Annotated in this window: 49 protein-coding genes, 3 tRNA genes and 3 pseudogenes (2 of these 55 only partly in view); 23 read left to right on the forward strand and 32 right to left on the reverse strand. The window is 70.4% G+C overall.

Features of this window, described 5'->3' with window-relative positions:
- Positions 1–842 carry the 3' portion of a 2Fe-2S iron-sulfur cluster-binding protein gene (locus ACFV57_RS07670; protein ID WP_385226791.1) on the forward strand. Its footprint begins 289 nt before the window's first position, so the window shows 842 of its 1,131 coding nt (coding positions 290–1,131); its start codon lies beyond the left edge, outside the window; it ends in the stop codon at positions 840–842.
- 82 nt (positions 843–924) lie between these two features.
- Positions 925–2,058, forward strand: coding sequence for an acyl-CoA dehydrogenase family protein (locus ACFV57_RS07675; protein ID WP_385226793.1), 1,134 nt, complete (start codon positions 925–927; stop codon positions 2,056–2,058).
- Positions 2,059–2,080: 22 nt separating this feature from the next.
- Here ACFV57_RS07675 and ACFV57_RS07680 read toward each other — a convergent pair whose 3' ends face one another.
- The 5 genes and pseudogenes from ACFV57_RS07680 to ACFV57_RS07700 all read right to left on the reverse strand — a co-directional run bounded on the left by ACFV57_RS07680 (position 2,081) and on the right by ACFV57_RS07700 (position 7,917).
- A complete protein-coding gene (locus ACFV57_RS07680) occupies positions 2,081–2,425 on the reverse strand; it encodes a rhodanese-like domain-containing protein (RefSeq protein ID WP_385226795.1) in 345 nt (114 codons plus the stop codon).
- Between the two features lie 9 nt (positions 2,426–2,434).
- Positions 2,435–3,202 (reverse strand): annotated as a pseudogene (locus ACFV57_RS07685) (hypothetical protein); the annotation flags it as partial.
- A gap of 673 nt (positions 3,203–3,875) precedes the next feature.
- A pseudogene (locus tag ACFV57_RS07690) lies at positions 3,876–4,169 on the reverse strand (DUF2252 family protein); the annotation flags it as partial.
- Between the two features lie 1,023 nt (positions 4,170–5,192).
- Positions 5,193–6,284: pseudogene (locus ACFV57_RS07695) on the reverse strand (DUF2252 domain-containing protein); the annotation flags it as partial.
- Between the two features lie 232 nt (positions 6,285–6,516).
- Complete coding sequence (locus ACFV57_RS07700) at positions 6,517–7,917, reverse strand: ABC transporter permease (protein ID WP_385226797.1); 1,401 nt, start codon at positions 7,915–7,917, stop codon at positions 6,517–6,519.
- Positions 7,918–8,020: 103 nt separating this feature from the next.
- Between ACFV57_RS07700 and ACFV57_RS07705 the strand changes: the two genes are divergently transcribed.
- Positions 8,021–8,455 (forward strand): MarR family winged helix-turn-helix transcriptional regulator, encoded by a 435-nt coding sequence (locus tag ACFV57_RS07705; protein WP_385226799.1) that lies wholly within the window; start codon positions 8,021–8,023, stop codon positions 8,453–8,455.
- A 90-nt stretch (positions 8,456–8,545) separates the two neighbouring features.
- On the opposite strand, the gene ACFV57_RS07710 is transcribed toward ACFV57_RS07705, so the two are convergent.
- Positions 8,546–8,908, reverse strand: coding sequence for a winged helix-turn-helix transcriptional regulator (locus ACFV57_RS07710; protein ID WP_385226801.1), 363 nt, complete (start codon positions 8,906–8,908; stop codon positions 8,546–8,548).
- Between the two features lie 119 nt (positions 8,909–9,027).
- On the opposite strand from ACFV57_RS07710, the gene ACFV57_RS07715 reads away from it, so the two are divergent.
- On the forward strand, positions 9,028–9,678 hold the full coding sequence (locus ACFV57_RS07715) for an FMN-dependent NADH-azoreductase (RefSeq protein WP_385226803.1): 651 nt from the start codon (positions 9,028–9,030) through the stop codon (positions 9,676–9,678).
- A gap of 144 nt (positions 9,679–9,822) precedes the next feature.
- On the opposite strand, the gene ACFV57_RS07720 is transcribed toward ACFV57_RS07715, so the two are convergent.
- The 3 genes from ACFV57_RS07720 to ACFV57_RS07730 form a co-directional block, all read right to left on the reverse strand.
- A complete protein-coding gene (locus ACFV57_RS07720; protein ID WP_385226805.1) occupies positions 9,823–10,509 on the reverse strand; it encodes a response regulator in 687 nt (228 codons plus the stop codon).
- A gap of 85 nt (positions 10,510–10,594) precedes the next feature.
- Positions 10,595–12,412: a histidine kinase gene (locus ACFV57_RS07725; protein ID WP_385226807.1), complete on the reverse strand. Its 1,818-nt coding sequence runs from the start codon at positions 12,410–12,412 to the stop codon at positions 10,595–10,597.
- Positions 12,413–12,518: 106 nt separating this feature from the next.
- The gene (locus ACFV57_RS07730) at positions 12,519–13,733 is read right to left on the reverse strand and encodes an MFS transporter (RefSeq protein ID WP_385226808.1); all 1,215 of its coding nucleotides are present in this window, start codon (positions 13,731–13,733) and stop codon (positions 12,519–12,521) included.
- Positions 13,734–13,841: 108 nt separating this feature from the next.
- Between ACFV57_RS07730 and ACFV57_RS07735 the strand changes: the two genes are divergently transcribed.
- Positions 13,842–14,741: a LysR family transcriptional regulator gene (locus tag ACFV57_RS07735; protein WP_385226810.1), complete on the forward strand. Its 900-nt coding sequence runs from the start codon at positions 13,842–13,844 to the stop codon at positions 14,739–14,741.
- Positions 14,742–14,921: 180 nt separating this feature from the next.
- On the opposite strand, the gene ACFV57_RS07740 is transcribed toward ACFV57_RS07735, so the two are convergent.
- A tRNA-Leu gene (locus ACFV57_RS07740) sits at positions 14,922–15,005 on the reverse strand.
- 670 nt (positions 15,006–15,675) lie between these two features.
- On the opposite strand from ACFV57_RS07740, the gene ACFV57_RS07745 reads away from it, so the two are divergent.
- The 6 genes from ACFV57_RS07745 to pknB all read left to right on the forward strand — a co-directional run bounded on the left by ACFV57_RS07745 (position 15,676) and on the right by pknB (position 23,779).
- Positions 15,676–16,557 (forward strand): FhaA domain-containing protein, encoded by an 882-nt coding sequence (locus ACFV57_RS07745; protein WP_385226812.1) that lies wholly within the window; start codon positions 15,676–15,678, stop codon positions 16,555–16,557.
- Positions 16,558–16,567: 10 nt separating this feature from the next.
- Positions 16,568–17,095, forward strand: a complete 528-nt coding sequence (locus ACFV57_RS07750) for an FHA domain-containing protein (protein ID WP_385226814.1) — start codon at positions 16,568–16,570, stop codon at positions 17,093–17,095.
- Between the two features lie 120 nt (positions 17,096–17,215).
- Entirely contained in the window at positions 17,216–18,730 is a 1,515-nt protein-coding gene (locus tag ACFV57_RS07755; protein ID WP_385226816.1) for a Stp1/IreP family PP2C-type Ser/Thr phosphatase, read from the forward strand.
- Between the two features lie 23 nt (positions 18,731–18,753).
- A complete protein-coding gene (locus ACFV57_RS07760) occupies positions 18,754–20,154 on the forward strand; it encodes an FtsW/RodA/SpoVE family cell cycle protein (RefSeq protein WP_385226818.1) in 1,401 nt (466 codons plus the stop codon).
- Entirely contained in the window at positions 20,151–21,620 is a 1,470-nt protein-coding gene (locus ACFV57_RS07765; protein WP_385226820.1) for a peptidoglycan D,D-transpeptidase FtsI family protein, read from the forward strand. The genes ACFV57_RS07760 and ACFV57_RS07765 overlap by 4 nt, the downstream gene beginning before the upstream one ends.
- A 146-nt stretch (positions 21,621–21,766) precedes the next feature.
- Complete coding sequence (pknB, locus tag ACFV57_RS07770; RefSeq protein WP_385226822.1) at positions 21,767–23,779, forward strand: Stk1 family PASTA domain-containing Ser/Thr kinase; 2,013 nt, start codon at positions 21,767–21,769, stop codon at positions 23,777–23,779.
- 121 nt (positions 23,780–23,900) lie between these two features.
- Here the strand turns inward: pknB and ACFV57_RS07775 are convergent, their stop codons facing one another.
- The 6 genes from ACFV57_RS07775 to ACFV57_RS07800 form a co-directional block, all read right to left on the reverse strand.
- The gene (locus ACFV57_RS07775) at positions 23,901–24,647 is read right to left on the reverse strand and encodes a class E sortase (protein ID WP_385226824.1); all 747 of its coding nucleotides are present in this window, start codon (positions 24,645–24,647) and stop codon (positions 23,901–23,903) included.
- Positions 24,648–24,672: 25 nt separating this feature from the next.
- Positions 24,673–25,917: a class E sortase gene (locus ACFV57_RS07780; protein ID WP_385226990.1), complete on the reverse strand. Its 1,245-nt coding sequence runs from the start codon at positions 25,915–25,917 to the stop codon at positions 24,673–24,675.
- 392 nt (positions 25,918–26,309) lie between these two features.
- The gene (locus ACFV57_RS07785) at positions 26,310–26,960 is read right to left on the reverse strand and encodes an aminodeoxychorismate/anthranilate synthase component II (protein WP_385226826.1); all 651 of its coding nucleotides are present in this window, start codon (positions 26,958–26,960) and stop codon (positions 26,310–26,312) included.
- On the reverse strand, positions 26,957–27,133 hold the full coding sequence (locus ACFV57_RS07790; protein ID WP_030598899.1) for a hypothetical protein: 177 nt from the start codon (positions 27,131–27,133) through the stop codon (positions 26,957–26,959). Before ACFV57_RS07790 ends, ACFV57_RS07785 begins: the two co-directional genes overlap by 4 nt.
- 93 nt (positions 27,134–27,226) lie before the next feature.
- A complete protein-coding gene (locus ACFV57_RS07795) occupies positions 27,227–28,000 on the reverse strand; it encodes a class E sortase (protein WP_385226828.1) in 774 nt (257 codons plus the stop codon).
- Positions 28,001–28,051: 51 nt separating this feature from the next.
- Positions 28,052–28,822: a DUF881 domain-containing protein gene (locus tag ACFV57_RS07800; RefSeq protein WP_385226830.1), complete on the reverse strand. Its 771-nt coding sequence runs from the start codon at positions 28,820–28,822 to the stop codon at positions 28,052–28,054.
- A 141-nt stretch (positions 28,823–28,963) separates the two neighbouring features.
- Here ACFV57_RS07800 and crgA point away from each other — a divergent pair, with 141 nt between their 5' ends.
- On the forward strand, positions 28,964–29,221 hold the full coding sequence (crgA, locus tag ACFV57_RS07805) for a cell division protein CrgA (RefSeq protein ID WP_030017047.1): 258 nt from the start codon (positions 28,964–28,966) through the stop codon (positions 29,219–29,221).
- Between the two features lie 444 nt (positions 29,222–29,665).
- On the opposite strand, the gene ACFV57_RS07810 is transcribed toward crgA, so the two are convergent.
- Together ACFV57_RS07810 and ACFV57_RS07815 are read right to left on the reverse strand one after the other, a co-directional pair.
- Entirely contained in the window at positions 29,666–30,574 is a 909-nt protein-coding gene (locus tag ACFV57_RS07810) for a rhomboid family intramembrane serine protease (RefSeq protein ID WP_385226993.1), read from the reverse strand.
- Positions 30,575–30,739: 165 nt separating this feature from the next.
- A complete protein-coding gene (locus ACFV57_RS07815; protein WP_385226832.1) occupies positions 30,740–31,267 on the reverse strand; it encodes a peptidylprolyl isomerase in 528 nt (175 codons plus the stop codon).
- 310 nt (positions 31,268–31,577) lie between these two features.
- Here ACFV57_RS07815 and ACFV57_RS07820 point away from each other — a divergent pair, with 310 nt between their 5' ends.
- Positions 31,578–32,297 (forward strand): DUF5324 family protein, encoded by a 720-nt coding sequence (locus ACFV57_RS07820; protein WP_385226834.1) that lies wholly within the window; start codon positions 31,578–31,580, stop codon positions 32,295–32,297.
- Between the two features lie 473 nt (positions 32,298–32,770).
- Here the strand turns inward: ACFV57_RS07820 and ACFV57_RS07825 are convergent, their stop codons facing one another.
- The 3 genes from ACFV57_RS07825 to ACFV57_RS07835 all read right to left on the reverse strand — a co-directional run bounded on the left by ACFV57_RS07825 (position 32,771) and on the right by ACFV57_RS07835 (position 33,812).
- Positions 32,771–33,184 (reverse strand): DNA-binding protein, encoded by a 414-nt coding sequence (locus ACFV57_RS07825; protein ID WP_385226836.1) that lies wholly within the window; start codon positions 33,182–33,184, stop codon positions 32,771–32,773.
- Positions 33,166–33,450 carry a hypothetical protein gene (locus ACFV57_RS07830; RefSeq protein WP_385226838.1) on the reverse strand — a complete coding sequence of 95 codons (285 nt, stop codon included), beginning with the start codon at positions 33,448–33,450 and terminating at the stop codon, positions 33,166–33,168. Before ACFV57_RS07830 ends, ACFV57_RS07825 begins: the two co-directional genes overlap by 19 nt.
- Positions 33,451–33,739: 289 nt before the next feature.
- Positions 33,740–33,812, reverse strand: a tRNA-Ala gene (locus ACFV57_RS07835).
- Positions 33,813–33,941: 129 nt separating this feature from the next.
- Here ACFV57_RS07835 and ACFV57_RS07840 point away from each other — a divergent pair.
- Both ACFV57_RS07840 and ACFV57_RS07845 read left to right on the forward strand, forming a co-directional pair.
- Complete coding sequence (locus ACFV57_RS07840) at positions 33,942–34,490, forward strand: helix-turn-helix domain-containing protein (RefSeq protein WP_385226840.1); 549 nt, start codon at positions 33,942–33,944, stop codon at positions 34,488–34,490.
- Between the two features lie 81 nt (positions 34,491–34,571).
- Positions 34,572–36,191: a protein kinase gene (locus ACFV57_RS07845; RefSeq protein WP_385226842.1), complete on the forward strand. Its 1,620-nt coding sequence runs from the start codon at positions 34,572–34,574 to the stop codon at positions 36,189–36,191.
- A gap of 28 nt (positions 36,192–36,219) precedes the next feature.
- Here the strand turns inward: ACFV57_RS07845 and ACFV57_RS07850 are convergent, their stop codons facing one another.
- The 11 genes from ACFV57_RS07850 to dnaA all read right to left on the reverse strand — a co-directional run bounded on the left by ACFV57_RS07850 (position 36,220) and on the right by dnaA (position 51,822).
- Complete coding sequence (locus ACFV57_RS07850; RefSeq protein WP_385226844.1) at positions 36,220–37,545, reverse strand: hypothetical protein; 1,326 nt, start codon at positions 37,543–37,545, stop codon at positions 36,220–36,222.
- A 208-nt stretch (positions 37,546–37,753) separates the two neighbouring features.
- Positions 37,754–37,888, reverse strand: coding sequence for a DLW-39 family protein (locus ACFV57_RS07855; protein WP_003958712.1), 135 nt, complete (start codon positions 37,886–37,888; stop codon positions 37,754–37,756).
- 174 nt (positions 37,889–38,062) lie between these two features.
- Positions 38,063–38,139, reverse strand: a tRNA-Ile gene (locus ACFV57_RS07860).
- A gap of 115 nt (positions 38,140–38,254) precedes the next feature.
- Entirely contained in the window at positions 38,255–38,983 is a 729-nt protein-coding gene (locus tag ACFV57_RS07865; RefSeq protein ID WP_385226846.1) for a DUF3566 domain-containing protein, read from the reverse strand.
- Between the two features lie 15 nt (positions 38,984–38,998).
- On the reverse strand, positions 38,999–41,623 hold the full coding sequence (gene gyrA, locus ACFV57_RS07870; protein ID WP_385226848.1) for a DNA gyrase subunit A: 2,625 nt from the start codon (positions 41,621–41,623) through the stop codon (positions 38,999–39,001).
- A gap of 71 nt (positions 41,624–41,694) precedes the next feature.
- Positions 41,695–43,749, reverse strand: coding sequence for a DNA topoisomerase (ATP-hydrolyzing) subunit B (gyrB, locus tag ACFV57_RS07875; RefSeq protein ID WP_385226850.1), 2,055 nt, complete (start codon positions 43,747–43,749; stop codon positions 41,695–41,697).
- 262 nt (positions 43,750–44,011) lie between these two features.
- Complete coding sequence (locus tag ACFV57_RS07880; RefSeq protein WP_385226852.1) at positions 44,012–44,587, reverse strand: DUF721 domain-containing protein; 576 nt, start codon at positions 44,585–44,587, stop codon at positions 44,012–44,014.
- Between the two features lie 19 nt (positions 44,588–44,606).
- A complete protein-coding gene (gene recF / locus ACFV57_RS07885; RefSeq protein WP_385226854.1) occupies positions 44,607–45,743 on the reverse strand; it encodes a DNA replication/repair protein RecF in 1,137 nt (378 codons plus the stop codon).
- 64 nt (positions 45,744–45,807) lie between these two features.
- The gene (gene gnd, locus ACFV57_RS07890) at positions 45,808–46,689 is read right to left on the reverse strand and encodes a phosphogluconate dehydrogenase (NAD(+)-dependent, decarboxylating) (RefSeq protein WP_385226856.1); all 882 of its coding nucleotides are present in this window, start codon (positions 46,687–46,689) and stop codon (positions 45,808–45,810) included.
- Positions 46,690–47,622: 933 nt separating this feature from the next.
- Complete coding sequence (gene dnaN / locus ACFV57_RS07895) at positions 47,623–48,753, reverse strand: DNA polymerase III subunit beta (RefSeq protein ID WP_385226858.1); 1,131 nt, start codon at positions 48,751–48,753, stop codon at positions 47,623–47,625.
- Between the two features lie 1,104 nt (positions 48,754–49,857).
- Positions 49,858–51,822: a chromosomal replication initiator protein DnaA gene (dnaA, locus tag ACFV57_RS07900; protein ID WP_385226860.1), complete on the reverse strand. Its 1,965-nt coding sequence runs from the start codon at positions 51,820–51,822 to the stop codon at positions 49,858–49,860.
- Positions 51,823–52,180: 358 nt separating this feature from the next.
- Here dnaA and rpmH point away from each other — a divergent pair, with 358 nt between their 5' ends.
- The 8 genes from rpmH to ACFV57_RS07940 form a co-directional block, all read left to right on the forward strand.
- The gene (gene rpmH / locus ACFV57_RS07905) at positions 52,181–52,318 is read left to right on the forward strand and encodes a 50S ribosomal protein L34 (RefSeq protein ID WP_003949374.1); all 138 of its coding nucleotides are present in this window, start codon (positions 52,181–52,183) and stop codon (positions 52,316–52,318) included.
- A 21-nt stretch (positions 52,319–52,339) separates the two neighbouring features.
- Positions 52,340–52,738, forward strand: a complete 399-nt coding sequence (rnpA, locus tag ACFV57_RS07910) for a ribonuclease P protein component (protein WP_385226863.1) — start codon at positions 52,340–52,342, stop codon at positions 52,736–52,738.
- Entirely contained in the window at positions 52,735–53,052 is a 318-nt protein-coding gene (yidD, locus tag ACFV57_RS07915; protein WP_073765378.1) for a membrane protein insertion efficiency factor YidD, read from the forward strand. Before rnpA ends, yidD begins: the two co-directional genes overlap by 4 nt.
- Positions 53,053–53,055: 3 nt before the next feature.
- The gene (gene yidC / locus ACFV57_RS07920) at positions 53,056–54,246 is read left to right on the forward strand and encodes a membrane protein insertase YidC (protein ID WP_385226865.1); all 1,191 of its coding nucleotides are present in this window, start codon (positions 53,056–53,058) and stop codon (positions 54,244–54,246) included.
- 14 nt (positions 54,247–54,260) lie between these two features.
- The gene (locus tag ACFV57_RS07925; RefSeq protein WP_385226867.1) at positions 54,261–54,794 is read left to right on the forward strand and encodes a protein jag; all 534 of its coding nucleotides are present in this window, start codon (positions 54,261–54,263) and stop codon (positions 54,792–54,794) included.
- Between the two features lie 104 nt (positions 54,795–54,898).
- Entirely contained in the window at positions 54,899–55,624 is a 726-nt protein-coding gene (gene rsmG, locus ACFV57_RS07930) for a 16S rRNA (guanine(527)-N(7))-methyltransferase RsmG (protein WP_385226869.1), read from the forward strand.
- Between the two features lie 253 nt (positions 55,625–55,877).
- Positions 55,878–56,954 (forward strand): AAA family ATPase, encoded by a 1,077-nt coding sequence (locus ACFV57_RS07935; protein ID WP_385226871.1) that lies wholly within the window; start codon positions 55,878–55,880, stop codon positions 56,952–56,954.
- Positions 56,951–57,671, forward strand: the 5' portion of a protein-coding gene (locus ACFV57_RS07940) for a ParB/RepB/Spo0J family partition protein (RefSeq protein WP_385226873.1). Its footprint extends 380 nt past the window's final position; 721 of the gene's 1,101 nt are visible here — the first part of the coding sequence; the start codon lies at positions 56,951–56,953; the stop codon falls past the right edge of the window. The genes ACFV57_RS07935 and ACFV57_RS07940 overlap by 4 nt, the downstream gene beginning before the upstream one ends.

The raw sequence follows: 57,671 nt of genomic DNA on the forward strand, positions 1-57,671 counted from the left end.
CACCGGCCGGCCGGTTCGTGCTGGAGCCCCGCCCCGGGCGGTTCGTGGGCATCGTCGGCGGAAGCGGCATCACACCGGTGCTGTCCATCGCCGCGACGCTGCTCGCCCGTCAGCCGGACGCCCGCTTCTGCCTGGTCCGCAGCGACCGTACGGCGGCCTCGACGATGTTCCTGGAGGAAACGGCCGACCTCAAGGACCGCCACCCGGACCGCTTCCAGCTCGTCTCCGTGCTCTCCCGCGAGGACCAGCAGTCGGGCCTGCCCTCCGGCCGTCTGGACGAGGAGCGGCTGCGGGAGTTGCTGCCCGCACTGCTGCCGGTCGGCGCCGTCGACGGCTGGTACCTGTGCGGCCCCTACGGACTCGTCCAGGCGGCGGAACGGGCCCTGCGCGGCCTTCAGGTCCCCCGTGGCCGTATCCACGAAGAGATCTTCCACATATCCGAAACCGCCCCAGCGGAGGCAGCACTCGCCGGCGCCGCTCCCCCAGGAGCCGCAGCCACGGGCATAGCGGCCGCCGGGAGCTCGGACGCCCCCCTGGGCGGCCCCGCGTCGCTGCGCTCCCCGGCACGCAGCACCGTGACCGCGACCCTGGACGGGCGGGCGGGCAGCTGGCCGGTCCTGGACGGCGAATCCCTGCTGGAGGCCGTCCTGCGCAACCGTGCGGACGCCCCGTACGCCTGCAAGGGCGGCGTCTGCGGGACGTGCCGCGCGTTCCTGGTGTCGGGCGAGATCCGCATGGACCGCAACTACGCGCTGGAGGACGAGGAAGTCGCATCGGGATATGTGCTGGCCTGCCAGTCACATCCCCTGACGGAGGAGGTGGAGGTCGACTTCGACCGCTGACCCCATTCACAATTCCTGCAACCTGTTCTAACTTGACGACCCGTCAGGTACACGCCGTGCGGTCACGCGGGAGGACAGGACAGTGGACTTCACCTTCACCGAGGAGCAGCAGGCAGCCGTCGAGGCGGCCAAGGCCGTCTTCGCGGACGTCGCTCCCGACAGCGTGCCCAGCCCCGCGCTCACCGCCGGAGCCGTAGCCGACGACTTCGACCGCCCCCTGTGGCGCAAGCTGGCCGACGCCGACCTGCTGAGTCTGCTGCTCGCGCCCGAATACGACGGCGCGGGCCTGGACCCGATCGCGCTCTGCCTCGTGCTGCGTGAATCCGCCCGGGTGCTCGCCCGCGTACCGCTGCTGGAGAACAGCGTCGCGGCCCTCGCGGTCCAGACGTACGCCGACGCCGCGCTGCGCGCCGACGTCCTGCCCCGGACCGGACGCGGCGACCTCGTCCTCACCGTCGCCGCCGGCGGGCGCACCGGCCACGACCCCGCCGAACTCGCCGTCACCGCCCGCCAGGAGGGCGCCGACTGGGTGCTCGACGGCAATCAGACCGCCGTCCCCTGGGCACAGAACGCCGACCGCATCCTCGTCCCCGCCCACACCGGCGACGGAACCGCCGTACTGGCCCTCGTACCCCGGCTCCAGGACGGCGTCCGCCTCCACGACCAGGTCTCCACCAACGGCGAGCGCCACGCGGAAGTCGAACTGGACTCCGTACGAGCCCCCTCCGAAGAAGTGATCACCGAACCCGGTGCCTGGGAGTGGCTACGCAACGTCCTCACCACCGGCACGTGCGCGCTGGCCCTCGGCCTCGGCCAAGCCGTACTGGCCATGACCAGCGCCTACACGGCGAAGCGCGAACAATTCGGCTTCCCCGTCGCCACCTTCCAAGCGGTCGCCGTCCAGGCCGCCGACCGCTACATCGACCTGCGTGCCATGGAGGCCGCCCTCTGGCAGGCCGCATGGCGCGTCAGCAGCACGGCGAACGGCGCGCTGCCACCGGCGGGAGACGTGGCGGTGGCCAAGATCTGGGCCTCGGAGGGCATACGCCGCGTCGTACAGACCGCACAGCACCTGCACGGCGGCTTCGGCGCCGACACGGACTACGCACTGCACCGCTACCACGCCTGGGCGAAACAGCTCGAACTCTCCCTGGGCCCGGCCGCCGCCCACGAAGAAACCCTGGGCGACCTGCTGGCCGCCCACCCCCTGAGCTGAGCAGCCGACCGATCGTCGCAGGTCAGACGACCGTGCCCAGCTCGCCCTTGCTGTCCTTCACCGGGCGGCCGGCGGCCTCCCAGGCCTGCATCCCGCCATCGACGTTCACCGCGTCGATGCCCTGCTGGATCAGGTACTGGGCGACCTGCGCGGACCGGCCGCCGACCCGGCACAGCACGTACACCTTGCCGCCGTCGGGCGCCTGCTCCGTCAACTCACCGTAGCGGCCGACGAACTCGCTCATCGGGATGTGCAGCGCGCCCTCGGCGTGCCCCGCCTCCCACTCGTCGTTCTCCCGTACGTCCAGGAGGAAGTCCTCGGACGTCAGAGCGTCGACACCGACCGTGGGCAGAGAACCAAAATGCATGCCCCGACGCTACCCGACCAGCCGCACGAGATACGCCTCGCGTTCGGCGACGTCCGCGAGCAGCTTCTCGGCGATCTCCTCCAGCAGCGCGTCCGGGTCCTCCGGCGCCATCTTGATCATCGCGCCGATCGCACTGTCCTCCAGCTCGGCTGCGACCGCCGCCAGCATCTCCTTGCGCTCCGCCAGCCACTCCAGCCGCGCATACAGCTCCTCGCTCTCGCTCGGCCGCTGCTCCTGCGGCGCGGGACCGGCCTCCCACTCGTGGGCCAGCGCGCGCAGCGCCGCCTCGTCCCCGGCGCCGTACGCGGCGTTGACCCGCACGATGAAGGCGTCCCTGCGGCCACGCTCGGCCTCGTCACGCGCCAGGTCGGGGTGGGCCTTGCGCACCAGATCGCGGTAGACCCGACGGGCCTCCTCACTCGGCCGTACCTTCTGCGGCGGCCGGACCGACTGCTCGTTGAGCATCGCCTCGGCCTCCGGGTACAGCCCCTCGGACCCCATCCACCCGTGGAACAACTCCTCCACGTCGGGCATCGGCAGCACCGCCGCCCGCGCCTCCCGCGCCTTGCGCACGTCCTCCGGATCACCCGTACGGGCCGCGACCGCCTCGGCGATCTGTGCGTCGAGCTCGTCCAACCGCGAGTACATGGGGCCGAGGCGCTGATGGTGCAGCCGGGAGAAGTTCTCCACCTCCACCCGGAAGGTCTCCACCGCGATCTCGAACTCGATCAGCGCCTGCTCAGCAGCCTCCACCGCCAACGCCAACCGCCGCGTCGGCTCCTCCGAACCACCACGCGCTTGCGCCCCCTCACGACTCCCCTCCCCCTGAGAGACGTCCGCCCCCTCGCTCCCCTGACCACCCTGGTCAGAGCCGGGCCCCGGCCCCGGTACGTGACCGTCAGCGCCGTCACCCGGACCGTACTGATCCGCGGGTGCGCCATGTGCCGTCTGGTTGGTGTGGCTGTTGTAGCTGGTTCGGTTGGCGGGGGGTGTGTTGGCGGGGGGTGTGTTGGCGGGGGGTGTGTTGGCGGGGGGTGTGTTGGCGGGGGGTGTGTTGGCGGGGTGGTCACCCTGGCTGACTTGGTCGCCCTGGCCGGCGTGACCCTCCTGACCGACGCCGCCCTGACCGACGCCGCCCTCCTGAGGCGCGTGGGAGGCGTAGCCCCCCTGGGCCGCCGGGGCCGCGTGGCCGTCCCACCCCTCGCGACCGGCGTGGCCTCCCTGGAGGCCGGTGCCTGCGGGGGCTGCGAAGCCGCCCTGGGCCGAGTCAGCCACCTGGCCGCCCGGAGCCAGGTCAGCCGCATGGCCCTCCTGATCCGCGTGGCCACCCCAGGACGCATGGGCCGCGTGGCCCGCGCCCCCCAGGTCAGCGTGTGCGTCCGGGCCGTCCTGCGCGTTCTCCGCCTGCGAGTTCGTCACCCGGCCACCCTACGGCCCGGCCCGGCTCCGCTCAGACTCCCATCTCGGCGGCTATCCGCCCGCTCCTGATCGCCGCCACCAAATCCGCGTGATCCGCCTCCGTACGGTCCGCATAGGCCACCGCGAAATCGGCCAGCGCCTCATCCAGCGCGCCGCCCTTGCCGCAGTACCCCGCCACCACACGCGGATCGGCACTGTGCGCATGAGCCCGGGCCAGCAACGCTCCCGTCATCCGTGCGTAGTCGTCGATCTGATCGCCTGCCAGGGCGGCGGGATCGACGCTGCCCTTACGGTTCCGGAACTGCCGCACCTGGTAGGGCCTCCCCGCCCCCACCCCCTCCCCCCGCCCCTCGCCCCGCCTCTCAGCCCACACCCCAGCACCAACTCCAACCCCAGCCCCAGCAACCCCAGAACCAACCCCCGTTCCCGCCCCCGCCCCCGCCTCCGCGTGCGCCTGCGCCCCAACCCAACGCTCAGCCTCAGCCCCAGCCCCACCCACCCGGGTCTCAGGCCACACCTCAGCCCGCCCCCGGCCTCCATCCCCAACCCGAGCCCCACCCCCACGTCCGGCCCCGTCTCCGGCCTCCGCTCCTGCCCCCACCGCATCCCCTGTGCCAGCCCGAGCCCCATCCCCTACCCCACCGCGTGCCTCAGCCCACGCATCAGCCGGTACATCAGCCCCCACCCCTGCCCGCACCCCGGACCGCCTCCCGGCGGCTCGTCGCTCGGGCGGTGTCACGACATCCGACTCGGCCAGCGGGGCAGACGGTCCCCCCGCCCCTGCGTCGGTCCATATCTCGCCCCGTCCCTCAGCTGCCTCTGCCCCGATCCGCCACTCGGTCGCAGCTCCAGCCCCCGATCCGCCGCGCAACTCGGCCGGTCCTCCCACCGTCGGCTCAGCCCACAGCTCAGCCGGTCCCTCCGTCGGCGCTCCAGCCGACGTCTCACCCCGCCTTCCGCCCCGCCTCTCGTCCCCACTCGCGCCCCGCCGATCAGTTCGTCCCGTAGGCGGTCCCTCAGCCCTGGGCGGGCCGGCCCACGCCTCATTTCCCTCGCCCCTCGGCTCACCCCCCGGCTCGCGCCACCGCTCGTCGCGCCCATCGTCATCGCCCCGCGGGCCCACCTGCACCTCAGCCGGTATGTCCGCCCGCGCCCCGGCCGCCCCCTCCTCCCCCGGGCCCTCCGGTATCGGCCACGACTCAGGCCGTGGGTCACGCCCCGGACCACGCCCCGGATCGCTCTGGCCCCGATCCGGTCCCCGTCGTAGGCGTCGGCTCAACCCCTCGGCCTCCCGTTCGCCCGCACTGGCGCCGACGCTGCCCGTACCGTGTCCCGCGCCCGGCTCGTACACCGTCGTCCAGCCCAGCAGACTGTCGCTGACCACCTGCATATGGTGCTGTCCGCGCACGATCCGGCGGCCCTCGTGCGCCACTGCCGGAACCGGGAAGCCGGTCTTCGCCGCGTACGGCGTCAGCGCCGAGCTGCGCGCCTCCTTCACCTGGAGCACCAGTGGCTCGCCGCGATGGTCCAGCAGCAGGACCACGTAGGAGCGCAGTCCCACGCTCCCCGTGCCCACCACCCGGAACGCCACGTCCTGCACCTCGTACCTGGCCAACAGCGGCAGCCGGTCCTCCGGCAAGGTGTCCAGGTAGGCCGGGAGCGAGGCGGCCACCGCGGCAGCCTCCGCGTCCGGTATGCGTCGCAGGACGGGCGGGGCGTCGACGAACCTCCTTCCGCCCCCGGGTATCTCCTCCGTCGACTTCGCCGCGAACCGCGCGCTGGTGTTCTTACGGGCCTTGGCCACAACCCGCTCCAGCGTGCCCAGCAGGTCACGGGCGTCCGCGTGCGAGACCAGTTGCTCGTCGGCTATCGCGTTCCAGGCGTCGGCGGCCGACATGCCCGCCAATAGCCGCATCGTGCGCCGGTACGCGCCGACCGCGTCCCGGGCCGCCTCCCGGCACTGCTCCTCACTGGCCCCCGCCTCCCGGCCGGCCAGCACCAGCGAGGCCGCCAGCCGCTTCAGGTCCCACTCCCAGGGCCCGTACAGGGTCTCGTCGAAATCGTTGAGATCCATCACCAGCTTGCCGCGGGCGTCGCCGTAGAGACCAAAGTTGCCCGCGTGTGCGTCGCCGCATATCTGCGCGCCGATGCCGGTCACCGGAGCGGTCATCAAGTCGTACGCCATCAGGCCGGCGGACCCGCGGAGGAAGGCGAAGGGGCTGGCGGCCATGCGCCCGACCCGGATCGGGACCAGCTCCGGGAGGCGGCCGGCGTTGGACTCCTCGACCGACGTCACCGCGTCGGGGCGCCCGGCGTCGGGCGTGAACCGGCCTTGCGCGGAGCGTGGCGTCCGCTCCCGGAGCGCCTTGCCGACCGCCTTCGGCGCGGGCCCCCGCGCGTCCGGCCTCGCGAACCCCGGTACGTACGGCAATCGCGTCATCGCACGCCACCTCCCCCTCGTCCCGTGCACCGACCCCGGACCCCGTCGTCCGGCCGCGCCGGACCGTCTGCAGATTCCCGTCGACCCTCGGTCGCCGGAACGCTGTCCCCGCCGCGTGTTCACGACGGTACAGACAGGCCCCGCCTCGCGGCAGGGCCTGTGGATAACTCTGCGTGACAGAGTCGGGTGGGGGTTGTGGGCAGGTTGTGGCGTCTGATCCGGCGCCCCAGGATCAGACGCCGACCGCCTCTTCCATCTCCTCCTCGGCCGCCTCGGCCTGCGCCGGGCTCTCGCCGTTCCGGGCCGTCGCGGCGTGGGCCGGGCTCCGCTCCGGCACCGTCGCGGCCACCGCGGCAGCCGCCACGGCCGTCGCGTTCTCCGCCGCGCTCGCGGCGGCGCGCCGTCGGCGCGTCTCGGCCAGGGACGCCACACCGACCATCACCAGGCCCACGACCAGCCACAGCACCAGCGTCCAGACGTGCCCGGCCAGCCCGTTGCCGTCGAAGTAGACGTGGCTGCGGGTGCCCTCGACGAAGCCGGCGCCGTTCCAGAACGCGTGGAGGGAGGCGAAGAAACCATTCTGCAGCTCGGGGCGGAAGACTCCGCCCGCCGAGGTGAAGTTGAGCATCACGAACAGCGCCATCACACCCAGCGTCGTCCAGCGCTTGAGGAACGTGTGCAGGCCGGTGCCGATCAGCAAAATGCCCGCCGAGTACAGCCAGGCCATGCCCCACAGACCCCACAGACCGTGGTCGACGAGGTGGAAGACCGGTCCGGCGAAGAGCGTCCCGAGGATGCTGACCACGAAGGACGTGCCGACCGCCAGCGCCGCGCGCATCCGGATCGGCAGCACGGCACCAGCACCGCCGATCACCGCGACCGACGCGTACGAGCCGATGCTGATCGCGACCATCAGGAAGAAGAGACCCTGGCTGGTCGGGTCGTCCTCGGCCGGCGGGGCGACATCGGTGACCTTGAGCGGCGCACCCTGCTGGGCCGCCACCGGCGTGAAGATCTTCTGCACAACGGTCGCCGTGGTGTCCGAACCGGCCGTCGCGACCAACAGCTCGGGCGCCGCCTTCGCCCCGCCGCCCTGGGCGGCTGAGGCAGCCGGTGCGGCAGACGCGGTCTGGGCAGTCGGTGCGGCAGGCGCAGTCCGGGCAGTCGGCGTGGCCTGGGCAGTCGGCGCAGTACGGGCCGCCGGTGCAGCCGCAGCGGCCGGTGCAGCGCCGTTCCCCTTCCCGGCCGGTACGTCGCCGCTCTTAGCGGTCGATGCGCCACCGCTCTTCCCGGCCGACGCACCGCCACCGGAAGCCTGCGTGCCCATCACGTACGCGCCGAAGATGTCCTGGTGCTTCAGCTGGTCCACGGCCTCGGCCCGGCTGCCGACCGTGCGGACGTCCAGGCCGCCGTGCGCCTTGTCGTTCATCGACTGGGCGAGCACCTGCGCCTGGGAGCCCGAGCCGACCACCGCCACGGGCAGGTGGTGCGGCTCGGGGTGTGCGAACGCCCCCAGGTAGGCCAGGCCCATCCCGATGCACATCAGCAGCGGCGTGACCAGGTGGGTCAGGACGTGCCGGAGGTCGGCTCGGTGATCGGGGCGGTGGTGGTCGGGACGTCGGACCGAACTCATGCGTCGTGCCTTCTCAAGCTAGTCGCTCAGCTTCGAGTAGTTGGCTTATACAACTCTCATTCCACGTTGTACTATACAACTACTTCAACGAAAGGCAAGTCCCGTGGCCCGCAGAGACGAATCCGTCGAGACCATCCAGCAGGAGATGACCGCGTTCGCCCGCCGGGCACGCGCCACCGCCGCCCGCATGCACCCCGAACTCTCGCTCGTCTCGTACACGCTGCTGGCGCACCTCGACGACCAGCAGGGATGCCGCGCGACCGACCTCGCCGCGCACTACCTCCTGGACAAGTCCACGGTCAGCCGGCAGATCTCCGCCCTGGAGAAGCTCGGCTTCGTGGAGCGCCGCGTGGACCCGGACGACCACCGCGTGCAGGTGCTGCACCCCACGACGAAGGGCGCGCAGATGCTGGCCAACGTCACCGCCAGCCGCCGCCAGGCGTTCCACGAGCGGCTCGCCGACTGGGACGAGGACGACCTGGACCGCTTCGCGTCATATCTGCTGCGCTACAACGTGGCCCAGAAGAAGCACGGCTGACACCCCGCCAACCCGAGCGCCGGCCCCAGCAACTCCCCGGCGCCGCACCCCCGGCGCACCGCGCACGCCGGACGCCGCGCCCCCGCGCCCTCACTTCCGGAAGCGCTCCGGACACTGGCCGCCGTCCGGGAAGTAGGTCTCCGCCCACTGCCCCAGCTCCTTGAGCGCGGAATCCAGCGCCCGCCCGGCCTCGGTCAGGCGGTAGGAGACGCGCAGCGGCGGCCCCCCGTCGACCTCCCGTACGACCAGGCCGGCCGCCGACAACTCCGTGAGCCGGTCGGAGAGCATGCGTTCGCTGATGCCGGGGACCGCCCGGCGCAGCTCGGCGAAGTGCACCGGCCCGTCAAGCAGGACGGACACGATCAGGCCGGTCCACCGCTTGCCGAACAGTTCGAAGACCCGCGCCATGCCGGTGTCCACCTGCCTGCATGTCCGTTCGCCGCGCTCCGCCATACGACCAGGGTACTGCCTTGGCGTTGGGTACTGCGAAAAAGTAAGCTACTATGCTAAACGTAGGAACGTACGGAACCCACCTCAGGGCCGCGCGTCGGCCACGACCGAAGGACCGCACCATGGCCACGCTTCTGCACCTCGACTCCTCCCTGTTCACCACCGACGGCTCCGCCTCGCGTACGGTGACCGCCGCCTTCAGCAAGGCCTGGGAGGAGCAGCACCCCGGCGGCACCGTCGTCTACCGCGACCTCGCCGCCACGCCGCCGCCGCACCTGGAGGCCGACGGCTTCTCCGCCGCCTTCAGTGCCCCCGACGACCTCACCCCCGAGCAGCAGACCGCTTTCGCGAAGCGTCTGGAGCTGATCGAGGAGCTGGAGAAGGCGGACGCGGTCGTCATCGGCGCCCCCATGTACAACATCACGATCCCCTCCACGCTGAAGGCGTGGCTGGACCACATCATCATCATTGGTCGCACCGCCGGGGAGGGTGCGTCCCTGAAGGGCAAGCCGGTCACCGTCGTCGCCAGCCGGGGCGGCGCGTACGGTCCGGGCACGCCCCGCGAGGGCTTCGACTACGTCCAGAACTACCTGGAGGCCGTGCTGGGCACCCTGCTCGGCATGGACGTCGACTTCATCGTCCCCGAGCTGACGATGGCGCCCACCAACCCCGCGATGGCGGACCTCATACCGCTGTACGAGGCCTCCCGCGACAAGGCCCTCCAGGAGGCCGCCGACAAGGCCAAGATCCTCGCCGAACGCCTCGCCGCCTGACGCACCGCCGCCGGCACGCGACCACAGCCCGCCCGGCCGAGCCCCGGACCACCGGCGGCCCGACCAGGCGGGCCCCGACCAGACGCCCCCACCCAGGCGGGTGACGGCCGGCCCCCGTACGACCGGCGGCCCGTACGCCCCGCCCTACGCCCCCAGCTCCGCGTCGCGGGCGAGCAGGGCCGCCTGGACCCGGTTCTCGCATCCCAGCTTGGCCAGAATCCGGCTGACGTACGTCTTCACCGTCGCCTCGCTCATATGGATCCGCTCACCCGCGTCGGCGTTCGACAATCCCTCGCCGAGCAGCGACAGCACCTCCATCTCCCGTTCCGTCAGGACGGACAGCCGCCGCCTGGCCTCCTCCGCACGCCGTGCCGTGCGCGTCGCGCCGCTCCCGCCGCCGGGCCCACTGCCGAGCGCGGCCAGCGAATCGGCCACGTGCCGGGTCGCCACCGGCGACATGTAGGCGTGGCCGTCGCCCGCGGCCCGTACCGCACGGATCAGTTCGTCCGGCGCGGAGTCCTTCAGCAGGAAACCCGCGCTTCCCTCACCCATCGCCCGCAGCACGTTCTCCCGCTCCCCGAACGTCGTCAGGATCAGGGCCCGTACGGACGGAACCGCCCGGCGCAGTTCGGCCAGCGCCGTCAGCCCGTCCATGACCGGCATCTGGATGTCCAGGAGCACCACGTCCGCGCCATGACCGCGCGCGGCCTCGACCGCCTCCTTGCCGTTCCCCGCCTCCGCCACGACCTCGATGTCCCCGGCGGAGGTGAGGATCATCCGGATACCGGCTCTGATGAGCGGCTCGTCGTCAGCGACGATCACCCTGATCACTCGGACTCCCGCACGGGCTCGATCTGTTGTTTCCACGGACAGCGCCATCTTCCCCCCGTTCACGCGCCGGTCCGTCCGGCCGCCCTCAGACCTTCCCCAGGAAGGTCCGCTTCTCCACCAGCTTCCCGTCCTTGAAACAGAACCGGAACGCCCGCTCCGTGTCCCAGTCCTCAGACGGCTCCGTGGACGCGAACGTCTCGCAGCGCGCGCCCTCCGGCTTCGCCGCCCCCTGGTTGTCCAGCCCCGTGTACAGGGGCGATCCCTGTGGCAGCCGCTCACGCACCTCGTCCTCCGACATGCCGGCCTTCAGCTGCTCGTAGGTCTCCGGCGACACCGAACCCTCCTCGATCGCCTTGAACAGCTCCACCGTCCCCCAAGCGGTCAGCGCCCCCATGACCACGACCAGGCCGGCGGCCAGACCGCACCCGACGGCGAACCCGCCGCGCCTGCCGTCCCCGCGGAACCTCGCCGTGTCCGGAGCCGCGTACACCCTGGACCAGTCGATGACCGGCTTGCCGTCCTTGCCGACGCGCACCGCGGGCCCCCCGCGAGCGGGGTCCACGAACCCGCCGCCGGAGCCGGCCGCCCAGCCCGCGTCCTCCGGGACCGCATCAGCCGCCGCCCCCGGCTCCACGCCCATCGCCGCCACCGTCACCGGCCCGTACGGCAGCACCCCGGCGAGCCGGAAACCACCGCTCGGCAGCGGACCGCTGTGCACCATGCCGCCGACCAGCCGGGCCCGCTCCCGCAGCCCCGTCAGCCCCTGGCCGCCGCTGACCTCGGGCCCGCGGGCCGCGCCCGGCGGCACCGGCCCGTTGACGACCTCGACCAGCAGCGAGTCCGGCTCGTAGCGCAACGCCACCGTCACCGGCGCACCCGATGCGTGCTTGTGCGCGTTGGTCAGCCCCTCCTGCACGATGCGATACGCGGCCCGGTCCACCGCCGGGGCCAACGCGAGCGGCTCCCCGGACCGGGAGACCGATATTCGCGCCCCCGCGCCGCTCGACGCCTCGACCAGCCCGTCCACCTGGGCCACCCCGCGCTGCCCCGCGTCCGGCGCCGTACCCGCGCCGATCGCCGGATGCGCCGCCGCGTCCTCGTGCTCGTCACGCAGCAGGCCGACCACCTCGCGCAGCTCGCGCATCGCCGCCACCGAAGCTCCGCGCAGCACACCGACGGCCTCCCGCTGCTGACCGCTGAGCTCGGAGTCCACCTCCAGCGCACCCGTGTGCACGGCGATCAGCGTGAGCTGGTGGCCCAGGCTGTCGTGCATGTCCTGTGCGATGCGCTGCCGCTCGCGCAGGCGCGTCTGGCGGGCGATCATCGCGTTCTCGCGGAGCAGCTGGGTGCGCTGCGCGTGGAGCGTCTCGACCAGGGTGCGGTGCTGGGACCAGTAACGGCTCGCGATGCCGGGCATGGCCACTATGGCCAGGAAGGACACCGCCAGGATCATCAGCTTCTCCGGGGAGACCAGAGGGAAGTCCTGGATCACGGGCGTCGCCATGCTCAGCACGAGCGCCACCGCGAACACCACCAGCGCCCGCGCACTGCCCTCGATCCGGCGCCCGGCCGACCAGCCCGCCACGATCAGCAGCGCCGCTATCCCGCCGAACGGCCAGCTCAGCGTCGCCGCGAAGATCAGGACCGTGCCCGGCAGGGCACGGCGCAGCGGCGAGAGCACCATCACCGCCACCGTCACCAGCCACGTACGGGCGTCACCGCTGTTGTCGAGCTTCTCCATGCCGAGCGCGATCAGCCCCAGCAACAGCGCCAGCAGCAGCTCACCGACGACGCGATACGGCGGCCACTGCTCCGGACGGGCCAGGCACCGCCACACCCGCCCGACCGCGGCCCGGACCGCCACTCCCCGGGCCGCCACCTGTGCTTTCCCCGTGATGTTCACGTACTGAGCGTAGGAAAGACCGGCCCGCCGCCGCAGTCACCGTTCGTCGTTCCCTGCCGCGACGAAAGTCGCGGCTTCCCCACCGCAAGCACCCCACCCCCGAACCTCACCCCCTGCCCACCACCCCCACCCCAGGCCCCCGCCCCACCCCCACAGCCACCAGCGCCCCCACGGCCAGCGCGCCCCCGAGCCACAGCACCCCGGTGAGCCCCCAGCCGTCCACCACCCGGCCCCCGCCGAACGCCCCCAGCGCGATGGCCGCGTTGAACACCCCCACGAACAGCGCCGACGCCGCCTCACGCGCCTCCGGCGCCACCACCATCAGCCACGTCTGCGTACTGACCGACACCCCTCCGTAAGCCAGCCCCCACACCGCCAGCAGCGCCGCCGCACCCGGCACGCCCACGCCCAGGACGGGCACCAGCAGCACAGCACCGGCCAGCACCCCGCAGATCACCACCAATGTGCCGCGCGGCGACCGCCCCGCCCCCGCACCGCCCACGAAGTTCCCCACCACACCCGCGACCCCGTAGACGAGCAGCAGCGTGCTGATCACACCGGCACCGACGCCGGACACCTCCTCCAGGACCGGCCGCACATACGTGTACGCGGCGAAGTGCCCGCCCACCAGCAGCGCCACCACGACCAGCCCCGTCCGCACCCGCGCGTCCCGGAAGAGCCGCAGCACCCCGCCCAGCCGTACGGCGCCCTCGGCGGGCAGCGGCGGCAGCAGCACGCCCAGCGCCACGGCCACCAGCCCCGACACCGCTCCCACCACGGCGAACGCCACACGCCACCCACCGAGTTGCCCCATCAACGTGCCCGCCGGAACTCCGAGCACCGACGCGGCAGCCACCCCGCTGAAGATCAACGCCGTCGCCGCCGCAACCGACCGCGCCGCCACCAGCCGTACCGCCAGCCCCGCCGCGAGCGCCCACACACCGCCCATACCCAGCCCGACCAGCACCCGCGCCGCCAGCATCACCCCGAAATTCGGGGCGTACGCGGCCAGCAGGTTCGCCGCCGCCAGCATCACCATCAGCCCGCACAGCACGATCCGCCGGTCCGCCCGGCCCACCGCCAGGGTGAGCACCGGCGCGCCCAGCGCCGCGACCACACCGGCCACCGTGAGCGTCAGCCCCGCCGTGCCGTCCGTGACCCCGAGCGCACCCCCGATGGGCGTCAGCAGGCCCACCGGCAGCATCTCCGACGTCACCACCGTGAACGTGGCCGCCGCCAGCGCCCCCACCGCGGCCCACCCCGCGCCCCTGCCCCGCCGCAACTCGCCGTCACGGCCCGTTGTTTCCTCAATCGTCGTCATGCACCCCAGCCAACGCGCGGCCGCCCGCGGGAACAACGGCGGACAACTCACGCTTCCATAAGCGTGGCTCATCGATCCGCGAACACCCCGCCCCACCAGCGCGTCCCCATGCCTGCCACCCCGGGCGGCCTGGAGATCCGTGAACTGGAGTGCTTCCTCGTCCTCGCCGAGGAACTCCACTTCGGCCGCACCGGCGCCCGTCTGTACGTCTCACAGAGCCGCGTCAGCCAGCTCGTACGCGCCCTGGAACGCCGCGTCGGCGCCCGCCTCGTCGAGCGCACCAGCCGCCGGGTACGCCTCACGCCCCTCGGTACGGACTTCCTCACCGCCCTCCGGCCCGCCTACGACACCCTGCGCGGCACCGTCGAAGCCACCGTCGCCGCCGCCCGCGGCATCGAGGGCCGGCTGCGCATCGGCTTCCAGGGCACCGCCGACGACCGCATCATGAAGGCCATCGACACCTTTCACACCCGCCACCCCGGCTGCACCACGGAAATCGCCGAAATCCCGCTCCAGGACCCCTTCGGCCCCGTGCGCCGCGGCGAAGTCGACGCCGCCGTCGTCCTGCTCCCCGTCGAAGAACCCGGCCTCGTACTGGGACCGGTCTTCTCCGAACAGCCGCAGACACTCGCGGTCTCCGTACGCCACCCCTTCGCCTCCCGCCCGTCCCTCAGCGCCGAAGACCTGGCCGACGGCCCCCTCATCACCGTCGAAGGCCCCGCGCCCGCGTACTGGCGGCACGCCCAGGCCCCGACCAGCACCCCCGGGGGCCGCCCCGTCCCGCCCGGCCCCGGCGTCCGCACCCTCCAGGAGGGCCTGACACTGGCCGCCGCCGGCCGCGGCGCGATGCTGCTCTGCCGCCCCACGGCGGACTACCACGGCCGCCGCGACATCACTTTCGTACCGGTCACCGGCCTGCCGGACTCCGTACTCGGACTCGTCTGGCACCAGGACCGCGAGACCGCGCGCACCCGCGCCTTCAGCGCGGCCGTCACCGATGTGACGTAGCCCTCACCGCTTCTTTCGGACGAAGGGCCGCGGCGCCGGCCGCGGACCCGGCCACGACAGGAAAGGTACGGGGGCTCCGACGCCGGACCGGGAGGACCCGGGACCGCACCGGGACGACAAAGGACGCCGGGACAACGAAAGACCCCCGGTCCGGGAATCCCGGACCGGGGGTCTCATCTGTGCGCGAGGGGGGAGTTGAACCCCCACGCCCTTTCGGGCACTGGAACCTGAATCCAGCGCGTCTGCCTATTCCGCCACCCGCGCATTGGGTGTGTCATCCGATTCTCTCACGTGATCCGGGGTGTTCCGTCCGGGTCTTGTGCGAGCGCCTTCCGACATCCAGAACATTAGCACGCTGTCCGGGGTGCAATCACATCCGTTCTCCGGAGCCCGCTCGCGACCCGCCCACGGGAGGTTTCCACCGGACTTCCCCAGTCCGCCCGCGACCACCGGCAGACGTCCGGCCGCCCCTCGACAACCCATCCGGCCGCCGCACCGGCACACCCGCCGCACCCCCGGACGTGATCCGCCGGCCCCGGCCCGCCGACGCCGTCCGTATCCGTCCCCGTATCGCCGCCCCGCCCGGTCGGTGAACCCGGCGGTTGCGGGACACTGTGAGTGGGGCACATCTACGATCGCAGTGCCATCGCAACGTCGGCGCGCTCACACCGCGAAGCCATCGCGGTACCGCACCCGCTCCGGCGGCCGGTGACACGGCACGTTTCGCCACGGCGACACCGCGGCCCCATCGTGGTGACACCGGAGTGACGCACCAGCAAGCAGCAGTGAGCAACCTTGTGAGGGGCGACACTCGTCCTCACGGCGGGAAAGGGGAACCAGCCGATTTCCCGGCGCGTGGATACGATCAGTAAGCAGTATCAGGACGACCCTGTCGAAGACCGACCTGACGAAGACTGAGGAAGGAGGTGCCCCCGTGGGAGTACTGAAGCGCTTCGAGCAGCGTCTCGAAGGTCTCGTCAACGGCACCTTCGCCAAGGTGTTCAAGTCCGAGGTGCAGCCCGTTGAGATCGCCGGCGCGCTCCAGCGCGAGTGCGACAACAACGCCACCATCTGGAACCGCGACCGCACGGTCGTCCCCAACGACTTCATCGTCGAACTGAGCACCCCCGACTACGAGCGGCTCAGCCCGTACAGCGGCCAGCTCGGAGACGAGCTCTCCGGCATGGTCCGCGACTACGCCAAACAGCAGCGCTACACCTTCATGGGCCCGATCAAGGTGCACCTGGAGAAGGCCGACGACCTCGACACCGGCCTGTACCGCGTCCGCAGCCGCACCCTCGCGTCCAGCACGTCCCAGGAGCACCCGGGTGCCGCCGCCGCGGCCCAGCGTCCCACCGCGCCCCGCAGCAACCCGTCCGGCCCCGGCGGACATGTGGGCCCGCCCCCCATGCCCACCTCCCCGCCCGGTGCCGCCCAGCCCGCGCCCCGCTCCGGCCAGCCCGGCGCCGGCCCGCAGCCGGGCCCGGCCTCCGACAGCTGGTACCAGGGCCGGGGCGGAGCGGACCGGAGCGCCCAGACGCGGCGCTGGATCGAGATCAACGGCAACCGTCACCAGATCTCCAGGCCCACGCTCGTCCTGGGCCGCAGCACCGACGCCGACGTACGGATCGACGACCCGGGAGTCTCCCGGCGGCACTGCGAAATCCGCGTCGGAACGCCGCCGACGGTCCAGGACCTGGGCTCTACCAACGGCATCGTGGTAGACGGACAGCACACCACCCGCGCTACGCTCCGCGACGGCTCGCGGATCGTCGTGGGCAGTACCACCATCGTTTACCGGCAAGCCGAAGGGTGAAGCGGGGGCAATGTCAGAGCTGACCCTCACGGTCATGCGGTTGGGTTTCCTCGCCGTACTGTGGCTGTTCGTCATCGTGGCCGTCCAGGTCATCCGCAGCGATCTGTTCGGCACGCGTGTCACACAGCGCGGCGCCGCCCGGCGCGGCGGCCAGGAGGCGCGTACGCAGCAGCGCCAGCAGGCCGCACCGCAGCAACAGCGCCGCCAGGACAGCGGCCGCGGCAACAACCGTCAGCGCCGCGGTGCCCCCACAAAGCTGGTGGTCTCCGAAGGCACGTTGACGGGTACGACCGTCGCCCTCCAGGGCCAGACCATCTCCCTGGGACGCGCGCACGACTCCACGATCGTGCTGGACGACGACTACGCCTCCAGCAGGCATGCCAGGATCTACCCGGACCGTGACGGCCAGTGGATCGTCGAGGACCTCGGGTCCACCAACGGCACGTATCTCGACCGGACCCGACTGACGACCCCGACACCGATTCCGCTGGGAGCCCCGATCCGCATCGGCAAGACCGTCATCGAGCTGCGGAAGTAGTACGACAATGAGCGAGCGGAGCGAGCGAGCCGCGGCGGTCCACTCGACGGACCCGAGCGTGCTCCCGACCGGAGGGTGGGCACCGTGCGGATGTACCCCGAGCCGACGGGCGAGGTGCGTATGAGTCTGTCACTGCGCTTCGCCGCCGGATCGCACAAGGGCATGATCCGGGAGGGCAACGAGGACTCCGGCTACGCCGGCCCGCGCCTGCTCGCCATCGCCGACGGCATGGGCGGCCAGGCCGCAGGCGAGGTCGCCTCCTCCGAGGTGATCTCCACCCTCGTCCAGCTCGACGACGACGTCCCCGGCTCCGACATCCTCACCTCCCTCGGTACGGCCGTCCAGCGCGCCAACGACCAGCTGCGCGTCATGGTCGAGGAGGACCCGCAGCTGGAGGGCATGGGCACCACCCTGACCGCCCTGCTGTGGACCGGACAGCGCCTCGGCCTCGTCCACGTCGGCGACTCCCGCGCCTACCTGCTGCGCGACGGCGTCCTGACACAGATCACGCAGGACCACACCTGGGTGCAGCGGCTCGTCGACGAGGGCCGGATCACCGAGGAGGAGGCCACCACCCACCCGCAGCGCTCCCTGCTGATGCGCGCGCTGGGCAGCGGCGACCACGTCGAACCCGACCTGTCGATCCGCGAGGTACGGGCCGGCGACCGCTACCTGATCTGCTCCGACGGCCTGTCCGGCGTGGTCAGCCACCAGACCATGGAGGACACCCTCGCCAGCTACCAGGGCCCGCACGAGACCGTGCAGGAACTGATCCAGCTGGCGCTGCGCGGCGGCGGCCCCGACAACATCACGTGCATCGTCGCCGACGTCCTGGACGTCGACGCCGGTGACACCCTCGCGGGCCACCTCAACGACACCCCCGTCGTCGTCGGCGCCGTCGCCGAGAACCAGAACCAGCTCAGCGACCCCAGCACCCTGCAGACGCCGGCCGCCCGCGCCGCCGAACTGGGCCGCCACCGCGACGCGCCGCAGGCCGCGCCGGGCGGCGCCTTCGGCCCGCCGGGCAGCGGCGACAACGACATCGCGGGCCCGCCACCGGGCTCGTTCGGCGCTTTCACCGACGAGGACTTCCTCAAGCCGGAGCGCCGCGGGGGCCGGTGGATCAAACGGTCGCTGATCATCGTGCTGGCGCTCGCCGTCGTCGGCGGCGGCCTGTACGCGGGCTACCGCTGGACGCAGACGCAGTACTTCGTCGGCGCCAAGGACAACCACGTCGCGCTGTACCAGGGCATCAGCCAGGACCTCGCCTGGATCAAGCTCAACAACGTCGACGAGGACCACCCGGAGATCGAACTCAAGTACCTCCCCGTCTACCAGCGCAACCAGGTCAAGGAGACCATCGCCGTCGACAGCCGCAACCAGGCCATCGACAAGGTCTCCGAACTGGGCAAGCAGGCCAACGCCTGCCGGTCGAAGGAGACCCGGGAAGCGGCGGAGCGCGAGGCGGCGGCCCGCAAGAAGGCCGAGGAAGAAGCCCGCAAGAACAAGGGCGGCAAGCCCGGCAGCCAGACGGGCAAGCCCCCGGTGTCCCCGACACCCACTCCCACCACCAGCCAGACGCCCCCCTCCGAGGAGCAGCAGAAGCTGGAAAAGAATTGCAGCACCCAGCAGTGAGGGCGTAGGGGGCCGTAGAACTGATGAGCAGCAGTACCACCACCACGACCACCGTGGGCACCATCGGTGCCCCGAGCCGCCGCAACACCGAGCTGGCCATGCTCGTCTTCGCGGTGCTCATCCCGGTGTTCGCCTACATCAACGTGGGCCTGGCCAAGGAAGGATCGGTCCCGGCAGGCATCCTGGGCTACTCCCTCGGCCTCGGCCTGCTGGCCGGCGTCACCCACCTCGTCGTCCGCAAGTGGGCCCCGTACGCCGACCCGCTGATGCTGCCCATCGCGACCCTCCTCAACGGTCTCGGACTGGTCTTCATCTGGCGCCTCGACCAAGAGCCGCAGATCACCACCAAGCAGCTCGGCGGCGCCCTGGCCCCCGGGCAGATGATGTGGTCGACGATCGGCGTCGCCCTGTTCCTCGGCGTCCTGATCTTCCTCAAGGACCACCGCGTCCTGCAGCGCTACACCTACATCTCGATGGTCCTCGCGCTGATCCTGCTGATCGCGCCGATCTTCTTCCCGGCCAAGTTCGGCGCCCGCATCTGGATCACCATCCCCGGCGTCGGCTCACTGCAGCCCGGCGAGTTCGCCAAGATCGTCATCGCGATCTTCTTCGCGGGCTATCTCATGGTCAAACGCGACGCGCTGGCGCTCGCCAGCCGCCGCTTCATGGGCCTGTACCTGCCGCGCGGCCGCGACCTCGGCCCGATCCTCGTCATCTGGGCGCTCAGCCTGATGATCCTGGTCTTCGAGACCGACCTCGGTACCTCCCTGCTCTTCTTCGGCCTGTTCGTGGTCATGCTGTACGTGGCCACCGAACGCACCAGCTGGATCGTGTTCGGCCTGCTGCTCAGCGCCGGCGGCGCGGTCGCGGTGGCCACCTTCGAGTCGCATGTGCAGACCCGTGTGCACAACTGGCTCAACCCCCTGGAGCTGCTCAACGGCGGCGTCACCGAGACCGCCCAGGCCATGTACTCCTTCGGCTCCGGCGGCATCCTCGGCTCCGGCCTCGGCCAGGGCTACTCCCGCCTCATCGGCGGCATCGCGCCCAAGAGCGACTACATCCTCGCCACCGTCGGCGAGGAAGCCGGCCTCGCCGGTCTGATGGCGATCCTGCTGCTGTACGGCCTGCTCATCGAGCGCGGCATCCGCACGGCGCTGGCCGCCCGCGACCCGTTCGGCAAGCTGCTGGCCGTCGGCCTGTCCGGCGCCTTCGCCCTCCAGGTCTTCGTCGTCGCCGGCGGTGTGACCGGCCTGATCCCGCTGACCGGTATGACGATGCCCTTCCTCGCCCAGGGCGGCTCCTCCGTCATCGCGAACTGGGCCCTGGTCGCGCTCCTGCTGCGCATCAGCGACACCGCGCGCCGGCCCGCCCCGGCCCCCGCGCCCTCCACCGACGCCGAGATGACCCAGGTGGTCCGCCCGTGAACAAGCCTCTGCGCCGCGTGGCCATCTTCTGCGGCCTGCTGGTTCTCTCCCTCCTCATCCGCGTCAACTGGGTGCAGTTCGTCCAGGCCGACGAGCTGAAGAACGACACGAACAACCGGCGCGTGGCCATCGAGCGCTACAGCCAGCCGCGGGGCAACATCATCGTCGACGGCGCCGCCATCACCGGCTCGACCACCAACGACAGCGGCGACTTCAAGTACAAGCGGACCTACAAGGACGGCCCGATGTGGGCGCCGGTCACCGGCTACGCGTCCCAGGCCTTCGGCTCCAACCAGCTGGAGAAGCTCAACGACAGCATCCTGTCCGGCACCGACGACAAGCTCTTCTTCAGCCGTACGGTCGACATGTTCACCGGCGAGAAGCAAAAGGGCGGCGACGTCGTCACCACCCTGAACGCCAAGGCGCAGAAGGCCGCGTACCAGGGCCTGGCCAAGAGCAAGGGCGCGGTCGCCGCGATCAACCCGGAGACCGGCGCGATCCTGGCGCTGGCCAGCACCCCGTCGTACGACCCCTCCACCTTCGCCGGCATGTCCGACAAGGACGCCAAGGCGTACAACGCGCTGCTGAAGAAGGCCAACCCCGACGAGCCGATGCTCAACCGGGCGCTGCGCCAGACCTACCCCCCGGGCTCGACGTTCAAGGTCGTCACCGCCGCCGCCGCGCTGGAGAACGGTCTCTACACCGACATCAACGCCAAGACCGACTCGCCGCTGCCCTGGTACCTGCCGGACACCGCGCACCAGCCGCTGAACAACGAGGGCAACATCCCCTGCGAGAACGCCAGCCTCAAGGAAGCGCTGCGCTGGTCCTGCAACACCGTCTTCGGCAAGATCAGCGCCGACCTCGGCAACAAGAAGATGAAGGCCGAGGCGGAGAAGTTCGGCTTCAACAACGACGAGGTCGACACCCCGGTACGGGCCGCCGAGAGCGTCTACCCCACCGACAACCGGCCGCAGAACGCGATGGCCGGCATCGGCCAGGCGTCCAACCGGGCCACCCCGCTGCAGATGGCCATGATCACCTCGGCCATCGCCAACGGCGGCAAGCTGATGAAGCCGTACATGGTCGACAAGCTGGTCGCCCCCAACCTCAACGTCGTGCAGCAGCACACGCCGGAGGCGATGAGCCAGCCCATCAAGCCGGAGAACGCGCAGAAGCTCCAGGAGATGATGGAGGGCGTCGTCAAGAACGGCACCGGCACCAACGGCCAGATCGACGGCGTCACCGTCGGCGGCAAGACCGGTACCGCCCAGCACGGCGAAGACAACAAGGACAACCCGTACGCCTGGTTCATCTCCTACGCCAAGACCGACAAGGGCACGCCGGTAGCCGTCGCCGTGGTGATCGAGGGATCGGACACGCTCCGCGGCGACATCGCGGGCGGCAAGCTGGCCGCCCCCATCGCCAAGAGCGTCATGGAGGCGGTACTCGACGGGAAGAAGTGACCCCGGTCACGCCAATACCGGTCGGATATCAGGTGCCGGTCGCGACCGGGCCCCGCATGGCGTGCCGGGTACGGTATGCCCGAACAGCACACCGCCGGACCACACACGGGTGCGGTCGGGACTGACGGAGAGGGCTGGAGAAGCTTATGGAAGAGCCGCGTCGCCTCGGCGGCCGGTACGAGCTGGGCTCGGTGCTCGGCCGCGGCGGCATGGCCGAGGTCTACCTCGCGCATGACACCCGCCTGGGCCGCACCGTCGCTGTGAAGACGCTGCGCGTGGACCTCGCCCGCGACCCGTCCTTCCAGGCCCGGTTCCGCCGTGAGGCCCAGTCGGCCGCCTCGCTGAACCACCCGTCGATCGTCGCGGTGTACGACACCGGCGAGGACTACGTCGACGGCGTCTCCATCCCGTACATCGTCATGGAGTACGTCGACGGCTCCACCCTGCGCGAGCTGCTGCACTCCGGCCGCAAGCTGCTGCCCGAGCGGTCGCTGGAGATGACCATCGGCGTGCTCCAGGCGCTGGAGTACTCCCACCGGGCCGGCATCGTCCACCGCGACATCAAGCCCGCCAACGTCATGCTGACCCGCACCGGCCAGGTGAAGGTCATGGACTTCGGCATCGCCCGCGCCATGGGCGACGCCGGCATGACGATGACGCAGACCGCGGCGGTCATCGGCACGGCCCAGTACCTCTCGCCCGAGCAGGCCAAGGGCGAGCAGGTCGACGCCCGCTCCGACCTGTACTCGACGGGCTGTCTGCTCTACGAACTGCTCACCGTGCGTCCCCCGTTCGTCGGCGACTCGCCCGTCGCCGTGGCCTACCAGCACGTACGGGAAGAACCGCAGCCGCCGAGCAACTTCGACCCCGAGATCACGCCCGAGATGGACGCCATCGTCCTCAAGGCGCTGGTCAAGGACCCCGACTACCGCTACCAGTCGGCGGACGAGATGCGCGCCGACATCGAGGCGGCCCTCGACGGGCAGCCCGTCGCGGCGACCGCCGCCCTCGGCGCGGTCGGCTACGACCAGGACCAGCCCACCGCGATGCTGCGCCCGCAGGACCCCGCGGGCCAGACGTCGATGCTGCCGCCGATGAACCCGGACGACGGCGCCTACGGCTACGACGAGCGGCCCGACCGGCGCCGCGGCGGTGGCGGCCAGAAGAAGAAGCACACCTCGACGATCCTGCTGGTCGTCGCGGGCATCCTCGTCCTGGCCGGTGCGATCTTCATCGGCAAGGCGATGTTCAAGAGCGGCAACACCAGCGCCGACGTCAAGGTGCCGGAGCTGACCGGGCAGACCTTCGAACAGGCCAAGACGGCCGGCGTCAACGGCGGCTTCAAGGTCGTCAAGGCCGGCAGCACGGCCTGCGAGAACGTCGAGAAGGACCAGATCACCAAGCAGGACCCGGCCGCCGGCAAGGAGATCGGCAAGGACGAGTCCGTGAAGGTGACGCTGTGCACCGGGCCGGAGAAGGTCACCATCCCCGACGTCACGGGCCTGACCTTCGACAAGGCGAAGGACGACCTGGCCAAGAAGGGCTTCGAGGACGTCAGCAAGTCCGAGCGGGTCTCCGACCGCCCGGAGGGCACGGTCATCGACCAGGACCCCAAGAGCCAGACCGAGGGCACCAAGAAGACCAAGATCACGCTGGTGGTCGCCAAGAAGTCGCCGACGGTCACGGTGCCGCAGGTGACCGGCCAGGACTTCAACACCGCCTCCAAGCAGCTCACCGACCTCGGATTCCAGGTCAGCAAGACCGAGGAGGAGGCGTCCGACCCGAACCAGGCCGGCAAGGTCACCAAGCAGTCCCCGGACGGCAACTCGCAGGCCAGGACCGGGTCGACGATCACCCTGACCGTCGGCAAGGCGGCCGAGCAGAAGCCGGTGCCCACCGTCGTCGGCCAGAGCGTCAAGGACGCCAAGAAGGCCCTGCAGGACGCCGGCTTCACGAACATCCAGTTCGCCGGCGGCAGCTCGCAGGACGACAAGGCCCGCGTGATCACCCAGGACCCGCAGCCGAACACCCCGTCCGACCCGAAGTCCACGACGGTGACGCTCACCACGATGGGCGGCCCCAGCGGTGACGACGGCGGCGACGACGGCGACATCTTCGGCAACCCGAGCAGCTGGTGGGGACGCCACAACAGGCACTGACCAGCAGCCGCCCGCCGTACGGGAAAGCCCCGGCGCCCTTGGAAGGGAGCCGGGGCTTTGCCGTGGGCAGGAGCGGCGCGCCGGCGGCGCCCGGTCCCGGGGGGACTGGCCGGTGCCGTCCCTAGCGCAGTTCCTTCGGCGGCGTGCGCTGGGCGTCGACCTTCTCGGTGCGCTCCAGCTCGCCCCAGACGATGTAGCGGTACGTGGAGGTGTAGACGGGCGTGCAGGTCGTCAGCGTGATGTAGCGGCCCGCCTTGCGCTTGCCGGACTCCTTGGGGACGTCGTCCAGGACGTCCACGTTGTACTTCGAGGTCTCGTCCAAGGACGCGTAGACCTTGTAGATGTACCAGGTGTCCTTGGACTCGAAGACGATCGGATCGCCGTCCTTGAGCTTGTCGATGTTGTGGAACTTCGCACCGTGTCCGTCGCGGTGCGCGGCGAGCGAGAAGTTGCCCTTCTTGTCCTGCGGGAGGGCCGACTTGACCGGCTCGGTGTAGTAGCCGGCGACGCCTTCGTTGAGGACGTCGGGGTCGATGCCCTTCTTGACGAGCACCTCGCCGTTCTTCATCGCCGGAACGTGCAGGAAGCCGATGCCGTCCTTGGTGTCGAGCGCGCCGGGGCCCTGCGGGGTCTGCGCCCAGTTCTTGCGCACCGTGTCGCCCTGCTTGTGCGCCTCGCGGTCGGCGAGGACGTTCGTCCACCACAGCGAGTAGACGACGAACAGGGCCAGGATCAGCCCCGCCGTGATCAGCAGCTCGCCGATGACGCTGACGACGGCGGCGACGCGCCCGCGCAGACGGCGCGGCGGCGTGGACGCCGGCTGCTCCGCCGCCGGGCCGGTGTCCTCGTCGTGTCCGGTGGCAGTCACCGCGTGGTACCCCTCTTACGTTCGCTCAGCTGACGAGCGCATCCGGCTTGCCCTTGCTCCGCGGCCGCTCCTCGACCATCTTGCCCCAGACGATCATCCGGTAGGTACTGGTGAATTCCGGGGTGCAGGTCGTGAGCGTGAGATAGCGGCCGGGCCCCTTGAAGCCGGAGCCCGGCGGCACCGGGCCGATCACCCCGATGTTCCGCGGCGAGGTCTGCGGAAGGATGCTCGCCATCTCGTACGTGTAGTACGTGCTGCCCGTCTCGACGACGATCTTGTCGCCCTTGGCCAGCTTGTTGATGTAGCGGAACGGCTCACCGTGGGTGTTGCGGTGCCCGGCCACCGCGAAGTTGCCCTGCTTGTCCCAGGGCATCGCCGTCTTCACGCTGTTCTTGTCGTAATGGCCGACCATGCCGCGGTCCAGCACCGCGGGCTTGCTGATGCCCTCGGCGATCGGGACCTTCACGTCCAGCTTGGGGATATACATGATCGCGAAGCCCTGGCCGGGCGAGAAGGCGTCGGGCTTGCGGTCCTCGGCGCCCTCGTCCCACTCGTGCTCCAGGCTGCTGGCGGCGCCGCCCGCCTGCTGGTGCGCCAGGACGTTCGTCCACCACAACTGGTAGGTGACGAAGAGCAGCATCAGGACGCCGAGGGTGATGAACACCTCGCCCACGGCGCGGCTCGCGATGACGCCGGGGCTCTCCTTGCGGGCCCGCTCGGCCCGGCGGGCCTCCAGCCGCGACAGGGGCGCGGAAGGCGCCTCAGCGGCCGGTGAGGCGGCGTCGGCAGTGTTCGCCGGGGTACCACGCCGTCCGCGCCTGCTGCCGCGCTTGGCGGCCTCCTGGGCGGCTTTACGGCGTGCGGCGCGGCCACCGGTCGCCGGTGGGACCGAAGGTGTCGCGCCGGAAGCCGCGTCCAGATCGGTTGAGGCCGTCGGGGGCGTCGGCAGCGGCTCGGTTTCACGTGAAACAACGTCGGGTCCGCCGCGGTGACGGCCGGGCTCATCGGCCTGACGGAGCGCCATGGTCTCGGCGTCGTAGACAGAATCCGGGCCCGGGGCGGGTGCCGGGGCCAGGCCCGGGGCATCGGACGGGCCCACGGCGTCGACCGGTCCGGGCACGTACCGCGGGTTCAGGACCGGGTCCGTCTCCGTCGCGTACACGGGGGCCGGGGTCGGGTGCGCCTGGTGCGCCGGGGGCGTCGGGTGCGAGAAGGCCGGAGACGGTTGTGCCGGGTATGCGGAGACCTGGGGCTGGGCCGAGCCGGGTATCGGGCCGGTCGCCGAGTGGCGTGGGGACTGCCGCCGGCCCGGGGCCTGCTGCTGCTCCGGGGAGGGCGCCACCGGGGCCTGATGCGGGCGGAACCACGGGGACCCGCCCCGGCCCGACGCGGGCTGCGCCGCCCCCGGCGCCTGCCGCGTTCCCGGCTGCGTTCCCGCTTGTGTTCCCGCTTGTGTTCCGGACCCAGGCCGCGCCGCTCCCGGCTGCGCGTCCCGCCCGGGGCCCGATTGCGGCTCCCGCGCCGGGGGGCCGCCCGGGAGCGGGTCCGTCAGCGGGTCGTCCAGTCGCCCGACGGCCGCCTCGAACGCGTCCTGGCCGTACGCGCCACCGGCGTCACGCGACGGCTCGTAGGACCTCCCCTCGCGCTCGGGGCGGAGGTCAGTCACGCGCCGACCTTGCCGACCACCGGGGCGAGCCCCGCCGAACGCTCCACCGCACCGGAATCGCCGCACTCCACCAGCCAGTTGGCGAGCATCCGGTGGCCCCACTCGGTCAGTACCGACTCGGGGTGGAACTGGACGCCCTCCACCGGCAGTTCACGGTGCCGCAGCCCCATCGCCACACCGGTCACGGCGTCGTCGCCCGTCCAGGCGGTGACCACCATCTCGTCGGGGACGGTGCCGGGCGTGACGGCCAGGGAGTGGTAGCGGGTGGCTGTGAAGGGCGTGGGCAGCCCCTTGAAGACGCCCGCGCCCTCGTGGGAGACCAGGGATGTCTTGCCGTGCAGCAGCTCGGGGGCCCGGCCCACGACACCGCCGTACGCCACCGCCATCGACTGCAGCCCGAGGCAGACCCCGAAGACCGGCACGCCCGTGTCGGCGCAGTGCCGGACCATGTCGACGCAGACACCGGCCTGCTCGGGAGCGCCCGGCCCGGGGGAGAGCAGCACACCGTCGAAGCCGTCCTGCGCGTGCCGCAGCTCGACCTCGTCGTTGCGCAGCACCTCGCACTCGGCACCCAGTTGGTAGAGGTACTGGACGAGGTTGAAGACGAAGCTGTCGTAGTTGTCCACGACGAGGATCTTTGCGGTCATCGGACGGCGCCCATTCCTCGGTCGACGGTGACGTCGTTGAAGGGGAGCAGCGGCTCCGCCCACGGGAAGACGTACTGGAAGAGCACGTAGACGATCGCCAGCACCAGCACGAGTGAAATCAGCGCCTTCACCCATGCGTTACCCGGCAGATGCCGCCAGATCCAGCCGTACATGCTGTCGCTGTCCCTACTTGCCGATGACGATGACCGTGTCGATCGATGTCGATCGCCCCACCAGACTAAAGGGCGAGGGCGGCGACCGGGGGGTCAGCCGGTCAAAGCCGACGGCCTTCCACGTTCCACGGGTTGGGTGGAATCCAGGTGTGCCCAGACGATCAGCCGGTGGCTGTGGCCCCACTCCGGCTCGCAGGTCGTCAGGGTGAGATAGCGCCCCGGTCCGCTGTATCCCGATTTGCGCGGTACGGGGTCGATGACTCCGATATCGGTGGGCAGCGTCGTGTAGGGGCGTCGGTCGATCCGGTAGGTGAACCAGGTCGTGCCGTCCGTGAGGACCACCGCGTCGCCCGGCCGCAGCCCGGGGAAGTCCTTGAAGGGATCGCCGTAGGTGCGGCGGTGCCCCGCGACCGCGAAGTTGCCGCGCTCGCCGAGCCGCGCGGTGCGGTCGTAGTGCCCGAGCCCCTTCTTCAGCACGTCCGTCCCGGTGCCCTCCAGTACGGGTTTGCTCCAGTCGGCGCCGAAGCGGGGGATGTACATCACGGCGAAGGACTTGCCGGCCTCGTAGCGCGGCTGCCGCTCACCGGACCCGCCCGGCTGTCCTGCGGAGCCGCCGGGGCTCCCGGTGGCGGCCGGGCCGGTGGACCACTGGTCCTGGAGCCTGCCGATCTCGCCGTCCATCGCGCTGTCGGCCCGTACGCCCGTCCAGAACAGGACGTACACCACGAAGAGCACGATCAGCGTGCCCACCGTGACGCAGACCTCGCTGAACGTCCGGACGACCAGCCGCCCCGCCGGAGCGCGCCCGCGCCCCGCACCGGGCCGCCCCCTCGCCCCGTACCGCGCCGCCGCGGACCGTGCCGTCATTGCGGACCGCCCCCTCCCCGGCCGCCGGCGCCGGTGCGGGCGGCCGGCGGATCACGGCTTCACAGGCTGTGCGTAGTGGAGATCCACTGTGCCGGAGTAGCCGGGCAGAGTCACCGTCTCGTGCTGGTCGACTTTCCAGCCGAGGCCGTAGGCGTTCACGTACTGCATGTAGTTCTGGATGGCCGGGGAGGCGGTCAGCGCCCGGTTCAGCGCCGCGCGGTCGCCGACGGCGGTGACCTTGTACGGCGGCGAGTAGACCCGGCCCTGGAGGATCAGGGTGTTGCCGACGCAGCGCACCGCGCTGGTGGAGATCAGCCGCTGGTCCATGACCCGGATTCCCTTGGCGCCGCCCTGCCACAGGGCGTTGACCACGGCCTGCAGGTCCTGCTGGTGGATGACCAGGTCGTTGGGCTGCGGCTCCGGTACGCCGGGGATCTTGGCGGTGGCGTTCGGCGGGGCGTCGGTGAGGGTGACGGTCATGCCCTGGCCGGCGACCGGCTTGGTGCCCGCGTTCTTCTCCAGCGCCGCCAGTCTGGCGTCCTCGGCGTCGGAGTTGCCGCTGTCCTGGTGCGCGAGGGCGTCGACCTCGCCGCGCAGCGCGGCGTTGCGCTCGTCGTGGGCGCCGTTCTTGTGGCTGCGTTCCTGGATGAGGTCGGACAGGCGCAGCATCGAGTCGTCGGACCGCAGGTCCGTGCCGCGCGCCGTGTCGAAGCTCAGCCAGAAGATCAGCCCGGCGAGCGCGAAGACGGCCAGTGTCAGCAGGCGCACCGGCCGCAGGCGGCGGCGCGGCGGGCGGCCGGGGGAGTCAGCGGAAGTGCTCAACGTACCCTTGCTCCTTACGACGCCGCGGAAGCACTACGCTAACGGACGCCCGGGGAAGGAATCCGCTCCCCGTCACCGGCCCGCCCCACGCATCATCCGCCCCCAGTGCGGTCACGCAGATCATCGACAGGAGAGTTCCTCGTGCCGAAGTCACGGATCCGCAAGAAGGACGACTTCACGCCGCCGCCGGCGAAGCAGACGACCAGTCTGCGCATGAGTTCCGGCCGGGGCTGGGTGGCCCCGGTGATGCTGGCACTGTTCCTGATCGGTCTGGTGTGGATCGTGCTCTTCTACGTCACCGGCGGCGACATGCCCGTCAAGGCGATGGGCAACTGGAACATCGTGTGCGGGTTCGGCTTCATCGCGGTGGGCTTCGGCGTGTCCACCCAGTGGAAGTAGCCCGGAGCGGCGACAGCCACCACGATCACCGGTACGGCCGGGGCCGCTGAGCCCCGGCGCACCGGCCCTTCACGACGCCCGTGCCCGGCAGGGCGGCCACGGCGGCCGGCCTGCCGGGACCGCCGTTCCGGCCCTGCCGCAGGCACCGTCGCGCAAGCCTTGCCCAAGGCCATCCACACGGTTATCCACAGCCGGGGAAAACTTCAGAAGATCTGTGGATAACTTCCCGGCCGTTGACGCCGGTGTGACTGGCGACCCGCCACCCGGACCACCGTCCCCCTCGTCCTGCCTGGGAAAACGCAGCCCCGTACGGGCTTGGACACCCGTTCCCCACCCGGTGCACAAGATCCGACACGCGCTGTGGACAACCCCTGCCCGAAAGCGCATCTCCCCGGGTTTGCACAGGCCGGCACGCGACCACCGCACACCGTGCCCCGGCCGGTCTCAGCCCACGAGCTGGACGGTCCGTACCCACACCACCGCGACGATCACGAGGAACGCCACCGCGAATGTCGCGCCCTGCACCAGCGCCCGCCGCTCCCGCGGCGCGTGCACCATCCCGTACGTCACCGCCGCGCCCACGACCAGCCCGCCGACGTGTGCCTGCCACGCGATGTTGGGCCAGGCGAAGGTGAAGACCAGGTTGAGGGCCAGCAGGATCAGCACCGGCCGCATGTCGTAGTTCAGGCGGCGCATCAGTATGGCCGTCGCGCCGAGCAGGCCGAAGACCGCGCCGGACGCTCCCAGCGACGGCTGGTTCTGCGCGGCCAGCAGATACGACAGCGCGCTGCCGCCGAGCGCGGACAGCAGGTAGAGCGCGAGGAAGCGGACCCGGCCGAGGGCCGCCTCCAGCGGCGGGCCCAGCCACCACAGCGAGAGCATGTTGAAGATGATGTGCATCGGCTCCTGGTGCAGGAACGCCGCCGTCAGCAGGCGATAGAACTCGCCCTCGGCGACGCCGATGAACTTCATGTCCTCGGGGACGAAGGCCCCGCCGATCATCTCCAGTTCCTGCACCAGGCCGCTGCCCACCGACAGCACCGCGAGGAACACCGCGACGTTGATGCCGAGCAGGATCTTGGTGACCAGCCGGGTGTCCGTGGTCAGCGCGCCGCCCGCGACCGTGCGGGGGGCGGTGGCCTGCGCCGTACGGCCCGTGCCGCCCGCGCCCCGTACGCACTCCGGGCACTGGAATCCGACCGACGCACTGACCATGCACTCGGGGCAGATGGGCCGCTCGCAGCGCGTACAGCTGATGCCCGTCGCGCGGTCCGGATGGCGGTAGCACCCGGGCGCGGCATCGCCCGCCCGCGCGTCCCGCGGCTCCTGTGGGCTGCCCGGCGCCTGGTCCATGGTCCCCTCGGTCCCTCGTGCCGAATCCATGCGGACGTCACCGCACGAACGACGTGCGCGCCCCACCCGATCTACGACCGGGCAGGGCGCAATGGTTCCCGCGCAGCCGCGCGCCGGGGCCGCCAGGGTCCCGGGCCGGCTGTCGCGGTGACGCGATGCCGCGCGTCAGCGGTTCTCGACGACGACCGACTCGATCACGACGTCGTTGACCGGACGGTCGGTGCGCGGGTTGGTCTGGGTCGCCGCGATGGCGTCCACGACCTTCTTGCCCGCGTCACTGGTGACCTCACCGAAGATGGTGTGCTTGCCGGTCAGCCAGGTCGTCGGGGAGACCGTGATGAAGAACTGCGATCCGTTGGTCCCCGGGCCGGCGTTGGCCATGGCGAGCAGGTACGGCTTGTTGAAGGAGAGGTCCGGGTGGAACTCGTCCTTGAACTCGTACCCCGGGCCGCCGGTGCCGTTGCCCAGCGGGTCGCCGCCCTGGATCATGAAGCCGCTGATCACCCGGTGGAAAACCGTGCCGTCGTACAGCTTCTCCGTGGACTTCTTGCCGGTCTCCGGGTGCGTCCACTCGCGCTCGCCCTTGGCGAGTTCGACGAAGTTCTTCACCGTCGTCGGGGCGTGGTTCGGCAGGAGCCGAATCTCGATGTCGCCCTGATTGGTCTTCAGGGTGGCGTAGAGCTCTTCAGCCACGATCTACCTTCCATAAGTCTGCACTGACGAATCCCGATCCTCGCATGGACGTCCGTCCGGCACCCGGACACCGCCACGTTCCCGTTCCCCTTTCCGCCACCAGTCCCCGCCGAACCGGCGCACGGTCCGGCAAAGCGTGGCATTGTCATCACAAGGCTCCGTAAGGTCCCCAATGACCCGGATGCCCGCCCGCACATGCCGTATGTCGTGCGTGCAGGCATGATCTTGAATCGGGTGGACAGGCGACACAGCAGACGTTGGGGAACAAACCCCTGAGCCCCCCGGACACGCCACCGAGGAGGAGGATCCCGTGACCCGCAAGGACAGCGTGCGCGCGGCGACCAGTTCGGCCAAGGACAGCGTGCGGCACGCGGCGGAGGTGGTGGCTCCGTATGCCGGTACGGCCAAGGACACCGCCGCGCACTACGCGCACGAGGCCCGTACGCGACTGGCACCCAAGGTGGCCGAGGCCGCTCACCAGGCACGCAGCCAGTACGACGCCCACCTGCAGCCGCGCATAGAGCACGCCCGCGGCGCCCTGCCACCGAAGGTCGACGCGGCCGCCAGCCGCGCCGCCGTACGCACCCGCAAGGCCGCGCGCCAGGCCGCCGACTACACCGCGCCGCGCGTGGAACAGGCCGTGCACAGCGCCCGGGCCGCCGCCGAGCCGGTACGCGAGCAGGCCGTGGCACGCGGCACGGCCGCCATCGCCGCCCTCCGCGGCCAGGTGTCGGCCAAGGAGATCGACAAGCTCGTCAAGAAGCACAACCGCCGTCGGCGCGCCGGGAAGGCCGCCAAGCGCCTCGCGATCGTGGGCATCCTCGCCGGCGGCGCCTACGCCGCCTGGAAGTGGTGGGACAAGCAGGCCAACCCGGACTGGCTGGTCGAGCCCCCGGCCGCCACCGAGGTCAACGAACGCGCCACCCTGACCGCCGTCGACGGCACGCCCGAGGCCGCCGTACTGGACCCGGAGGTCCAGGCCAAGCAGGCCGAAGCCGAGGCCGACGACCGCGGCGGCCCCAAGCCCTGACCGCCACGGCCCGCGCCCGGCGGCCCAGTGGCCCCACACGCAAAGGGCCCCGCGGCCCCGGCGCCCCGGCACCGGCTCGCCGACGCAGGCGTCCCGGCGCAGCCGGCCCGGCCCGCCCCGGCCCCAGGCACGAAAAAAGACCCCTCCCACCTGCGTTTCCGCAGCCGGGAGGGGTCTGGTGGTTGTGGAGCCCAGGGGAGTCGTGTCCGAAATCGTCACCTTCCTGACCTGCCGAAACGTCAGGTTTGCAGGACTGAACTACCGCGTGGCTGCCGCACTGCAAGCCATGGCCGACCGAGCCGCCCTGGTGCCTTCCCAGGGCGGCACGGTACTCAGGGCGAAGAGCGGCGGCTCATCTGAACCTGGGGAAAGCTCGTAGGTATCTGTCAGCTGAATGTCGGCGCGCCATGAAACATGGGGCGCCGCGGCTGCCATGTGCGTGATCAGCGGCGCTGGACTTCGCCTGTCCGACCTCACACGGCGACGAGCCGGACCCGGTCACCACAGAGCTTGGTCATGTCGTCGATGTCGGACGTCAGCATGACCACTGGACGCCGCTGCCGCAGGGCGGCCTCGGCCACGGCCGCATCGATGGCGTACTGGTGACCGTGCAGCCCTGCCCCCATCAGCAGCGCCGAGGCCGTCTTCGCCTCCTCGTCGCCCACCGGGATCACTCGTAGACCGGACAGCAACCAGCTGAGCCGGGCCTTGTTCGTACGGGCGTGGACGGCTTCGATGATGGTGAGCGAACAGATCACCACCTCCATACCACGCGACCGCGCCTCCGCGATCAGCGCCACCACGGTCTCCTCATCGGCGAGCAGCTTGGAGAGCCCCTCACTGTCCAGGACCAGCGTCCCCTCGTGGCTCAGCTTGCGGCGGGCCACTGGCCCTCCTCGGCGAACACCTCGTCGAACACCTGCCGCGCCCGCTGTTGCGCCTGCTCGGACACCGGCCCCTTGCGGCTCTCGTAGTCGGCCAGGTACTCGTCCAGCACCTGTCCCCTGAGCTCCCGCTCGACGGCTGCGGAGATGAACGCGGAGAACTCCCGCTTGCCGACCCGGGCCCGGATCGCCTCCGCGGTTCCCTCGGGCAGAGACAGACTGACCCGAGTCGCCGGGCCCTCACCGATGCTGTACATCGCCTCAGACATAGAACCGATTGTGTCAAACAAGTAGGAATCCAGAAAGCCCTGCACGCCCCAGCCCGCTCCGCGAGATCTACCGGAGCGCGACCACCGGAGCGGGACCAGAGGACAGCTCCCCGAGACACCGTGCGAGCCCAGGGGAATCCCCTACGGAAGAAAGGGTCCTCCCAGGCCCCATGAAGACGGGCCGCCGAGGGCTTACGTCAGCACCATCGTGCTGACATGTCAGCACGGGAAATTGGGACAAAAACACCCCCCTAACCGCGTTCCCGCAGGTCAGAGGGGTGATAACAAGTGGAGCCTAGGGGAGTCGAACCCCTGACATCTGCCATGCAAAGACAGCGCTCTACCAACTGAGCTAAGGCCCCGTCGCGAACCAGGGTACCCGGTGCCCGGGAGGTTTCCCGACCGGGTATCGCCGCGCGCAGGTGCTCTCCGTAGGATGCTTCGCGAGATTCGCGGCAGCGAAGCGCGATCGGGGAGACAGGGGAGACGCCATGGACGCAGCACAGCAAGAAGCCACCGCGCGCGCTCGGGAACTGCAGCGCAGCTGGTACGGCGAGCCGCTCGGCGCGCTGTTCCGCCGTCTCATCGACGATCTCGGCCTCAATCAGGCCCGTCTCGCGTCCGTACTGGGGCTTTCCGCGCCCATGCTCTCCCAGCTCATGAGCGGCCAGCGGGCGAAGATCGGCAACCCGGCCGTCGTCCAGCGGGTCCAGGCGCTCCAGGAACTGGCCGGGCAGGTCGCCGACGGCAGCGTGAGCGCAGCCGAGGCCACCGACCGGATGGACGAGATCAAGAAGACCGCGGGCGGGTCGGTGCTGAACAACACCGCGCAGGCCACGTCGTCCACGGGAGCGACGACCGTGCGGCGTGTGGTGCGCGAGATCCAGTCGTTGCTGCGCTCGGTTTCGGCCGCCGGCGACATCATCGACGCCGCGAACACCCTCGCCCCCACCCACCCCGAACTGGCAGAGTTCCTCAGGGTCTACGGAGCGGGACGCACCGCCGACGCGGTCTCCCACTACGAGTCCCACCAGAGTTAGACGGCGAGCAGCCGGAGGCGGCGCGCGCGACGGCCTCCGGAAGTCGGGAAGTTCGGTGGTTCGGTAGGCGGACGGGGCGCAATGGGTGAGGTCTTCGCCGGTCGGTACGAGCTGATCGACCCGATCGGGCGGGGCGGCGTGGGTGCCGTCTGGCGCGCCTGGGACCAGCGGCGCCGCCGCTATGTGGCGGCCAAGGTGCTGCAACAGAGCGACGCGCACACACTGTTGCGCTTCGTACGCGAGCAGGCCGTACGGATCGACCACCCGCACGTGCTGGCCCCCGCGAGCTGGGCCGCCGACGACGACAAGGTCCTGTTCACCATGGACCTGGTGCACGGCGGTTCACTGGCGCACCTCGTAGGGGACTATGGGCCGCTGCCGCCGCGCCTGGTGTGTGTACTGCTCGACCAGCTGCTGTCGGGGCTGACGGCGGTGCACGCGGAAGGCATCGTGCACCGCGACATCAAGCCCGCGAACATCCTGCTGGAGGCGACCGGCACCGGCCGGCCGCACGTGCGGCTGTCCGACTTCGGCATCTCGATGCGCAAGGGCGAGCCGCGCCTGACCGACGCCAATTACGTAGTGGGTACGCCAGGTTACTTCGCGCCGGAACATATGCTGGGCGCCGAACCCGACTTCCCCGGCGACCTCTTCGCCGTCGGCCTGGTCGCGGTGCACCTGCTCACCGGGGCCAGGCCGGACGCCCAGAGCCTGATCGAGCACTTCGCGCAGCACGGTACGCCGGAGGCCCCCGAGGACATCGCGGAGCCGCTGTGGCAGGTGCTGGCGAACCTGTTGCAGCCCGACCCGGACCTGCGCTTCAAGACGGCCGCGGGCGCGCGCAAGGCGCTGCTCGCGGCGGCCGAGCTGCTGCCGGAAGCGACGATCGAGGACGAGGTCGTCGAGGTCTTCGACCACATCGGGCCGCTGCCGTCCGGCTTCGGGCCGAACGGCCCGCTGCGGGGCAAGCAGGCGCGCGCCGCGTCGGGCGCGGACGCCGGACATGGAGCGGGCACCGGGCCGCGTACGGATGCCGGGCATGGGGCGGGGGCCGGATCGAGCACGGACGCCGGGGCCGGTGCGGGCGGCGGGCGGCCGGGGGCGGCGACGCCACCGGCCCGTACGAACATGTCGGACACCGGCAGCTTCCTCATCGCGCCGCCGTCCAACGGCTTACCCGCACCGCAGCACCCCGCGCCACACACACCGGACGCCCACGCCTCCCGCGCGCAGGCGAGCCCTCAACCCGGCGCCCAAGCGAGTCCGCAGTCCAGCGCAGCCTCCGGCCCGCAGGCAAGTCCGCAGCCCGGCCCTGTCCCCGAGCCGTCATCCGGCCCGCAGCCCGGCCCTGACTCCGGCCCGCAAGCTGTCCCGCAGTCGGGCTCAACCTCCGGCCCGCAGGCAGCTCCGTACGGCGGAGGCCCGCACGGAAACCCTTACGCGGCCCCCCAACCCCCCACCACCCCACCGACCTTGCCCCCGTCCCGCCCCTTCGGCCCTCCACCGGCCCAGCCCGCGCCCACCCGGCCGTACACGCCCGGCCACCCGCAGCCCCTGCCGCCCGCGGGCCGCGCCCCGGCCCACCGGCACCGGGCGCTGCCACAGCGGCGGCCAGGACCGCCTCCGAAGGTCGCGGTCCCGGTCATCGTCGTAGCCCTGCTGTGCATCGCAGTCGGTGTGTGGGCCCTGGCCGTCAGCTGACCTGCCGCGCGCGGCAGGCAAGTACCGTTCAGCGCTGGTCAGCCGCTCGGCCGCCGCCTCGCCTGCGCGCTGCCAGCGTCCACACGCCCAGCGCCAGCAGCAGCACCGTCCCCGTGCTGATGCCTCCGTACCCGACCACGCGCAGCGCGTCGTCCGCAGTTGCCTGTTGCGTCGTCAGACCCTCGTCGGACGCCGCGCGTTCCTGCGGCGTGACGGTGAAGTCAGTGGTTTTCTCACGGTAGCCGGGGCCCGGCTGCGGGCGCCCTGTCGGGTCGACGCGCAAGGTGATCGGCGTGCCGTCCTTGAAGTACTTCGCGGCGTCCGGGTGCAGCGACACGGCGAGGTAGTACGAGCCCGCGAAGCGCATCGCGCTGACCGGGGCGGTGGCGTTGTAGCGGTTGCCGTAGTCCACCGGGGCCGTGGCGACCTTGGCGGCGGCGGGCTTGCCGTCGTACGCGATGAAGCGGGTGTCGCTGACCGGGCCGCGTGCCGGGTTGTAGACCCCCAGCCCCAGCGCGCTCGCCACGAGCCGCGAGCCGGCCACCGCGCCCTTCCCCCGCACCGCCCCGTATCCGCCCGCCAGCGCCCCGCCCGGCAGTTCCACGCTCACGCTGAGCTGCTGCCCCCAGTCCACCGGCACCCGGTAGAACCGGGTCTCCCCCGGCCTGATCCGGTCCTGCCACACCCCTTTGCCGATCGGCCCGGCGTCGTTGAAGCCGGTGCCGCCCTCGATGTCCTTCTTCGTGCCGCCGGTCAGCGGTACGGGCGTCGCGGTGGACCAGGTTCCCGGGCCGGGTTGCGCGGGCGGGGTGCCCGTCAGGCCGGGCTCGCGCTGGAAGCGCAGTTCGACGGGCCAGCGTCCCGATCCCTCCGCGGCGGCCCTGCCCACCCGTTTGACGACGAAGTAGTAGTCGCCTGCCTGTTGGCAGTTGGTGCGCGGGCCGTCGCCGCGGCGGGTGGCGTAGTCGGCGATCGGGTAGGCCATGCCGCGGCCGTGGAAGGACGTACTGCCGCCCGGGGAGCAGGCGTTGCCGTCGGCGTCGCGGATGCTGACCTTCAGGCTGTCGGTGTGGTCGGCGACCTCGCTGCCGGGCCGCGGCGCCGCCACCGCGGAGAAGTAGGCGCTGGACTTCGCGTCCAGGCGCACGGCGTAGTACTTCTCGTCGCCGCGGGCCAAGGTGTCGGTGTATGTTCCGGGCGCGATCCGCGGCGCGCCGGACGGACCCTCCCCGCCCCGTACGGGCTGGGCCCCGGCCGCTGTCCTGTAGACGGGCGGACCGTTGCGTAAACCGTCCGCCCCCGCGGGTCCCGACAGCACCGGTACGGACACGAGCACGGGCACCAGTACGGGCACCAGCCTCCCGGCGCGCCCACCCCTCTTCGTGCGCCCCCTGACCACGAGCCACCCCTCACCACTTTTGCTTTTGCAAGCTACTTATGTGCTATGGCAAACCCGCAGGAACGGTCGCACCGCGCGCCGTCCCGCCCCCGGACGCACGAGACCCCGGTCACCGTCGCGCGGTGACCGGGGTACGTACGTTGATTACGAACTGCTCTGCGTCTCACACACCCGAACCTGCGGGCACGGAGTCGGTCGCCTCCGTCCACAGATCCTGCTCGGCGCGATCCGCCTGGATCTGGCGGTACACGAGGAGCCCGCCGATGGCGGCCAGTGCGACCAGGAGAAGCTTCTTCACCGCGCGACCTCGTCTTTCGTTGACGTAGGGGACCTCTGGGGGCCGATGATACACACCGGCCGATACCGTTCGGTGACCTAGGGCCCGACCCATGCGCAGCGGTCCACCGTCGGTCACGGGAGCGGACCCGAACGCGAAAGAGGCCCTACCGTTTCCGATAGGACCTCTTCGCGCTGGTGGGGCTAACAGGACTTGAACCTGTGGCCTCTTCCTTATCAGGGAAGCGCTCTAACCGTCTGAGCTATAGCCCCGCGCTGCACCGAAAGATTAGCGCACTTCAGAGGCATTCCCAAAATCGTGCTCCGGGAGCCCGCGGGCCCCCGGACGGGGCCGCGGCACGGCCCCTTCCAGGGAGGTCGGCGACCGTCACTCGTCCTCGGCGAGGGTCAGCTCCACGCCGCCCACGAACCCGGCCGAGATGTTGTAGATGAAGGCCCCGAGCGTGGCCAGCGCCGTCGCGAGCACGACGTCGATGACCGCGATGACCGCCGTGAACAGCAGCACCCGCGGCAGCGACAGGAACGTCTGCAGATCGAAGCCGCCGCCGTCGCCCGACCCCGTCGCCTCGCTGATCGTGCCGCCGACGGTGGAGAAGACGCCCATCGCGTCCATCACCATCCACAGCACGGCGACCGCCACGATGGTGCAGATCCCGAGCGCGATGGACAGCAGGAAGCTGACCTTCATCACCGACCACGGGTCGGCACGGGCGACGCGCAGCCGGGCCTTGCGCGTACGCGGCGTCGTACGGGCGCCCGTACGCGGCCGGCGCACCCCCTGCTGCGCCCCCGCGCCCTGTCCCGCACCCGATCGGTACGCCTGGGGCGGCTGGTACGGCTGCTGTGCGCCGCCCTGGGTCCCGGACGCCTTGCCCGGCTCCTGGGCCGTCGGCTGCGGCTGTGCCGCGGAATGCGGCTGCTGCGGATACGGCTGACGCCTGTCGGACACGCTTCCCCCCTGGTTGGAGCCCTCGGGCGAGGTGCCGCCGGACGCGGCGGAGCCACGGGCGCTGTCCTTGGTCACGGTCGCGGGTCCCGATCGGGAGTTCTTCCTGTCTCCCGATCCACCCGCCGCAGCGCCCGTGGCTCCACTCACGACCTACTCCTCGCGTTACTCCGCCGCGGGCTCGCCGCCCTCGGCCACCGCGGACTCGGTACCCGCGACCTCGTCGGCCGACTCGGGCTCCACGTCCCCGTCGACTTCCTCGGCCTCGCGACCGGCCTCGGCGTTACGTGCGATACCGACCACGGCATCGCGCTTGCCCAGGTTGATCAGTTGGACGCCCATGGTGTCACGGCCCGTCTCCCTGACCTCGCTGACCCGCGTACGGATCACGCCACCGCCGAGCGTGATGGCGAGAATCTCGTCCGTCTCCTCGACCACCAGGGCGCCGACCAGCTCACCCCGGTCCTCCACGATCTTGGCGGCCTTGATGCCGAGACCACCACGGCCCTGGACGCGGTAGTCGTCCACCGAGGTGCGCTTGGCGTAGCCGCCGTCGGTGGCGGTGAAGACGAACGTACCGGCCCGCACCACGTTCATCGAGAGCAGTTCGTCGCCCTCCCGGAAACTCATGCCCTTGACACCCGAGGTGGCGCGTCCCATCGGGCGCAGCGCTTCATCCGTGGCCGTGAACCGGATCGACTGTGCCTTCTTGCTGATCAGCAGCAGGTCGTCCTCGCCGGAGACCAACTCGGCGCCGATCAGCTCGTCGTCCGCGCCCTCGTCCGTCTCGCGGAGGTTGATGGCGATGACACCGCCGGAGCGCGGCGAGTCGTAGTCCTTGAGCGGCGTCTTCTTCACCAGGCCGCCCTTGGTGGCGAGCACCAGGTAGGGCGTGGCCTCGTAGTCGCGGATCGCCAGGATCTGCGCGATCTGCTCGTCCGGCTGGAAGGCGAGCAGGTTGGCCACATGCTGGCCGCGCGCCTCCCGGCCGGCGTCCGGCAGCTCGTACGCCTTGGCCCGGTAGACGCGGCCCTTGTTGGTGAAGAACAGCAGCCAGTGGTGGGTGGTGGAGACGAAGAAGTGGTCGACGATGTCGTCTTCCTTCAGCTTCGTGCCCCGTACGCCCTTGCCGCCGCGCTTCTGCGACCGGTAGTCGTCGGTCTTCGTCCGCTTCACATAGCCGCCACGGGTGATCGTGACGACGATGTCCTCCTCGGCGATCAGGTCCTCGACGGACATGTCGCCCTCGAAGGGCACCAGCTTCGAGCGCCGGTCGTCGCCGAACTTGTCGACGATGGCCGCCAGCTCCTCGCTGATGATCTGGCGCTGGCGCTCCGGCGAGGCGAGGATCGCGTTGTACTCGTTGATCTTCGCCTGCAGCTCGTCGTGCTCGGCGGTGATCTTCTGGCGCTCCAGGGCGGCCAGCCGGCGCAGCTGCATCTCCAGGATCGCGTTGGCCTGGATCTCGTCGATGGTCAGCAGGCCCATCAGGCCCTCGCGCGCCTCCTCGACCGTCTCACTGCGCCGGATGAGCGCGATGACCTCGTCGATCGCGTCCAGCGCCTTGAGCAGACCGCGCAGGATGTGGGCCCGCTCCTCGGCCTTGCGCAGCCGGAACTTCGTCCGCCGGACGATGACCTCGACCTGGTGGTTGACCCAGTTGCGGATGAACGCGTCCAGCGACAGGGTGCGCGGCACGCCGTCCACCAGCGCGAGCATGTTCGCGCCGAAGTTCGTCTGCAGGTCGGTGTGCTTGTAGAGGTTGTTCAGCACGACCTTGGCGACGGCGTCCCGCTTGAGGACGATGACCAGGCGCTGGCCCGTACGCGAGGAGGTCTCGTCGCGGACGTCGGCGACGCCGCCGATCTTGCCGTCCTTGACCAGGTCGGCGATCTTCTGCGCGAGGTTGTCCGGGTTGACCTGGTACGGCAGCTCCGTGACCACCAGGCACTGGCGGTTCTGGATCTCCTCGACCTCGACCACCGCACGCATGGTGATCGAGCCGCGGCCGGTGCGGTACGCGTCCTCGATGCCCTTGCGGCCCACCACCAGCGCGCCGGTGGGGAAGTCCGGGCCCTTGATGCGCTCGATGAGCGCGTCCAGCAGCTCCTCGCCGGACGCTTCCGGGTTCTCCAGCGCCCACTGGGCACCGGCGGCGACCTCGCGCAGGTTGTGCGGCGGGATGTTGGTCGCCATGCCGACCGCGATGCCGGCGCTGCCGTTGATCAGCAGGTTCGGGAAGCGCGCCGGCAGGACCGTCGGCTCCTGGTTACGGCCGTCGTAGTTGTCCTGGAAATCGACGGTCTCCTCGTCGATGTCCCGCAGCATCTCCATGGAGAGCTGCTTCATCTTGCACTCGGTGTACCGCATGGCCGCGGCGGGGTCGTTGCCCGGCGAGCCGAAGTTGCCGTTGGAGTCCACCAGCGGCATCCGCATCGACCACGGCTGGGCCAGGCGGACCAGGGCGTCGTAGATCGAGGAGTCGCCGTGCGGGTGGTACGTACCCATCACGTCGCCGACGACGCGGGCGCACTTGTAGAAGCCCTTCTCGGGGCGGTACCCGCCGTCGTACATCGCGTACAGGACGCGGCGGTGCACCGGCTTGAGGCCGTCCCGCACGTCCGGCAGCGCACGCGAGACGATGACGGACATCGCGTAGTCGAGGTAGGAGCGCTGCATCTCCGTTTCGAGCCCGACGGGCTCGACACGCATGCCCACGCCTTCGATGGCGGGGGCCGCGCCCTCGGCGGTCACACCGTCCGGGGTCACAGGGGGATTCTCGTCGGCCATTGCTGTTCAAAATCCTTTCGAGCTGCGGCTGCTGCGGTCCCCGCCGGCGGGCGGGGGAGGGCCGACAGGGCTCAGATGTCGAGGAAGCGGACGTCCTTGGCGTTGCGCTGGATGAAGGAGCGCCGGGCCTCGACGTCCTCACCCATCAGCACCGAGAACAGGTCGTCGGCGCGCGCCGCGTCGTCCAGCGAGACCTGGCCGAGCACCCGGCTGTCGACGTCCATCGTCGTCACCCGGAGTTCCTCGGCGTTCATCTCGCCCAGACCCTTGAAGCGCTGGACCGAGTCGTCCTTGATCCGCTTGCCGTTCTGCTTGCCGAGCTCGATCAGGGCGTTGCGCTCCCGGTCGGAGTAGGCGTACTCGTGGTCGTCGCGGCCCCACTTGATCTTGTAGAGCGGCGGGCGGGACAGGTAGACGTGCCCGGCCTCCACCAGCGGCCGCATGAAGCGGAAGAGGAAGGTGAGCAGCAGGGTGTTGATGTGCTGGCCGTCGACGTCGGCGTCCGCCATCAAGATGATCTTGTGGTAGCGGAGCTTCTCGATGTCGAAGTCCTCGTGGACACCCGTACCGAAAGCCGAGATCAGCGCCTGCACCTCGTTGTTGTGCAGGATCTTGTCGACCCGCGCCTTCTCCACGTTCAGGATCTTGCCGCGGATCGGCAGGATGGCCTGGTACTGCGGATCACGGCCGGACTTGGCCGAACCACCGGCGGAGTCACCCTCGACGATGAAGATCTCGCACTTGGTGGGGTCGTTGGACTGGCAGTCCGAGAGCTTGCCGGGCAGCGACGCCGTCTCCAGCAAGCCCTTGCGGCGGGTCAGGTCCCGGGCCTTGCGGGCCGCCACCCGCGCGGTCGCGGCCTGGATGCCCTTGCGGATGATGTCCGCGGCCTCGTTCGGATTGCGGTCGAGCCAGTCCGTCAGGTGCTCGTGGACCACCTTCTGCACGAAGGTCTTGGCCTCGGTGTTGCCCAGCTTCGTCTTGGTCTGGCCCTCGAACTGCGGCTCGCCCAGCTTGACCGAGATGATCGCCGTCAGACCCTCGCGGATGTCCTCACCCGTGAGGTTGTCGTCCTTCTCGCGCAGCAGCTTCTTGTCGCGGGCGTAACGGTTGATCAGACCCGTCAGCGCCGCGCGGAAGCCCTCTTCGTGCGTACCGCCCTCGTGGGTGTGGATGGTGTTGGCGAAGCTGTAGACACCCTCGGTGTACTGGGTGTTCCACTGCATCGCCACCTCGACCGAGAGCAGTCGCTCCTTGTCCTCGGCCTCGATGTCGATGACGGTGGGGTGCACCACCTCGCCCTTGCGCGTGTTCAGGTACGTCACGAAGTCGACGATGCCGCCCTCGTAGTGGTACTTGACCGAGAGCGGATTGCCCTCCTCGTCCACGTGGGCCGCGCGCTCGTCGGTGAGCTTGATCGTCAGGCCCTTGTTGAGGAACGCCATCTCCTGGAAACGGCGCGACAGCGTCTCGAAGCTGTACTCCGTCGTCTCGAAGATGTCGCCGTCGGCCCAGAACGTGACCGACGTTCCGGTCTCCTCGGTGGCCTCGTTACGGGCCAGCGGCGCCGTCGGCACGCCCTGCTTGTAGTCCTGCGTCCAGCGGTAGCCGTCCGTCTTGACCTCGACGGCGACCTTCTGCGACAGCGCGTTGACGACGGAGACACCGACGCCGTGCAGACCACCGGAGACCGCGTAACCGCCGCCGCCGAACTTGCCGCCCGCGTGCAGCACCGTCAGCACGACCTCGACGGCCGGCTTCTTCTCCGACGGCACGATGCCCACGGGGATACCGCGGCCGTTGTCGACGACGCGCACGCCGCCGTCCGGCAGGATCGTCACGTCGATGGTGTCCGCGTACCCGGCCATCGCCTCGTCGACCGAGTTGTCGACGACCTCTTGCACGAGGTGGTGCAGACCACGCTCACCGGTCGAGCCGATGTACATGCCCGGACGCTTACGGACCGCGTCCAGGCCCTCAAGGACGGTGATCGCGCTGGCGTCGTACGACTTCTCTTCCGGAGAGTCGCCACTGGCGCCGGCAGGAACCCCCCCTTCGGTAGAAGCCGTGTTGTTCTCGTTGAGGTCGCCGGAGTCGGCCACGAAGCGCCCTTTCTGGCACAGCACGAGCCGCCTTCCATCAGAAGCAGGGCGGCTGCGTCGTTCGACATGTTCCGCGAGTGGGCGGGATTGCTACCAGTCTACCGGTAGCGCCGACACTAATGGGGGTTTGCGGGCGCCTGAGTCGTCATGTGCCGCCCTGAAGTGCCGTTGGCCGACTCCCCATATGCGCGACGGGTCCCCAGGACGCTCTAGAGGGCGTTCAGCGCTTCGGGCTGTCAACCTCCGGCTACGGTGAGCGGAGTCTCACCCGCACCACGCGTTCACCTCAGCCGTAGGTGTCCCCGGGTCCCTTGCTGCCGGGCGCCCGCAGCGGCCCGTACCGCCGCGCCGGACCGCCCGGCCCCAGCACCTTGATCAGCTTCACCGTGCCCTGGCCGAGGTCCTGGTTCAGCCGCGCCACCAGCTGCGGCGCCAGCAGCCGCAGCTGCGTCGCCCACACCGTCGAGTCGCACTGCACCGTCAGCACCCGCGCGTCCTCGTCGTACTTCTGCGGCTCGCAGTGCTGCGCCACCTCCGGGCCCACCAGCTGCGGCCAGCGCCCCATGACCCCGCCGACCGCGGCCGGGGTCTCCCAGCCACGCTCCGTGATCAGCCGGTTGATCGCCGCACCCAGCGGCAGCGGATCGCGCCCGTCGGCGCGCGCGCCGGATCGCAGGCCGCCACGGCGCGCCTGCTTCTTCTGCTGCGCGGCGGCGCCCCGCGCCCGCGCCTGCTCCTTGGCGGCGACCAGCGCCTGCCGGGCCAGATCGATCCCGGACAGCTCCGGGGGCTTGGGCTGCTCGGCGCCGGGCGGCCGCTCCGAGGACTCCTCGGAGGGCCGGTCCGGTTGCTCGCCGCTCATCACCGGCTCCGTCGCCCGCTCACGGGGAGACCTTCTCCGCGACGCCCTCGGACACCGCGAACCGGGCCCCGGTCAGCACCCCGGGCACGTCGTCGTCCACCGCCGCCGTCACCAGCACCTGCTCGCCGGGCGCCACCAGCTCCGCCAGCCGCTCCCGCCGCCGGCTGTCCAGCTCGGCGAACACGTCGTCGAGCACCAGCACCGGCTCGTTGCCCTCGCCGCGCAGCAGGTCGTACGAGGCCAGGCGCAGCGCGAGCGCGTACGACCAGGACTCGCCGTGGCTCGCGTACCCCTTGGCGGGCAGCTGCCCCAGCTTGAGCAGCAGGTCGTCGCGATGCGGGCCGACGAGCGTCACACCGCGCTCGATCTCGTTCTTACGCGCCGCGCCGAGCGCCTCGGTCAGCAGCCCGTACAGCTCCTCACGCGTCGAGGCACCGTGCATCCCGTCGCCGGCCGAGCCGCGGTACTCCATCGCCAGCGGACCGCCGCCCGGCGCCAGCTGCTCGTACGCCTTGTCGGCCAGCGGCTGCAGCGCGGCGATCAGATCCAGGCGCTGGGCGAGCAGCTCCGCACCGACCCGCGCCAGATGCTGGTCCCACACGTCCAAGGTGGACAGGTCCATCTGGCGGCCGCCGTGCCGTCTGGCCAGCGCCGCACTCTTCAGGAGCGTGTTGCGCTGCTTGAGCACCCGGTCGTAGTCCGAGCGCACGCCCGCCATCCGCGGCGACCGGGCCGTGATCAGCTCGTCCAGGAAGCGGCGGCGCTCTCCCGGATCGCCCTTGACCAGCGCCAGGTCCTCCGGGGCGAACAGCACCGTCCGTACGATCCCCAGCACGTCACGCGGTCTGACCTGCGACGACCTGTTGATACGCGCCCGGTTGGCCTTGCCCGGGTTCAGCTCCAGCTCCACCAGCTGCTGCCGCTCGCCCTGGACGACCGCGGCCCGCACGATCGCCCGCTCGGCGCCCATCCGCACCAGCGGCGCGTCGGAGGAGACCCGGTGGCTGCCCAGCGTGGCCAGATAGCCGACCGCCTCGACGAGGTTGGTCTTGCCCTGCCCGTTGGGGCCCACGAAAGCCGTGACGCCCGGGTCGAGCGGGACCTCGACCCGGGCGTACGAGCGGAAGTCGGCGAGCGAGAGATGCGATACGTGCATGTGGCGCGCCGACCTCCCCCGGCTACCGAACCGTGTTGCTTACCGGACTGCTTGCTTTTCCTGCTTACTTCTTCGCGTTCTCGACGGCGTGGCCGCCGAACTGGTTCCGCAGCGCCGCGATCATCTTCATCTGCGGCGAGTCCTCCTGCCGCGAGGCGAAGCGCGCGAAGAGCGACGCCGTGATCGCGGGCAGCGGCACGGCGTTGTCGATCGCGGCCTCGACGGTCCAGCGGCCCTCGCCGGAGTCGGCGGCGAAGCCCCGCAGCTTCTCCAGGTGCTCGTCGTCGTCCAGCGCGTTGACCGCCAGGTCCAGCAGCCAGGAACGGATGACCGTGCCCTCCTGCCAGGACCGGAAGACCTCGCGCACGTCGGTGACGGAGTCGACCGCCTCCAGCAGCTCCCAGCCCTCGGCGTAGGCCTGCATCATGGCGTACTCGATGCCGTTGTGGACCATCTTGGCGAAGTGACCCGCGCCGACCTTGCCGGCGTGCACCGAGCCGTAGTCGCCCTCCGGCTTGAGCGCGTCGAAGACCGGCTGCACCTTGGCGACGTCGTCCGTGGCGCCGCCGTACATCAGCGCGTAGCCGTTCTCCAGGCCCCAGACGCCGCCCGAAACACCGCAGTCGACGAAGCCGATGCCCTTGGCGCGCAGCTCCTCGGAGTGCTTCTCGTCGTCGGTCCAGCGGGAGTTTCCGCCGTCCACCACGACGTCGCCGGGGGACAGCAGCTCGCCCAGCTCGTCGATGGTCGCCTGGGTCGCCTCGCCGGCGGGCACCATGACCCACACCACGCGCGGCCCCTTGAGGCCGTCCACCAGTTCCTTGAGGCTGTGGACATCAGCCAGGTCCGGATTGCGGTCGTATCCGATGACGGTGTGGCCTGCGCGGCGGATGCGCTCGCGCATGTTGCCGCCCATCTTGCCGAGACCGACGAGACCGAGCTCCATCAGTACCCCTTACGTTGCGTTACGGCACATCCCCGCCTTACGCGTCGAGTTTACGCGCGAAGCCACGACGCGGCGGCCCGCCCCCCACACCTGTGGACAACTCGGCGCGGGGCGGGGCGCGGGCCCTGCCCTTTCGGCTCCCATTCGGCTTCTCACTATTGGGCGAGTGACAGGGACGGGGCACTCTCCCGGCCACTCGGGAAGTCGCCTATCGCCCGATCCGGCCACCCGCGCATTCCGGTCCGAGATGCCGGCGCGACGTGCGTTCACCGCATTGCCGGGGAATAGCCCTACCTCCTCGCTACTCCGTACCGACTCCGTGCCGCTGCTGTCCACGCCGAGCCGGGCGGCGTCGCACGGGGCGACAACCGACCCACTTTTCCACAGCCTGTTACCTGAGGTGGGTCGCCTCGCACCCCTGTGACCAGCGGCGGCGCCGACACGCGGAGGGCGGAGCCCCGGTCCTGTGGATTACTTTCCGGGCCTGCGGCCGTCCCGGTGCGCGGCGGGTACGGAAGCCGGGAACGGTGGGCATATACGCATCCCGGTGTACCGATACAGCAGCACATTTGCGCCGACGGCCGGATACGGATTACCCGCGATCATATTCATTCGGCATGGGGCGTATGGCATGTGAATCCCTGCCCGAATGGTTCGGTGAGAGCGTTTGTGTACGGTCCCGGGGTTTCCGAGAAGACTCTTTCGCCCGTGTTCCGCCTTCGGTTCCGAAATAACTCCGCCCCTGATGCACGCACCTAGCGCTCGTGTATCAGGGGCGGAGTGGAAACTCCCGGGTGACTTCCGTCGGCGGACGGCCGTACGGAGGTGACCGCCGGACGGCGGAGACCGCCCACGGGTGGGGCGGCCGGGCCGGAGAAACCGGAGACGGCCGACCGAAGATCCGCCAGGGATCAGCCGTGGGCCTGTCGGGGATCAGCCGGAGAGGCGTACCGGCATGATCAGGTACTTGTAGGCCTCGTCCGCCTCGGCGTCCTTGGCCGGGCGGCCACTGAGGAGCGCCGGCTTGGTCGAGGTGGTGAAGGACAGCTGGGCCACCGGGGAGTCGATCGCCGACAGGCCCTCCAGGAGGAAGCCCGGGTTGAAGGCGATGGAGATGTCGTCGCCCTCCAGGTCCGCGTCCACCCGCTCCACAGCCTGTGCGTCGTCGCTGGAGCCCGCCTCCAGGATCAGCACGCCCTGCTCGAAGCTCAGGCGCACCGGCGTGTTCCGCTCGGCGACCAGCGCCACACGCTTGACGGCCTCGACGAACGGGGCCGTCTCGATCACGGCGACCGAGTTGAACTCGGTGGGAAACAGCGTGCGGTACTTGGGGAGGTCGCCCTCCAGCAGCCGCGTCGTCGTACGGCGGCCCGCGCCCTCGAAACCGATCAGGCCCTCACCGGAGCCCGAGCCGGACAGCGCCAGCGTGACGCTGTCGCCGCTGCTGAGGGACTTGGCGGTGTCCAGCAGCGTCTTGGCGGGCACCAGGGCCACCGCGGAGGCGTCCGGGCTCTCCGGCTTCCACAGGAACTCGCGCACGGCGAAGCGGTAGCGGTCGGTGGAGGCCAGGGTGACGGTGTCGCCCTCGATCTCGATCCGTACGCCCGTGAGCACCGGGAGGGTGTCGTCACGGCCGGCGGCGATGGCGACCTGGGCGGCGGCAGCGGCGAAGACCTCACCGGGCACGGTGCCGGTGGCGGTGGGCATCTGCGGCAGCGCCGGGTACTCCTCCACAGGAAGGGTGTGGAGGGTGAAGCGGGAGGAGCCGCAGACGACGGTGACCCGTACACCGTCGGTGGAAATCTCCACCGGGCGGTTGGGGAGGGCACGGCAGATGTCGGCCAGCAGGCGGCCGGAGACCAGGACGGTGCCCTCTTCCTCCGTGTCCGCGTCCACGGACACCCGCGCCGAGACCTCGTAGTCGAAGCCGGAGAGGCTCAGGCTGCCTTCTTCCGCCTTCAGCAGCAGGCCCGCGAGGACGGGCACCGGCGGACGGGCCGGGAGGCTCTTGGCCGCCCAGGCCACTGCCTCCGCGAGTACATCGCGCTCCACCCGGATCTTCACCGGAAACCGCCTCCTGCTGTTGCTGGCTCTCGCCCTGCTGGCCTTCTTCGTCGGCTGGGTCGCCGGAGACCAGTCTGACGCACGCCACGGACAGTCGGTGCGGCTCGGGGTCAAGTCGGATCGAGAGGCGCCGGACGACCGATCCCCAAGTTGTGCACAGCACCCGATTCGAAACGAGTTCCCCGGTAGCTATCTGTGGTCGTAGTAGTAGGGCCTGTGGAAACCGTGGACAACTGAATCTGTGCAGGTCAACGCGGTTTTTTTGTCCACCGGACCTGTGGGTGGCAGCCGTGGATAAGCAGCCGTTTCTGTGGACCGGCGCTCTTCATGCACACCCGATGCACAGGGGAGCCCTACTTCTCCCCAGTCCTGTCCCCAGCTTTACCCCGGTTCCCCACAGCCCAATCCGGCACCTTGGTGTGACGCCTTTCACTCGCCCCAGTGAGCCCGGGTGTTGCCTTGCCGAACAGTGGACAGGGGTGTGGAGAAGTTGGGGACAAGGGCGGGCCACCTGTGGGCGGCCCGTGGACAACGACCCCCGGCCCCTGTGGATCGATTATCTGTCCACAGCCTGTGGATGATCGTTAGCCACAAATCCACACGCCGCTGACCTCGGCTGATGCCCTCACGGTCGCCCCTCCTGTGGAAGCCACCGGGATAACTTCCCAGTCCCCAGCATGTGGACGGAAGAATCTTGGCCAATCTGTGGAGTACGGCCGTGACCTGACGCGGAATCGAACAGAGCTGGGGCCCTCCACAGGGTTGGGACGGGTGCGGGGTGGGGGTGGGGCGGGGTCGGAAGGGGCTCACAGGGGGTCTGGAGGGGCGGAGAGGGCGTTACGGGGGCCCGGCACACGTTCGTCCGTACGCCATGGCTCGCGTACGGACGCCTCCGTACGCCTCGGGCCGCCGCCCGTACGTACGGAGCGGGCTCGGGAAGCCACGGATGCCCACGGGAGCCACGGAGACCCGGCCGCTCCCGCCGCTCCCGTCCGGCGAGCGCTGCACAGCCGCCCCGCTCCCCCGAAAGCCGAAGGGCGCCCCGGGAGCGGATACGTCCCGGGGCGCCCTCGAAGCTCTGGCCGGCCCCTCGCTGAGGCCGCGTCAGCCGTTCTTGATGCGGTTCGTCAGCTCGGTCACCTGGTTGTAGATGGAGCGCCGCTCGGCCATCAGTGCCCGGATCTTGCGGTCGGCGTGCATCACCGTCGTATGGTCCCGTCCGCCGAACTGCGCCCCGATCTTCGGCAGCGACAGGTCCGTCAGCTCACGGCACAGGTACATCGCGATCTGCCGGGCCGTCACCAGCACACGACTGCGCGAAGAACCGCACAGGTCGTCCACCGTCAGCCCGAAGTAGTCGGCGGTCGCCGCCATGATGGCGGTCGCGGTGATCTCGGGTGCCGCGTCCTCGCCGCCGGGGATCAGGTCCTTCAGGACGATCTCGGTCAGGCCCAGGTCCACCGGCTGGCGGTTCAGGGAGGCGAAGGCGGTGACCCGGATCAGCGCCCCCTCCAGCTCGCGGATGTTGCGCGAGATGCGGGAGGCGATGAACTCCAGCACCTCCGGCGGCGCGTTGAGCTGCTCCTGCACCGCCTTCTTGCGCAGGATCGCGATGCGGGTCTCCAGCTCCGGCGGCTGGACGTCGGTGATCAGGCCCCACTCGAAGCGGTTGCGCAGCCGGTCCTCCAGGGTGACCAGCTGTTTGGGCGGCCGGTCCGAGGACAGCACGATCTGCTTGTTGGCGTTGTGCAGCGTGTTGAAGGTGTGGAAGAACTCCTCCTGCGTCGACTCCTTGCTCGCCAGGAACTGGATGTCGTCGACGAGCAGGATGTCCATGTCGCGGTAGCGCTTGCGGAACGCGTCCGCCTTGCCGTCGCGGATGGAGTTGATGAACTCGTTGGTGAACTCCTCCGAGCTGACGTACCGCACCCGGGTGCCCGGGTAGAGGCTTCGCGCGTAGTGCCCGATGGCGTGCAGCAGGTGCGTCTTGCCGAGGCCGGACTCCCCGTAGATGAAGAGCGGGTTGTACGCCTTGGCCGGCGCCTCGGCCACGGCGACCGCGGCGGCGTGCGCGAAGCGGTTGGAAGCGCCGATGACGAAGGTGTCGAAGAGGTACTTCGGGTTCAGCCGCGCGGTCGGCTCGCCGGGGCCGGTCGCGGGCGCGGGCTGCGCGGCGAGCGGGCCGGGGGCGCCGCTGGGCGCGGGCAGCCCGCCGGGGCCGGGGTTCTGGATGTGCGCCGGCGGCTGGTGCTCGGCCAGGTCGCGGCGCTGGGGAGGCTGCTGCTCATAGGGGGAGCGGCCCTCGGAGTGCTGGTGCTGCGGGCGGCCGGGGCGCTCGGGAGCCGGCGCGCGGTAGTCGTTCTGTGACCGCTGGGAGTGCTGGTGCTGCTGTACGTGTGCGGGGGGCGGCGTCGCGTACGGGTCCCGCTCGGGGAAGCCTCCGAGGTGCTGCTGCTGCCACCCGTAGTCCTCGCGGGGGCCGGGCGCGGCCTGACCGCTCATACCGGAGTGCTGCGGCCAGGCGCCGGGCTCGTGGCGGGGCTGCTGATGCTGCTGGTATTCCGGGTACGCGGGGCGCACGTGCGGCAGGTCGTCGTCCTGATGCCCGTAGCCCTGCCGGTTGTCGTAGCCGTCGCTCTGCCGACTGTCGTAGCCGCCGTACGTCTCGTGGTGCTGCTGGCCGGGCTGACCTGTCTGACCCGGCTGCTGCTGAGGCTGCTGGGGCTGGTGACGCTGCTGCTGTCCATGGGGGGACGGCTGGGCCGGCGGCATCGGCTGCTGGGGCTGCGGTTCCTCGGCGGAGTCGTCGACGGTGATCGCGATCCGGATCGGGCGGCCGCACTCATGGCTCAGCGCCTCGCCGATCAGCGGCGCGAGCCGGCCCTCCAGCACACCCTTGGCGAACTCGTTGGGGACGGCCAGCAGCGCCGTGTCGGCCACCAGCGCCAACGGCTGGGTCCGCTTCAGCCAGTCCTGGTCCTTCGGCTTGAGACTGTCGCTCTCCGCGCGTAGGAGATGATCAAGTACGCGTGGCCACACTGCGGCGAGATCGGCAGGTACGTCAGCCACAGAGCACGCTCTCTCACTGGTCCCACGAATGTGTGATTCTCAGGACGGGCGGGAAGGAATCGGAGTTGACCCACGGTAGTCAGGGCGACCCTGGTGATTCAAGTTGTTGTCCACAGGCTGTGCATAGTGTGTCCCGGCTGAGGGCCGGTTTGACCGGATGACGCCGCCGCGCGTACCGTAACCAGGTCGAGTTGTCGATGGCTGCTGCCGCCTGCCTCCGATGGGCAAAGATCGCGCTCTAGTGATCGAAGTAGCGGTGCACTCGGGCGTTGCGAGCTACTCGTGGGCGCACGGTGACAGCCAGTCGACGCCCCACACCTGTCTCCCCGGAGACACCAAGCATCTCTGGAGCCCCCGAGTGAGCAAGCGCACCTTTCAGCCGAACAACCGTCGTCGCGCCAAGACCCACGGCTTCCGCCTGCGTATGCGTACCCGTGCCGGCCGCGCGATCCTCGCGTCCCGCCGTGGCAAGGGTCGCGCCCGCCTGTCGGCCTGAGCTCTGAGCTAGGTCCATGACGTGCTGCCTTCCGAGCATCGGCTGAGGCGGCGCGAGGACTTTGCGACCGCGGTACGCCGGGGACGCAGGGCCGGGCGCCCGCTCCTCGTCGTCCATCTACGCAGCGGTGTAACGGACCCGCACGCAGCGGGGGAAATCCTTCCCCCGGTGCGTGCGGGTTTCGTCGTGAGCAAGGCCATCGGCTCCGCCGTGGTCCGCAACAAGGTCAAGCGACGACTGCGCCACCTCGTGCGCGACCGGCTGGACCGGCTGCCCGCCGGTAGCCTGGTTGTCGTACGGGCGCTGCCCGGTGCGGGTGATGCGGGTCACGACCAGCTGGCCCGCGACCTGGACACCGCGCTGCAGCGGCTGCTCGGTGGAAATCCCCCAACCGAAGGTCAGGGGAGGGTGCCGCGGTGAAGTACCCGCTGCTGCTGTTGATCAAGCTGTACCAGTGGACCATCAGCCCTCTGCTGGGGCCGGTCTGCAGGTACTACCCGTCGTGCTCCCACTATGGCTACACAGCCATCGACCGGCACGGCGCGGTGAAAGGGACCGCGCTGACGGCTTGGCGCATCCTGCGTTGCAATCCGTGGTCGCCAGGTGGCGTCGACCACGTCCCACCCCGGAAGCGTCCGGTCTGGCATCAGCGGCTGAGGAGCCGCCTGGGCGGGTCCACCGTCCCTGAGCCTGCCGCACAGCCTGAGACTCAGCCCACCGCCCAAGGAGCCTGATTCGTGGACACGATCCTCAGTCCTCTCTATTACGCAGTTTCCTGGATCATCGTCCAGTTCCACTCGTTCTACAGCCTCATCTTTGACGAGAACAGTGGCGCGGCATGGGGTCTGTCCATCGTCTCGCTGGTGGTGCTGATCCGTGTCTGTCTGATCCCGCTCTTCGTGAAGCAGATCAAGTCGACGCGGAACATGCAGGCGCTCCAGCCGAAGATGAAGGCGATCCAGGAGCGCTACAAGAGCGACAAGCAGCGTCAGTCCGAAGAGATGATGAAGCTGTACAAGGAGACGGGCACCAACCCGCTCTCCAGCTGCCTGCCGATCCTGGCGCAGTCGCCGTTCTTCATCTCGCTGTACCAGGTGCTCAGCCACATCGCGAACAACCAGACGGTCGGCGTCATCAACCAGCAGCTGCTGGAGAGCGCGCAGAAGGCGCACATCTTCGGCGCGCCGCTGGCCGCGAAGTTCCTGGACACCCCGGAGAAGCTCGAAGCCCTGGGCGCCTCGGTCGCCAACGTCCGTGTGGTCACCGTCATCATGATCGTCCTGATGTCGGCGTCGCAGTTCTACACGCAGCGCCAGCTGATGACGAAGAACGTCGACCTGACGGTGAAGACGCCGTTCATGCAGCAGCAGAAGATGCTGATGTACGTCTTCCCGGTCATGTTCGCCGTCTTCGGTATCGGCTTCCCCGGCTTCCCCGTCGGTGTCCTCCTGTACTGGCTGACCACCAACGTGTGGACCATGGGCCAGCAGATGTTCGTGATCCGCCGCAACCCGACCCCGGGCAGCAAGGCTTTCGAGGAGCGCCAGCAGCGGCTGCGGGCCAAGGGCAAGCTCAAGGAGGACCCGGCCGAGGTCGAGGCCAAGAAGGTCGCCGAGGAGGCGCGCCAGAACCGGCAGCAGCCCAAGCGGCAGTCCAAGGCCCAGCGCCAGACCCAGCCCACCGGCGGCGGCAAGCCGGCCGGTGGCGGCAAGTCCACCGACGCCGGCGGTGCGCAGCGGCGCACCCGCGCGGGGGCGGGCTCCAGCGCTTCCGGTACTTCCGAGGACGCTTCGAAGAAGCAGTCCCTGGAGAAGCAGGCCCCGCAGGACAGCAAGTCGAAGGGCGGCTCCTCCGCCTCCGGCTCCCGTAACGCCAAGTCCGGACAGCGCAAGGGCCAGCAGCGGCCCAAGCACCCGTCCAAGAAGTAAGAAGGAGTCCTTCCGTGACGGACACGACCCGCCCCTCGTCGTCGACAGGGGGGACCCCGGCCGCTGAGGGGACCGACACCCTCACCCGCCTGGAGCAGGAGGGTGAGATCGCGGCCGACTACCTTGAGGGTCTGCTGGACATCGCCGACCTCGACGGCGACATCGACATGGACGTCGAGGCCGACCGCGCCGCCGTGTCGATCATCAGCGACTCGACCAGCCGTGACCTGCAGAAGCTGGTGGGCCGGGACGGCGAGGTGCTGGAGGCGCTCCAGGAGCTGACCCGGCTCGCGGTGCACCGAGAGACCGGTGACCGCAGCCGCCTGATGCTGGACATCGCGGGTTTCCGGGCCCGTAAGCGCGAGGAGCTCGCGGAGCTGGGCGCCAAGGCGGCGGAGGAGGCCAAGGGCACCGGTGAGCCGGTGAAGCTGAACCCGATGACCCCCTTCGAGCGCAAGGTCGTGCACGACGCCGTGGCGGCGGCGGGGCTGCGCAGCGAGTCCGAGGGCGAGGAGCCCCAGCGCTGCGTGGTGGTCCTCCCGGCCTGACGGCCCGAGCCCCGAACAGCCTTGATGTATCCGGCCCCGTCTGTCTCGCAGGCGGGGCCACATCTTGTCAGCCTTATATACAGTCCAGAGGAAGGGCGATTCCCGTGACGGACGCAGCAGCGGAGCTCCCACCAGCGCCGGAAGTGGCGCGCGAGGTGTTCGGTGAGCGTTTCCCGGAGGCCGTGCGCTACGGCGAGCTGCTCGCCGACGCGGGCGTGCGGAGAGGACTGATCGGGCCGCGCGAAGTACCGCGGCTGTGGGAGCGGCACCTGCTGAACTGCGCGGTGCTCTCCGAGGTGGTGCCCGAGGGCGTCACGGTGTGCGACGTCGGTTCCGGGGCGGGACTTCCGGGTATTCCGCTGGCCCTGGTGCGGCCGGACCTCAAGATCACGCTGCTGGAGCCGCTGCTGCGCCGGACGAACTTCCTGCTGGAGGTGGTCGAGCTGCTCGGGCTGGACCACGTGACGGTGGTGCGCGGCCGGGCGGAAGAAGTGATGGACAAGCTCCCGCAGGTGCATGTGGTGACCGCACGTGCTGTGGCCCCGCTCGACCGGCTGGCGGGCTGGGGTGTCCCGCTGCTGCGTCCTTACGGCGAGATGCTGGCCCTCAAGGGGGACACCGCCGAGGAGGAGCTGAAGGGCGCCCGTGCCGCGCTGAGCAAGCTCGGTGTGGTCGAGACCTCGGTCGTCCAGGTCGGCGAGGGGGTCGTGGACCCGTTGTCGACCGTGGTGCGTGTCGAGGTCGGCGAGAGTCCGGGCGGAGTGCGGTTCGCGGCCAAGCGCGCGAAGGCGGCCAGGCCCAGCCGGGCGTCGAGGGGGCGGCGTCGCTGAGCGAGGCCTAAGGCCTCCGACCACCCCGGTAAAACCAACAAAACGACATAAAGCGGAGTGTCGCGCACAAAACGGACGCAACGCTGTCATCGTGTTTCACGTGAAACGTCGTTCTCTGCTGCATGGAATCATCAGCCGTGGTCGCGCGGCTGCCGCGCCGCGCGACCGGAAACCCGCACGGGTCACGGAAGTATCCACAGAAGTGGCTTCATCCACAGGAGAGCGGACCTCACTGGTTCACGACGCCGAAAGCATGGCAGGCTCTGAGCACTGCGAGCCTGATGTCGAGGAGAGTGAATCCTTGCGGTCCGACGCCAACATCGCGGGACCGATGACCGATCCGGTCCCCGGTCCCCGTAGCGAGTCGCTCGGGGATGACGTTTCACGTGAAACGCCGTCCCCGATGGACGACACCCCGATCGGTCGTGCAGCTCAGCTGGCGGTGCAGACGCTTGGCCGTACGGGAGAAGCGCTGCCCCGGCCCGAAGAGACCCGGGTCATGGTGGTCGCCAACCAGAAGGGCGGGGTCGGCAAGACCACCACCACGGTCAACCTCGCCGCCTCCCTGGCCCTGCACGGCGCCCGCGTCCTGGTCATCGACCTCGACCCGCAGGGCAACGCCTCCACGGCCCTGGGCATCGACCACCATGCCGAGGTTCCCTCGATCTACGACGTGTTGGTGGAGAGCAAGCCGCTGTCCGGCGTCGTGGTGCCGGTGCCGGACGTGGAGGGGCTGTTCTGTGCGCCCGCCACGATCGACCTGGCCGGTGCCGAAATCGAACTGGTCTCGCTGGTGGCGCGGGAGAGCCGGCTGGACCGGGCCATCAAGGCTTACGAACAGCCGCTGGACTACATCCTCATCGACTGCCCGCCCTCGCTCGGCCTGCTGACCGTCAATGCTCTGGTAGCGGGCGCCGAGGTGCTGATCCCCATCCAGTGCGAGTACTACGCCCTGGAAGGCCTCGGCCAGCTGCTGCGCAACGTCGACCTGGTGCGCGGGCACCTCAACCCCAAGCTCCATGTCTCGACGATCCTGCTCACCATGTACGACGGCCGGACCCGGCTGGCCTCCCAGGTCGCCGACGAGGTGCGCAACCACTTCGGCAGCGAGGTGCTGCGCACCAGCATCCCCCGCTCGGTACGTATCTCCGAGGCACCCAGCTACGGGCAGACGGTCCTCACCTACGACCCGGGGTCCAGCGGATCGCTCTCCTACCTGGAGGCGGCCCGGGAGATCGCCCTGCGGGGAGCCCCCCGGGCCGGTACGGGGACCGAGGGTCTCACCGTGAACTACGAACCACAGCACAGCATGTCGGAGGGGAATCAGTGAGCGAACGACGTAGAGGACTGGGCCGCGGGCTCGGTGCGCTGATCCCCGCGGCACCGCAGGCAGCGGACAGCGCCGGCCCCGCGGTGAGCCGGGGGGCGACATCGCCGACGGCGGTGCCGGTCCTGCCGCCGGACCGGGGCGTCGCGGCGGCCAAGGTCACCTCGATCGCAACCAAGGCCGTTTCACGTGAAACGCAAGAGCCGCCGGAGGCAGAAGCGATGCCGGACGTGGCGGAGGAGGTCGCCGGGGCGCACTTCGCCGAACTGCCGCTCGACACGATCACGCCGAATCCACGGCAGCCGCGTGAGGTCTTCGACGAGGACGCCCTCGCCGAACTGGTCACCTCCATCCAGGAGGTGGGCCTCCTCCAGCCGGTCGTCGTCCGGCAGACCGGCCCCCAGCGCTACGAGCTCATCATGGGCGAGCGTCGCTGGCGGGCCTGCCGCGAGGCCGGCCTGAAGAAGATCCCGGCGATCGTCCGCGCGACCGACGACGAGAAGCTGCTGCTGGACGCGCTGCTGGAGAACCTCCACCGGGCTCAGCTGAACCCGCTGGAAGAGGCCGCGGCGTACGACCAGCTGCTGCGGGACTTCAAGTGCACCCACGACGAGCTGGCCGACCGTATCGGCCGGTCCCGGTCACAGGTCTCCAACACCCTGCGGTTGCTGAAGCTCTCGAACTCCGTACAGCTCAGGGTCGCGTCCGGAGTGCTCTCCG

The sequence above is a fragment of the Streptomyces sp. NPDC059788 genome, from assembly GCF_042732265.1.
Lineage (GTDB): Bacteria > Actinomycetota > Actinomycetes > Streptomycetales > Streptomycetaceae > Streptomyces.

Excerpts from the sequence above, each read along its gene's own strand:
- ACFV57_RS07680 (WP_385226795.1), bottom strand. The coding sequence starts at position 2,425 with ATGCATTTTGGTTCTCTGCCCACGGTCGGTGTCGACGCTCTGACGTCC.
- ACFV57_RS07700 (WP_385226797.1), bottom strand. The coding sequence starts at position 7,917 with ATGAGTTCGGTCCGACGTCCCGACCACCACCGCCCCGATCACCGAGCC.
- ACFV57_RS07710 (WP_385226801.1), bottom strand. The coding sequence starts at position 8,908 with ATGGCGGAGCGCGGCGAACGGACATGCAGGCAGGTGGACACCGGCATG.
- ACFV57_RS07715 (WP_385226803.1), top strand. The coding sequence starts at position 9,028 with ATGGCCACGCTTCTGCACCTCGACTCCTCCCTGTTCACCACCGACGGC.
- ACFV57_RS07730 (WP_385226808.1), bottom strand. The coding sequence starts at position 13,733 with ATGACGACGATTGAGGAAACAACGGGCCGTGACGGCGAGTTGCGGCGG.
- ACFV57_RS07735 (WP_385226810.1), top strand. The coding sequence starts at position 13,842 with ATGCCTGCCACCCCGGGCGGCCTGGAGATCCGTGAACTGGAGTGCTTC.
- ACFV57_RS07750 (WP_385226814.1), top strand. The coding sequence starts at position 16,568 with ATGTCAGAGCTGACCCTCACGGTCATGCGGTTGGGTTTCCTCGCCGTA.
- ACFV57_RS07755 (WP_385226816.1), top strand. The coding sequence starts at position 17,216 with ATGAGTCTGTCACTGCGCTTCGCCGCCGGATCGCACAAGGGCATGATC.
- ACFV57_RS07760 (WP_385226818.1), top strand. The coding sequence starts at position 18,754 with ATGAGCAGCAGTACCACCACCACGACCACCGTGGGCACCATCGGTGCC.
- pknB (WP_385226822.1), top strand. The coding sequence starts at position 21,767 with ATGGAAGAGCCGCGTCGCCTCGGCGGCCGGTACGAGCTGGGCTCGGTG.
- ACFV57_RS07785 (WP_385226826.1), bottom strand. The coding sequence starts at position 26,960 with ATGACCGCAAAGATCCTCGTCGTGGACAACTACGACAGCTTCGTCTTC.
- ACFV57_RS07790 (WP_030598899.1), bottom strand. The coding sequence starts at position 27,133 with ATGTACGGCTGGATCTGGCGGCATCTGCCGGGTAACGCATGGGTGAAG.
- ACFV57_RS07795 (WP_385226828.1), bottom strand. The coding sequence starts at position 28,000 with ATGACGGCACGGTCCGCGGCGGCGCGGTACGGGGCGAGGGGGCGGCCC.
- ACFV57_RS07810 (WP_385226993.1), bottom strand. The coding sequence starts at position 30,574 with ATGGACCAGGCGCCGGGCAGCCCACAGGAGCCGCGGGACGCGCGGGCG.
- ACFV57_RS07830 (WP_385226838.1), bottom strand. The coding sequence starts at position 33,450 with ATGTCTGAGGCGATGTACAGCATCGGTGAGGGCCCGGCGACTCGGGTC.
- ACFV57_RS07840 (WP_385226840.1), top strand. The coding sequence starts at position 33,942 with ATGGACGCAGCACAGCAAGAAGCCACCGCGCGCGCTCGGGAACTGCAG.
- ACFV57_RS07845 (WP_385226842.1), top strand. The coding sequence starts at position 34,572 with ATGGGTGAGGTCTTCGCCGGTCGGTACGAGCTGATCGACCCGATCGGG.
- gyrA (WP_385226848.1), bottom strand. The coding sequence starts at position 41,623 with ATGGCCGACGAGAATCCCCCTGTGACCCCGGACGGTGTGACCGCCGAG.
- ACFV57_RS07880 (WP_385226852.1), bottom strand. The coding sequence starts at position 44,587 with ATGAGCGGCGAGCAACCGGACCGGCCCTCCGAGGAGTCCTCGGAGCGG.
- recF (WP_385226854.1), bottom strand. The coding sequence starts at position 45,743 with ATGCACGTATCGCATCTCTCGCTCGCCGACTTCCGCTCGTACGCCCGG.
- gnd (WP_385226856.1), bottom strand. The coding sequence starts at position 46,689 with ATGGAGCTCGGTCTCGTCGGTCTCGGCAAGATGGGCGGCAACATGCGC.
- ACFV57_RS07935 (WP_385226871.1), top strand. The coding sequence starts at position 55,878 with ATGGCAGGCTCTGAGCACTGCGAGCCTGATGTCGAGGAGAGTGAATCC.